The sequence below is a fragment of the Mesorhizobium sp. RSR380A genome, from assembly GCF_054719385.1.
In genome coordinates, this window is the sequence record NZ_JBTTIB010000001.1 from 728,810 (window position 1) to 783,936 (window position 55,127).

Genomic DNA, 55,127 nt, shown 5'->3' on the forward strand with positions numbered 1-55,127 from the left:
TACTGCCTTTGATGGGAACAGACAGGGGCTTTCGGGTGTTCCAGTGGTGACATCTGCTCGCAAGGGGGAACCCAGCCAATGAATTTTCTCCAATCCGTGCCCGCGATCCGCCGCCTGGAAACCGACCGTGAGGACCTTTTCGCCATCGACGTCGTCGGCCATGTCTCGGCCGCCGACGGCGAAAATCTGTTTGGATTGCTGGAGGCTGCCTACGCGCTGCACCCGAGGATCGACGTCTTGGTGCGGCTGGTCGATCATGAGGGCGTCGACTGGATCGATATGGACGACGAGACGCTGAAACAAGGTACGGTGCATGCGCTAGAGCATATCGCCCGGTGCGCGACGATCGGTGAGCCCGACTGGATAGCGGATGCGCGGAACTTCCTTCCGGCTTCGCCACCCATCGAGTTCAGGCACTTCGCGGCCGAGGACGAAGCGGATGCCTGGCAATGGCTGGGCGCGACGCCACTCAGCCCTGCTGCGCCGGCTGCTACCTGACGCCGGCTATCTAACGCCAGCTATCTAACAATCGTCAGCCGCTCTGCCGCCCGCGTGATGGCGGTATAAAGCCAGCGCTGGCGGGTTTCCTTGAATGCCCAGCTCTCGTCGAATAGAACGACGTCGTTCCACTGCGAACCCTGCGCCTTGTGCACGGTCAGCGCGTAGCCATAGTCGAAATCGTCAAAGCGCTTCTTCTGCTGCCAGGGGATATCGGCGTCCGGATCCTCGAAAGCCGACTTGAGCAGCTTGATCTTGGCGACGCCGCGGTCGGGATCGTCCTCCTCGGGCGAGACCAGAAGGTTGATGCCCGGCTTCACCGTCTCGCGCGACGAGGTCATCACCTTCCACAGCGAACCGTTGAGCAGGCCCTTGGCGGGGTCGTTGCGCAGGCAGACCAGCTTGTCTCCGGCCTGCGGATAATCGGCATTGAAACCCTTCAGCTCGCGCAGGCGCTGATTGTAGCGGCGGCGTGTGCGGTTGGTGCCGACCAACACCTGGTCCGCCTTCAGCACCAGCTCCTGGGTGACGTCCTCCTTGCCGATGACCTGCGCGGTGCCGTAGTCGCCACGCATGAACTCGCGGCCCTCGCGCACGTCGAGCGCCAGCTGGATGATCGGATTGTCGCGCGCCTGGCGGTGGATTTCGGTCAAGAGCACATCCGGCTCATGCTCGGTGAAAAAGCCGCCGCCCGAGATCGGCGGCAGCTGCGCCGGATCGCCAAGCACCAGGATCGGCGTGCCAAAACTCAGAAGGTCGCGGCCAAGCTGCTCGTCGACCATCGAGCATTCGTCGATGACCACCAGCTTCGCCCGTGAAATAGGACTTTGCCGATTGAGCGAGAAGGTCGGCGACATCGAGGTCTTGCCGGTCACCTCGTCCGACACCGATTCCTCGCCCTTCGGCCGGTAGATCAACGAATGGATGGTGCGGGCATTGACCGCGCCCTTGGAACGCAGCACCTGCGCCGCCTTGCCGGTGAAGGCGGCGAACTGCACCTGCCCGTCGACATGCTCGGCAAAATAGCGCGCCAGCGTGGTCTTGCCGGTGCCGGCATAGCCGAACAGCCGGAAGACCTGCGGCCGGCCCTCTTTCAGCCAGCGCGCCACCGCCTTCAACGCCTCATCCTGTTGGGGAGAGAATTCCATCGATTCGACAGACCGGATTCGCGAGAGAAAGACAAGCTTGGTGCCAACCACCGCTTAAAACGATGGGATTGCCTCACCTTCAACGGGACAAACTAGCAGGCGCAAATGCGAACGTAAAGTGAACATGCAAGCGGATAACGAACGATTTGAATTCAGGCATTTGAACCTAGATCGGGCAATGCCACTATCACGGACATGATCGAGATGCAGATCGGCGCAGACACCTATAAGCGAGGATATTGATGAGGTCGTTCGCAGACAGGCTGATCGGAAAGTCGATAAAGAAGATCGAAATCGGCGAACCTGGTTATGGCATCGTTGTCTCCTTGTCGGATGACGCAGGGTTCGCGATATATACCGAGGTCACGGCCTGTCTGAGTGACGAAAATGCCAGAACCATAGAACGTGTTACCATCAGCGACGAGCAAGTGATCCTCCACTTGGCTGACAACGACTTCGTCGCCAATTCCAAAAACCGTGGCCGCTTCGCCGTCGTTGAGGCGTTTGTCTATGGGGACGACGAAGGCATGGTCGTCGAAAATTAGTTGTATCGGCCGCCAGATTTCAAACACCAACCACAGGCGGACTATATGTTCGCGCCGCCGCCGCTACCTCTGGTCGGCCCGGGATCGTTCTCCAACAAAATCGGCTTGCCGTGCGGGGTTGCATGCGCGGCGCGTTCCCAGGCGGCGGCGAGCGTGTCGACGTCACTTTTTCCCGCGACGCCCTTGGCCTCCAGCAGCGTCTCCAGCGCAGCCAGCCAATGCTCGTAGTAGTCGTGGCCGTCGCTTGCGGCGCCCGGCTTCTTCACTTGCGCCGACAGCGCATCGGCCCATTCGCTCCACGAAAACAGGCCCTTGTCATGCAGCGCCACCGTCATGGCGAAGGCTTCGGCCTGCCAGGGTTCGGCGAATACCGGTTCGTCCAGACCCGCCGGCAATGCACCTTCAGGCCGGCTCAAGATAGCTCTCCCAGGCATCGATCGAGACGGTCAGCGTCGGGTCGGCGCCCTCGCCCCAGATTTCCGAGCCATCGAAGACCACGGTATAGACCCATTGCGGGTTTTCACCGTTGCCATGCGCGTTGCTGTCGGGGAACACAAAACCGTCACGCACGGCCTCGATCACTCCGTGCTTGCCGCGCGCATAACGCGGTAGCCTTGTGTGGCCGGTGGGATTGAAATTCCTTGTCCGCACCGGGTCGCCGGCCTTGAAGCGCGGCGCCGTCTCGACCGGCCGGTCGCAAGGTCCTCCCTTGGCCAGTACCGCCGGCACGTTTTCGGCCTTCAACACCCTTTTGGGCGTCGCCGCCGGATCGACCGCCCGACCCTCCGTCAGATCGCGCTCGCTGACGAAGCCATGGCGCTTCAGCAGCACCTCGAGCGCTTTGATCCAGATCTGGTAGTAGCTCGAGGAATAATAGACGGCCGGATGCACCGATTCCCTGGCGTGCCGGCTCTCGTCGATGTTCCAGGCGCCCATGGCGCCGGCGGTCAGCGTCACGCCCAGCGCCCGCCGCTCCCAGTCGGCATGGAAGTAAGGCTCGTTCCTTTCGGGCGCGACCGGCCCGAAACCCATCTGCCCACCGAGATCCTGCGGCCCGTTCATGCCGGTTCTCTCGCCACCGCCGTGCCGATCATCGCATCGCGGCTCACCAGTTCGGCGAGCTGGTCCTCACTCCAGCCTTCGGTACCGCCAGGCCGCATCGGCACCACGAGATAGCGCAGTTCGGCAGTCGAATCCCAGACGCGAATGTTTTTCTCCGCCGGCAAGGTCAGCCCGAACTCTTCGAGCACGCCGCGGGGATGGATCACCGCCCGCGAGCGATAGGGCGGTGCCTTGTACCAGACCGGCGGCAGCCCGAGCACCGACCACGGATAGCAGGAGCACAGCGTGCAGACGACGAGGTTGTGCGTCTCGTCCGTGTTGAACACCGCCTGCATGTGCTCGCCCTGGCGGCCGCTATAGCTCAGCGACGCGATCGCTCCCGTCGCATCGCGCTTCAGCCACTCGGCATAGGCCGGATCGCTCCAGGCTTTCGCCACCACCCTGGCGCCGTTGCGGGGTCCGATCTTGGTCTCATAGGTGTCGACGATGACGTCGATCGCGGCCGGATCGATCAGGCCTTTTTCGGTGAGGATGGTCTCCAGCGCGCGCACGCGCGCCGCAAACGGGTCGAGTTCGTTGTCGTGGTCATGATCATGGGACATGACCTCAGATTAGGATCGGCGGCACGCGGCCGCAAGCATGACAGCTTGGGCCACGGGCTATCGCCTATTCGGCGGCGGCCCTTTGCGGCTCGAGCCGATCCTCGGGAGCGAACAGCGAGGCCTGCTCGCCGCTCTCGACCGCATGCAGCTCCGGCCTGTTCTTTTTCGAAGAGAAGAAGCTCACCAGCCAGCCGGAGAAATTCTCGAAATAGACATAGATGACAGGGGTGACGAACAGCGTCAGCGCCTGCGACGCCAGGAGACCGCCAACCACCGCGACACCGAGCGGCTGGCGCAGCTCAGCACTGGCGCCGGTGCCGAGCGCGATCGGGAACGTGCCCATCAGCGCCGCCAACGTCGTCATCATGATCGGCCTGAAACGCATCAGGCACGCCTTGTGTATGGACTCCTTGGCCGACATGCCTTCTCGTCGCAGCTCCAGCGCGACGTCGACCATCATGATGCCGTTCTTCTTGACGATGCCGATCAGCATCAGGATGCCGATCACCGCGATCACCGACAGGTCCATGCCGGCAAAGCGCAGCGCGACCACGGCGCCCAGCACCGCCGAAGGCAGGCCGGTCAGAATGGTCAGCGGATGGATAAAGCTCTCATAGAGGATGCCGAGTACGATATAGATGGTCAGAATGGCGCCGCCGATCAGCAGGCCCTGATTGGCCAGCGAATCCTGGAAGGTCTTGGCGGTGCCGGCAAAGCTGGTCGAAATCGCCGGCGGCATGCCGATCTGCTCCTTCAGCGCGGCGATGCGGGCCGTGCTGTCGCCCAGCGCCACGCCTTGCGGCAGGTTGTAGGAGATGGTCACCGCCGGCAGCTGGCCGAGCTGGTTGACCGTCAGCGCGCCGGCGGTGCGGTCGACGCGGGCAAAGGCGCCGAGCGGCACCAGGCTGCCGCTTGCCGTCCTGACCTGGATGGCCAGCATGCGCTCGGGCGACCATTCGATGTTGGGATCGAGCTCCATGATGACTTCGTAGCTGTCGGCCGAGCCGAAGATCGTCGAGACCTGCTCCGTGCCGAAGCCGCCATAGAGACTGGAGCGCAGCGTGTCGGTGTCGATGCCGAGCGAGGCCGCCTTGTCGCGATCGACCACCAGCGTCGCCTGCAATGAATTGTTCTGCAAATCGCTGGTGACGTCGGTGAAATTGGCATGATCGGCCGCCATCGCATCGTCGAGCTTTTGCGCCCATGTGTCGGTCAAGCCGGTATCGAGGCCCTGAACGACGAGCTGGTAGGCGCTGGCGGAAGAACGCGCGCCAAGCCGCAGGTTCTGCACCGGCTGCATATAGGCATCGATCCCCGGCACAGTGGCCAGTTGCCGCCGCAGATCCGACAGCACCTTGTCGATGTCGGGGCGCTGGCTCTTGTCCTTCAGCTGCACATAGAGCTGGCCCTGGTTCAGCGCATTGTTGCCGCCGCCGGCTGACCAGGCGACATGCGAGACATAGGGCGAATGCGAGAAGACACTTGCCGCCTGGTTCTGCAGCTTGACCATGGCGTCGTAGGAGATGTCCTGCCTGGCGGTCGTCGTAACCGAGATCTGGCCGATATCCTCTTGCGGGAAAAAGCCTTTCGGCGAGACCTCGATCAGCCAGACCGACCCTGCCGCCGTGCCGGCGAAGACGAGGAACACCAGAAAAGTGTGGCGCAGGCAGAAGGTCAAAAGCTGGTCATAGCCGCGGGTGACGATATCCTGCTTGTGGCCGGGGGCATGCTTGTCGCGATCGGCCTTGGTCACCGACAGCAAGCGCGAACACAGCATTGGCGTCAGTGTCAGCGACACGAACATCGAAGCCAGGATGGCGACCGTCACCACGACGGCGAATTCGTTGAAGATGCGGCCGATGACGCCGCCCATCAAAAGCACGGGGATGAACACCGCCACCAGCGAGATCGAGATCGAGATGATGGTGAAGCCGATCTCGCGCGCGCCTTTCAGCGAGGCATCGAAGGCCGAGAGACCGTCCTCCTCCATATGGCGAAAGATGTTTTCCAGCATGACGATGGCGTCGTCGACGACGAGGCCGACTGCGAGCGTCAGGCCCATCAGCGAGATGTTGTCGATGGAAAAGCCGAACAGGAACATGGCGCCCAGCGTCGCGATCAGCGAAATCGGCACCGCCACGGCCGGGATGATGGTTGCGGTCACCCGGCGCAGGAAGACGAAGATCACCATCACCACCAAAGCGATGGTCAACAGCAGCGTGAACTGGACGTCGTCGACGGCCTGGCGGATCGAGGTCGAACGGTCGTTGAGCAGCTTGATGTCGGCGGCGGCCGGCATTTGGTCCTTGAACGACGGCAGCATCGCCTTGACCTTGTCGACGACGTCGACCGTGTTGGCGTCGGGCTGGCGCTGCACCGCCAGGATGATGGCGCGCGTGCCGTCGTACCAGCTTGCAGTCGTCGTGGTCTCGACCGAGTCGATGACGCGCGTCACCTCGCCCAGCCGCACCGGATGGCCGTTCTTGGTGGCGATGATGAGGTTGGAAAATCCCGCCGCATCGGTGAGCTGCGTGTTGGCCGTGATGGTCAGCTGCTGCTTGTCGTTCTGCAAGACGCCGAGCGGCGTGTTGGAGTTGGCCGACGCGATTGCCGTCTGCAGCTGGTCGATCGAAATGCCGCGTGCCGCCAGCGCCGTCGGGTCGATCTGCACGCGCACCGCATATTTCTGCTGGCCGAAGATCGACACCTGCGCCACGCCGTCGATGGTCGACAGAGACGGCGAGATGACATTTTCGGCGAAGGCGTCGAGGTCGGTGAGCGGAACCGTGTCGCTGACCAGCGACATCAGAAGGATCGGCGCGTCGGCCGGATTGACCTTGCGATAACTCGGCGGCGACGTCATCTCCGGCGGCAACTGCCGCTGCGTGCGCGCGATCGCCGCCTGCACATCGGCGGCCGCCGCGTCGATATCCCGGTTGAGCACGAACTGGATGGCAATGGACGTGCGTCCCAGCGAATTGCTGGTTGAGATCGAATCGATGCCGGCAATTGTGGCGAACTGCTTGATCAGCGGCGTCGCCACCGATGTCGCCATGGTTTCAGGCGAAGCGCCGGCCAGGTTGGCCGAGACGTTGACGACCGGGAATTCGGCGCTCGGCAATGCCGCCACCGGCAGGAACTTATAGGCAAACAGCCCGCCCAGCACGAGGGCGAGTGACATCAGCAGCGTGGCGACAGGCCTTCTTATGCAGAATTCGGAAATCATTGGGCGGCCCCGCCGGCCTTAGCCGCTTCGGCGACCTTGGGCGCGGCCTGGTCACCGCCGGCCGCCTTGCCTTCATGCACGCTGGCGCCGTCCTTCAGCCTGGTTTGGCCCTCGACGACAACCTTCTCGCCTGACTTGACGCCCTCGCTGATGGCGCTGTTTTCGCCTTCGGTCAGCGCCACCTGCACAGGCCGCATCTCGACCGTATTGTCGGGCTTCACGACATAGACGAACGGACCCTTCTGGCTGGGCTGCACGGCAACGGTCGGGATGGATGTCATCTGCGGCATGATGCCGGCGTCGAGCACGACATTCACATACTGGCCGGGCCACAGTGAAAGATCGGCGTTGGGAATGCTCGCCCGTGTCGCGATGGTGCCGGACGCGGTGTCGACGCTGGAATCGACGAAGTCGAGCGTGCCCTTGCCGATCGGCGTCGGATCGCCATCCTTGGTGAGCGTCACCGCGCCTTGCTGCGGGTTGGCCAGCGCCTTGTGCAGCAGCGCCAGGTTGCTCTCCGGCAGATTGAAGTTGACTTGCAGCGGATCCATCTCGGTGATCGTCACCAGCGGCGTGGCCGTGCTCGAGTTGCCGTTGCTCAAGGTGACCAGGTCACCGACCGAAACGTTGACCGCCCCCAGCCGGCCGGCAATCGGCGCCTTGATGCTGGCGAAGCCGAGCTGGACATTGTCGGCGTCGATCGTCGCCTTGTCGGCATCGACCGTCGCCGCGGCAGCCTTTTGCGCCGCCACCGCCTGATCGTAGGTCTGCTGCGTGCCGGCCTGCTTGGCGACGAGATCCTTGGCGCGCTGGAGGTCGGAGCCCGAACTGGTCAGCAGGGCCTGGTCCTTGGCGAGCGTCGCCTGATCCTTGGCAAGCTGCGCCTTTAGCGCCCGGTCGTCGAGCGAGAACAAAAGGTCGCCCGCCTTCACCATCTGGCCGTCCTTGACGTCGATCGATACGATCTGGCTGGACACGCGGGCGTTGATGTTGACCACGGCCGGCGACGACACGAAGCCGATGGCATAGCGGCGGATCGGGAAATCGGCTGTCGTCGCGGTGGCGGAAACGATCGAGGCCGAACGGGCGGCATTGCCGCCGGCGCCGGATTTGGCCCCAGCCTTGTCGGCCGAAGCCTTGTCCGATCCAGCCGGCTTGTCCGTTGCTGCCGCCTGCCTGCCCGGCAGCATCTGCTGCAGACTGCTCATTGCCGCCGGCGAAAAATAGACCCATGCCGCGGCGACACAGGCCGCTGCCACCACCACCGCCAGAACGACTTTTCCGCGCATCGACTAAAAGCCCTATGATCCGACACGCCGAACCCGGTGGTCTCATTCTACCCAATCACGGCGCCATGCCGCGATCTCGCCGAAGTAGATAGGACGCACATTTGTCGGAAAAGGGCCAAAACACGGCATTACGAAGATTTAATGTGCACTGCACAATGGATGTGCAGCCGGCTCAGCAGTCGGAAAACCAGCCAGGATGCGGTTGAGATTTCAGGCCGGATGCGTCTATTTCAGCATCGGCCAGAGCGTCGCCGCCAAGAGCACGCCCATGGCGATGTTGAACCATTTCAGCCGCACCGGATCCGACAGGAATCCGCGCAGCGCCGTGCCGAAGCCGGCCCACACCGAGACGCTCGGCAGGTTGACGACGGTGAAGGCGATCGCGATCAGCGCCACCGACAGGAACGGGTGGTCCGGATTGGAGTAGACGGCCATGGCGGTGATCGCCATCACCCAGGCTTTCGCATTGACCCACTGGAATGCGGCTGCCTCGATGAAGCGCATCGGCCGTGCCTCCGTCTCACCCTTGCTGGACAGCGAGCGCGACATGGCGATCTTCCAGGCGAGATAGAGCAGATAGGCAGCGCCGGCGATCTTCAATCCGGTGTGCAGGGCCGGAAACGCCGTCAGCACCGCGCCCAGGCCAAAGCCGACAGCAAGCAACAGCACCAGGAAACCCATGCTGATGCCCAGCATATGCGGAATGGTTCTGACGAGGCCGAAATTCACGCCCGACGCCAAGAGCATGAGGTTGTTCGGCCCCGGCGTGATCGAGGTCACGAAGGCGTAGACCAAAAGTGCAAGGAAAGCGTCGAGGGTCATGACGGCTCACAAAGGTCAGCAATGCTGACTTAAGTCGACAGGGCGCTGGACGCAACCTCATTCCATTGGTCCAAAGCGCCCCGCCGTGATCCGTCTATCCCGAGCCAGCCAGGCCGGCACAGTCTACCTGCCGTGGGCCCGCGCCGACAACAGGCTGGGAGCGGCGGCCGCCTCCTGATGGCCAGCCACACGCCGCAGGCCTTTGCGCCTCGGCGTGTTCCCGGGAAGCTTCACGCCATGCGCGAGGCCGAGGGCAGCCAGGATGCGGATGAAGAGCCAGCCGAGATCGATCTGCCCGCGTTCCAGGCCGAGCTTTGCGGATTCGGGAAACGCATGGTGATTGCCGTGGAAACTCTCGCCAAAGGTCACCAGGCCGAAACGCGGCAGGTTGTAGCCCTGCAGGGCAACGCCATCGACGCGCCAGCCCTGCTGCCCGCTGCGATGTGCGAAATGCCCGACCAGCCAATGCCCGGTCAGCGACACCGAGATCCGCACCGCAATGCCCCAGACCACCCAGCTCCACCCGCCGAGCAGAAAGAAAAGGATCGTCCACGGCAGTTGCTGCAGCATCCAGGTCCGCTCGACAAATCTGTAGAAGCGGTCGTTGCGGATCGACGGCTCGATGACGAAGTCAGGCGGATTGCGCAACGCCACGGCGCAATGCATTTGCCAGAAAGCGTCGGTGAAGAAAGGCCGGCGGTGGGCGTGCAGGTCGTGACAAGCCGTCTGGCGCTGCGCCCAGTCTCGTATGTCATGCGCATAGATCATGCCGAACGGACCGGCCATGCCGACGAGCGTGCCGAGATAGACCAGCGCGTGTTCGAGCCAGATGTGAACCCTGAACGAGCGATGGATGAGCAGGCGATGCATGCCGACCGAGTGTCCGGCGCAGATCGTCACCGCCGTCGTCGCTACGAACAGGGCGAAAGCGCTCCAGCTGAAGGTCAGCGGCCCGAACACCAACGCAATCAGCGTCATCGCGCCGACCCAGATCGACTTGGCCGGCATCCAGACGACCTCGCCATCTTCGGCATCGCTCAAGGGCTGCGAGATCATTCTGCCTGTGGATATGGTCTTCATCGGCACCCCTCCTCTGCAGGAAACATTTCCGGACCAAAGAGCCTTGCCTTCCGGCGCGCCGGCGCTTATTTAGGCAATAAGCTAACTATCTACTATTCCGATTTAGGTATTTAGGCAATAGACTAAATAGCGGAAGCGAAACGACAGAGGCAGGCGGTGATCGAAGACAATGCAGCGGATGGCGACACGGCTATCGGGGCAAGCAGCGCCATACAGCGCGTGTTCGAGGCGCTGTCATCGCAGCCGAGGCGCAAGATCCTCAACTATCTCGCCCACTCCTCGCTGACCGCGGGCGAGATCGCGGCGCGCTTCGACATGTCGAAGCCGTCGATCTCGCAGCATCTGAGCATCCTGGAGACGGCCGGCCTCATCGCCAGGGAGCGGCAGGGACAATTCATCCGCTACTCGCTGGTCCAGAACAATCTGGTTAACACGCTGAACGGCTTCATCCAGGACGTCTGTCCGGTATCGCGCCCGATCAAAAGGGAGAGTAAGAATCTGGCGAGCGGCAAGGTCGATCCCAAGCCGGTAAAATAGTTGGACTGAGACTACATCCCTTGCGGGCCGCGGTTCATCGCCGCCACGCCGGTGCGGCAGATCTCGACCAGGCCGAGCGGCTTCATGATGGCGATGAACTGGTCGAGCTTCGAACCCTTGCCGGTAATCTCGAAGATGAAGTGCTCGGTGTTGGCGTCGATGACCGAAGCGCGAAAAGCGTCCGCCAGACGCAGCGCCTCGACGCGGGCTTCGCCAGTGCCGGCGACCTTGACCAGCGCCAGCTCGCGTTCCAGCGGCCGCTCCTGGCCGAACTCGTGCGAGCGCACGGTGAGATCGACGACGCGGTGCACCGGCACGATGCGCTCGAGCTGATGCTTGATCTGCTCCAGCACATGCGGCGTGCCGCGCGTCACGATGGTGATGCGTGACAGGTGCTTCTCGTGTTCGGTCTCGGAGACGGTGAGGCTCTCGATGTTATAACCGCGGCCGGAAAACAGGCCGATGACCCGGGCAAGCACGCCGGGCTCATTGTCGACCAGAACGGAGAGCGTGTGGTTCTCCGGCTTTTCCGTTTCCTTGGCGATGAAATAGGCGGAGCCGGTCGGTTGAAGCTGTGCGTTCATGACATGAATCTCGATTTCAGACTTTGAGCTAATTCTCTGTTTGCGCACGGCTTCTCGCGACAGCCCTGCCCCGGCTTGGACCTAGACCAGTTCCCTGCCCTTGGCGTCGATGGCGTTGGCCACGGCTTCGTCGGTCGCCTCGTCGGGCAGGAGCATTTCATTATGCGCCTTGCCCGACGGGATCATCGGGAAGCAGTTGGCGAGCGTCGCCACCCGGCAATCGAACAGCACCGGCTTCTTCACCGCGATCATCTCCTTGATCGCATCGTCCAACTCGTCCGGCTTCTCGCAACGAATGCCGTGGCCGCCATAGGCGTCAGCCAGCTTGACGAAGTCGGGCATCGCTTCGGTATAGGAATGCGACAGGCGGTTGCCGTGCAGCAGCTGCTGCCACTGACGCACCATGCCCATATACTGGTTGTTGAGGATGAAGATCTTGATCGGCGCATTGTGCTGCACCGCCGCGCTCATCTCCTGCATCGTCATCTGCACCGAGGCGTCGCCTGCGATGTCGATGACCAGCGCGTCCGGGTGCGCGATCTGCACGCCGAGCGCAGCCGGCAGACCGTAGCCCATCGTGCCCAACCCGCCCGACGTCATCCAGCGGTTCGGCTTCTCGAAATGATAGTGCTGCGCCGCCCACATCTGGTGCTGGCCGACCTCGGTGGTGATGTAGGTGTCCATGTCCTTGGTCAGCTCGTAGAGCCGCTGGATGGCATATTGCGGCATGATCACATCGTGGTTCATCTTGAACGCGAGCGAGTCACGCGCGCGCCATTTGGCGATCTGCTCCCACCAGGGATGGAGCGCCTTCTTGTCGGCCTTGGCGCTCGCCCGCCACAGCCGCACCATGTCCTCCAGCACCCGGCCGACATCGCCGATGATGGGCACTTCCGTGTGCACGTTCTTGTTGATCGACGATGGATCGATGTCGATGTGTATCTTCTTCGAGTTGGGCGAGAAGGCGGTCAGCCGTCCGGTGATGCGGTCGTCGAAGCGCGCGCCGATGCAGATCATCACGTCGCAATCATGCATCGCCATATTGGCTTCATAAGTGCCGTGCATGCCCAGCATGCCCATCCAGTTCTTGCCCGATGCCGGATACGCGCCGAGGCCCATCAGCGTCGAGGTGATCGGGAAGCCGGTGAGGTCGACCAGTTCGCGCAGCAGATGGCTGGCCTCCGGACCGGAGTTGATGACGCCGCCGCCCGAATAGATGATCGGCTTCTTGGCGCCGGCCATCAGTTCGACGGCGGCCTTGATCTTTTCCAGGTCGCCCTGGACCTTCGGCTGGTAGCTGGTGCGCGGCGCCGCCTGCGGCGGCACATAGATGCCTTTGGCGAACTGCACATCCTTCGGAATGTCGACCACCACCGGGCCGGGGCGGCCGGTCGTCGCGACATGGAAGGCCTCATGGATGGTGGCGGCCAATTCGTTGACGTCCTTCACCAGCCAGTTGTGCTTGGTGCAGGGGCGCGTGATGCCGACCGTGTCGCACTCCTGGAACGCGTCGGAGCCGATCAGCGAAGTCGGCACCTGCCCGGTCAGGCAGACCAGCGGGATCGAATCCATCAGCGCATCCTGCAGCGGCGTCACCGCATTGGTGGCGCCCGGGCCGGAGGTCACCAGCATGACGCCGGCCTTGCCGGTCGAGCGGGCATAGCCTTCGGCCGCATGCCCTGCGCCTTGCTCGTGGCGGACGAGGATGTGCTCGACCTCGTCCTGCTGGAAGATTTCGTCATAGATCGGAAGCACCGCGCCGCCGGGATAACCGAAGACATGCTTGACGCCATTGTCCTTCAGCGCCTGCACCACCATTTCGGCGCCAGTCATTTCCCTGTTTGGTATTTCGCGCCGTTCGTTCTGTCCGTTGCTCATCGGTCTGGTCCCGTACTTCTAGCCATGAGGCGATTGCTGGTCGTTTAGTCGTGTTTCGGGCAATAAAAAAGGCCCCCGATGGGAGCCTGTGTGTTGCGCATGGGAGGTTTTCGCCCGGCGGTTACACCGCCTTGCCCACGCGCTTTCCTACGAGAATGAGTGCCTTTTTCATCGTGGCGGACACTACGAGGGTGAAAGGCAAGGTGTCAACGGGAAAAACGCGCGATGCGAAAGACAAAGCAAGTGGCCCGCCGCCTCTGGTCGGCGGGCCACCGCGGCGCATACGATACCCCTAATCGCACCGCGCCGGGAACAAGAGTCACTGCCGTGTCACGTCAGGATCAGCACGATCTTGTACGTATCCGGGTCGACGATGACGATGCGCCCGTCGGCCAGCACGAAGTACTCATAGGATTCGTAGGCCGGGACGATCTTGACAATGCGCGCCGGCAGACGGTGCAGGCGCACTTTGTGCCGCGGCACCTCGATGCCGACCGAAATGTCGAAGTCGACGTTCTTCACCGGCTCAACCCTGGTCTCGTGGATGATCTGCGTGACCTGCGTCTTCTGCTCGACGGTCACGTTGTTGATCGAGGCCGTATTGCCCTGGTCGGTCTGAACGTTTGTGTTGCCCTGAGCGTTCTGCTCGGTGCTGGTCCCGGCCTTGCCCTGGGCCTGCTGGTCCGTGCTGGTGCCGGTCTGGCCCTGAGCGTTCTGCTCGGTGCTGGTCCCGGCTTTGCCCTGAGCCTGCTTCTCGGTGCTGGTGCCGGTCTGGCCCTGAGCGTTCTGCTCGGTGCTGGTCCCGGCATTGCCTTGGGCCTGTTCATCCGTCTTGAGCTTGGCCTTGCCCTGAGCCTGCTTCTCGGTGCTGGTGCCGGTCTGGCCCTGAGCATTCTGCTCGGTGCTGGTCCCGGCCTTGCCCTGGGCCTGTTCATCGGTCTTGAGCTTGGCCTTGCCCTGAGCCTGCTGATCGGTCGTGGCGCCGGCCTGACCCTGAGCATTCTGCTCGGTACTGGTCCCGGCCTTGCCCTGTGCCTGTTCATCCGTCTTGAGCTTGGCTTTGCCCTGAGCCTGCTGATCGGTCGTGGCGCCAGCCTGGCCCTGTGCATTCTGATCGGTCTGTGACTTCATCTTGCCTTGCGCCTGTTCGCCGGCCTTGCCGCCCTTCTGGCAATCGGCCGCGCCGGCGGCGCAGTTGTCGCCACCGCTCGGCTGCACGGCCTGGGTCTGGGCGATCGCGGCGCCGCACCCGACGCCAAGCGCAATCATGCTCGTGATCAACACATGTTTCATCTGCTTTCTCCTTAAAGAGTCGGTCCCTCAGCCTAGCCAACTCTGCCAAAAATACTTTGTTCCACATTTTGTGAATAAAATCGGGCTTCTAAGAAGACCAATGAATGTTGGCAGTAATTTTGCAACAATCACCTACAAATTGCATCAAACAATTAATGCAACGCAACATTTTGTTTTTTCCTGAGCTTGTGATCCCATAGCGATGACACCAGCCTCACAAGCTTAGAAGTACTCCCGTCGTCATGACCAGGATGGCTACCCCGAAAACAGGCAAGAGCAACCATCGTGCCTGATGGACGCTGTTGTCCATTAACGCCTCCCACAAGTGCTGATCTCAACGATGCCGAGAACCCTGTGTTCCGCCCTGAGGAGGCTCTAGGACCTCTACAGCCTGGCACCAGACTTTGGTCCCTCCCCCTATCGTCCATTGGCCCGATGACGCCCGGACCGAAGCCCCACACGGGAACGCGGCCGCGAAAAGCCCGTTCGGCTCCCGGTGTGTGCATCAACCTCATCAACACCACCCGTATCGGAATCGAGCTCGCGCAAGATGCATGAGCGTTGCTCGCATGAAGGAGAGAATCATGACGACCATGTACCAGTCGACCGCAATTGCCGGATTCTTGCTGCTCGCGAGCGCCGGCGTAGTTGCTGCTCAAGACGTCATCATCGCGCCGGAGCAGGAAACGGTTGTGCGCGAATACGTGAAAAAGCAGCCCCTTGCGTCGGTGAAGATTCCAGGTGTCGAATTGAACGTGGGGACCGCCATTCCCGACACGGTGGAACTGCATGAAGTGCCGAGCGTCAAGTATCGCTACGTTGTGGTCGACGGGCGAACCGTGCTGGTCGACCCCGGCACGCGGAAGATCGTCAAGATCATACAGTAACGCTGATCCCACCGCCGTTCCCCGCGGGTGGCGGTGGGATCATGCCCTGAATTGGCGGTTTCCCCAGCAATTCAACCTGGCGCTTGCTCGCACCATCGACCGTTCTAGATGTAGGATGGCTTAGGCATTTTGGCACGGCCAAAGCTCGCGGGGTCGGTTGAGACGTGCGCTACATTGATAGTCTCTATCAAAACTGGAACAGGCTATCGTTGGCTTGGCAGTTCATCATAGTCGGAAGCATTGGGCTGCTGTCGCTGATGCTGGTCGTCGGCCTATGGGTCACCTCGCAAATACGAGATGGAGTGATCCGCAACTCTGCAAGCACGACCGCGCTTTACGTCGACAGTGTCATCGCGCCAATCCTGCCGGACATGCGCAAAAGCCAGCAGCTCAGCGACACCGTTAAACGAGCACTCGATGAAACCCTGGACCAGGGTGCTCTCGGAAAAAAACTGGCGTCCTTCGTGCTTTGGCGGCGTGATGGCAAGGTGCTGTACGCCAAAGACGCGGCTCTTATCGGCCAGACCTTCGAGCCAAATGCGAACTTGCTGCATGCGTTCGGTGGAAACGTGGTGGCGCAATTCAATGATCTGGACGAAAATGAAAGGAAGGAACGCAAGAGCCCCACCGCCTCGCTGCTCGAGATCTACAATCCGGTTCGAGAGCCGTGGTCGGGCGATGTTGTGGCCGTTTCCGAGTTCTACGAGATAGCCGACGATCTTCAGGGCACTTTAAACTCGGCACTATGGTCGAGCTGGCTGCTCGTGGCTGGCGCGACCGCGGTCGCCTTGGCGATGCTCTCGGGAATCGTGCTTCGCGGCAGCAGCACTATCGAAACGCAGCGTTCAGCGCTTGAGACACAAGTGGCCGAACTTCAGTTGCTTTTGGAGCAGAATTCCGCTTTGCGGGAGCGCGTCCAGCAGGCGTCGCGCCGCGCAACGGCAATCAACGAGCGTTACTTGCGCCGCATTGGGTCTGATTTGCATGACGGTCCAGCTCAGCTCGTCGCACTGGCTGCGCTGCGCATGGACAGCCCTCTGCTGCTCGATCCCGCCGCATCCCCAAGCCACCGCAAGACCGAGATCGCCGATATCCATCATACGTTGGACGAGGCGATGCGGGAGATCCGCGCCATCTGCACCGGCCTCGTACTGCCACAGATCGAAGCTTCGACAGTCGCGGAGATATTGCGGCTTGCGGTTGCCGAACATGAACGCCGGACGGCCTCTTCCGTATCGCTTTCACTGCCATCTCGCCTGCCCGACCTGGGGACGTCCGAGAAAATAAGCATCTTTCGCTTCGCGCAGGAGGGGCTGAACAATGCCTGGCGACACGGTCTGGGCAAGGGGCAGGCTGTCAAGGCGCGAGTGACGCAGGGCAAGCTCCTCATTCAAGTGCTTGATCGCGGCCCTGGATTCCAGTCGGGATCGTGTGAAGGACTTGGACTCGCCGGTATGAGGGAACGTATCGAGAGTATCGGAGGTCACTTCGAGACCTTTTCGAGCCCCAGGGGGACCCGGCTGACGATAACGCTCAACATCGAGGACCAGAAATGACCGCTCCCATAAGGATTGCCATTGTTGATGATCATCCGCTGTTTCGCGAGGGTGTGGCTCGCAGCCTCGCCGAAATCGGCGGCTTCGAAGTCGTTGGTGCGGGCGAAACCGCGACGGATGCCGAACAGCTTGCGGCCTTGGCAAATCCCGACATATTGCTGCTCGACATCAGTTTGCCGGGAGGGGGTCTGGCGGCAGCGGAAAATATTCTTGCAACTCAGCCTGACTGCAAGATCGTCATGCTCACCGTCTCGGAGGCGAACGCCGATTTGGCGACGGCGCTCAGGCTGGGCGTACGCGGATATGTGCTGAAAGGGATTGGGGCGGCATCGCTGGCCGAGGTGCTGACTTATATAGCCGCAGGAAAAAAATATGTTTCGCCGACCCTGTCAGCGCAGCTTTTGAATGAACTGATCCGGCCGGAAAAGCGCACAACCGATCTCGTTGCCAATCTCTCGGGACGCGAGCTTGGGATAATCTCCTTGGTAGGCGAAGGACTGAGCAATAAAGAAGTCGCCAAACGTCTCAACCTGCAGGAGAAAACGGTAAAACACCACATGACTCGGATATTTCAAAAGCTAAAGGTGCGAAACCGCACCGAAGCAGCCATTCTTATGCACGCGCCCAAAACGGGTCTTGTATAGGGAGATCGGGGCTTGTCTGAAGGTCGGATGCTGGTTGGCGAACCAACAGTTACAGCCCTTTCAGACGAGCAATGTCGGAGGCCCTTACGGCGCGTTCGACAATTGTCCTTCCAAGCGGATCCTTCATAGTGAAGCGGCCGGCCTCGATGCTTTCGCTGAATCCATCGCGATGCACGACCTGGATTTTGGCGCCCTGTACCGTCACCGTGTCGCCAGCGGCATTGACTTGGCTACTGGGAGCTTGGCTACCGGGGGCGTTGTCGCCGGCACCATTTTTTCCCTTTCCGTTGGCGTTGCCATTCCCGGCGTTGCCGCCTGAGCCATTACCGTTACCACTACCGTTGCCACCACCGTTACCATTGCCATTGTTTCCGCTCTTGGCGCTGGCAGCGGCGAATTCGATCTTGTAGCCGTCGACATGGCTCAACCGCAGACCAAGCACCGGCATCGCCACCGCAACCGCCGCGAATACGCGCAAGCTAAAGTACGCCCAGCGACGCACGGATGAAAACAGGGGCTGCCTTTCTCCATTCATGCCACCATCACATCATGATGTGTCACGGTATTCAAGAATGAACAGCCCAAAATTGCGGCTTACAAACGCTGAGGAAACTCTCCTTTCGTGCTTTCAGCTCGATTCTCAGACCTTCGTCTGAGGCAAATATACACCGAAGTCTGACCTACTGATCTTGGCCGCGCCGACGGATGTCGCAATAAAATCCGCGGTGACAAGGCTCGTCACCGGTAGGGATCGGCAGCGAGGCGCGAGCGCCTGCGGCACGCAGACGCTTGCGGCAGGTCTCCGGCATACGGTTAGCGCATGCTCGCCGTCGAAGCGGTAGCACATGCCGTTCCTTCCCCGGATTATGATCAGGCGCGATTGGCGAATTCGCGGACAACCCGTTGCAGCAGCGGCATGTAGTCGCGAAATGCCCGGGTCTTCATGTTGGCGATCTTGCCGGCCTCGTCCCAGACGCGAACCCGCACCGCTTCCTCGTGGAACGGGTTCTTGCGGAACTCTGCCACCTCTTCGGCATTCATCGGCCCGCCTTGCAGCGACAGTGTGTGGACCGAGGCCTGCGACAGCCTGCCGAAATAGCTCGGGTCGGTGGCGCAAAGGTAGCGCTTGGCCGCGACATGCAGCCTGACGCATTCGACGATCACCGGTGGAAAGAACGGCGCCAGCACCTCGCCGCCGGCTTCGTCATGATGCTTGTCCTCGACATCGTCGGGCGAATAGGTGCCGAACTCGCTGGTGTAGTGGCCGATATCGTGCAGCAGTGCTGCCGCCACCAGCACATCGGGCGCGCCGTCCTTTTCGGCGAACCAGGCGCCCTGCAACATGTGCTCCGACATGGTGACGGGTTCGCCGAGATAGGATTCCGCCCCTCGGCGTTCGAAAATATCGGCGATGAATTCGACGATGTTGCCCGCGTTCAAATCCTGGCCGCTCATTCCGCAGCCTCCTTGAAGCTGTGTTCGATCGCCGACAGCGTCGACAAAAGGCCATCCTTGTCGGCGTAGCAGCCCTGCAGCCAGCGCTTGCCGGTGCCGGAGAACGCCTTGCGGGCATGCATGACGCGGGTGTTGTCGACGATGAAGGCCTCGCCCGCCTCGAGCCTGAAGGTGACTTCGAAGGAAGGATCCTCGATCAGTTCGGCAAACCGGCGATAGGCGGCGTAGTAGGCCTCCATCTCCGCGAACGGCACATCGACGGTCGGCGCCAGCGAGCGGTTGTTGAAGCGGATGGCGATGAGTTCGCCATCCGGCCCGAGCTCGATCATCGGCCGTTTGGCCTGCAATCGCACGCCCGACGACCCCGCATATTCGAAACGCGCCGGGTATGAACTCAACAGCCGGAAGCCTTCGGGGTTTTCTGCCTGCAGCGCGGCCGCCACGGCAAAACCATCGACGACGCTGGATTCGCCGCCCTCCACGGTGTTTTCGATGCAGGACAGGATCTGCAAGGTCGGCACCGGATCGCGATAGGGATTGTCGGTATGCGCCTGCAGGCCAAGATTGGTGTAGGCCAGATTGGTTGGATTGACCTCGGCGCGCACCTCGAACCATCGGCCGTAATTGGTCTCCCTGATATAGCCGAACAGATCGGACACTTTGCACAGCGCCCCGGATTCGGGCGGCAAATCGTCCATCACCGCGAAGCCGTAGGTCTTCACCGCCGACAGCCATTGCCGCAAGACGGCGCGGTCGCGGCTGGCAGCGAGATAGCCGGCGCGCGGCACCGAATTCTGCATAGAGGCCCTGGTCCATCGCACGGTGCCCTCGCCTGTCCAGCCGGGCTGTCGGGCGGCATCGCGGTCATAGGCATTGGCGCTCAGCCATGCCGCAGGAAAGCGCACCGTCTTTCCCTCCGGTTCGAAACTGACTTCAAGCGCATCGCCCTTGATCGCGGCTGCGCCGATCCATGTCTGCACGGGAATGTCGAGAATGGTGATCAGCCGCTGGCCGTTGCCGGCGCTACGCGTCTTGTCGTCGAGCGCATTGTCGCGCAACCACACTGCGTGAAAGCGAGTGCGCGCGCCGTCCTTCCACCCGAGGTCGATCGTTCTTCCTTCGTCGCCGATCAGCACCTGGCTAAGCATGGGGATCCGTTCCTGTCCGCAGCGCCCCGCAGCCAACTCCGCAGGGTTTCCGGTTGCATCGTGATGATGTCGAAGGCATAACTCAAATTATCATTTTGCAGCCAGAGGCCCTAAACGGTTTATGACTGAAACAACCCTGCCCTTGCCCCCGCTTGACTGGCTGCGGAGTTTCGAGGCCGCCGCGCGGCTGTCGAATTTCACCGCCGCCGCGGCCGAGCTTGGCCTGACCCAGGCTGCGGTCAGCCAGCACATCCGTTCTCTCGAAGAGCGGTTGAAGCAGCCGCTGTTCATCCGCCTGGCGCGCGGCGTCGAATTGACGCCGGAGGGTGCCGCCTACCTGCCGCATCTGCAATCGGCCTTCGCCGTGATCGCCAACAGCACGCGCGAGCTGTTTGAACCCAAGACCGTCCAGAGCGTGACGATCCGCTCGCCGATTTCCTTCGCCGTGCTGATGATCGCGCCGAAGCTGCCGCAAATGGCCAAGGACCTGCCCTTCGTCCAGCTGCAGATCGAGACCATCCACACACCGGCCGATTACGGCGAGCGCTTTGTGGGTCTCGACATCCGTTTCGGCATTGGCTCCGGCTCCTTTGCCGGACGGCAGGCCGACCGCCTCACCCGCGAAACCTTGACGCCGATGGCGTCGCCAAATGTCGCCAAGGCCAAGGATTGGACAGGATTGCCGAGACTTACAGTGGTCGGCGCGCGGGAAATGTGGGGCGAGTGGTTCGCCGTCGCCCGGATGAAGCCGGCGCTGGGGCCGACGCACAAATTCGACAGTTTCGTTACCGCGTTGGAGGCGGCGAAGCACGGCGCCGGCATGGTGCTGGGATCGCGACCGTTGGCCGACGCGGCACTGCGCGAAGGATCTCTCGTTACCCTGTCCGGCTTTACGCTGTCGAGCGGTGCCGGCCACTATCTGACCGCACCTTCGGGCGCGCATCTGAGCCCGGCCGAAGAAGCGGTCCGCCGCTGGTTCGCAACGGTCTTCGGCGTCCCGATTTCCCGATAAGCCCCTGAATACGCGGCAAACTATTGGACGACGTGACGCGGCGCATAATTTGTCGCGATACTGCGCCAGGCCGGACGTCAAGCTTCGGCAGGGTTCCGCTCGCTACAGGCGGCCAAGAAAAATCGCGGAGGAAATTCAATGCTCGACAAGGCCCCCAACAAGAAGCTTTCCGACCTGCTCGATCGCTTCGGCGCGGCACTCGCCGCCGGTGACATCGACAAGGCGGTCGCCTGCTTTCAGGAGGATTGTTTTTGGCGCGATCTCGTCAGCTTCACCTGGAACATCAAGACCATGGAAGGCCGTGACCAGGTGCGCGACATGCTGGTGAGCCAGCTGGCCAAAACCAACCCATCGAACTGGGCGATCGCCAGGGGCGAGGACGCCACGGAAAACGATGGCCTGCTCGACGGCTGGATCAGTTTCGAAACGTCTGTGGCGCGCGGCTTCGGCCACATCCGGCTGAAGGACGGCAAGATCTGGACGTTGCTCACCACCATGGTCGAGCTGAAGGGCCATGAGGAGCCGGCCGGTTTCGACCGCCCGCTCGGCGCCAAGCACGGCCATGGCAAGAACCGCCCGACCTGGAAGGAGGAGCGCGAGAAGGAGGCCGCCGAGCTCGGCTTCAAGACGCAGCCCTATACGCTCATCATTGGCGGCGGCCAGGGCGGCATCGCGCTCGGCGCGCGGCTGCGGCAGCTCGGCGTGCCGACCATCATCGTCGAGAAGAACGAACGGGCCGGCGACAGCTGGCGCAAGCGCTACAAATCGCTCTGCCTGCACGATCCGGTCTGGTACGACCATCTGCCCTATATCGACTTTCCCAGGAACTGGCCGGTCTTCGCGCCCAAGGACAAGATCGGCGACTGGCTGGAAATGTACGCCAAGGTAATGGAGCTGAACTACTGGTCGTCGACCGAGGCCATGAGCGCTGTCTATGACGACAGCAAGAAGGAATGGACGGTGGTGGTGCGCCGCGACGGCAAGGACATCACGCTGAAGCCGAAACAATTGGTGCTGGCCACGGGGCAATCCGGCAAGGCCAACATGCCGAACTTCAAGGGCATGGACACATTCAAGGGCGACCAGCATCACTCCTCGAAGCATCCGGGACCCGATGCCTATGTCGGCAGACAAGCTGTCGTCATCGGCTCGAACAACTCCGCCCACGACATTGCAGCAGCCCTTTGGGAGGCCGGCGCCGACGTCACCATGGTGCAGCGCTCGACCACGCACATCGTCAAGTCGGACACGCTGATGGAGATCGGCCTGGGCTCGCTCTATTCGGAAAAGGCGGTTGCGAGCGGCATGACCACAGCCAAGGCCGACCTCGTCTTCGCCTCCCTGCCCTACAAGATCCTGCACGAATTCCAGATTCCGGCCTATGCCGAGATGAAGAAGCGCGACGCCAACTTCTACAAAGGCCTGGAGAAGGCCGGCTTCATGCTCGACTGGGGCGACGACGGCTCCGGCCTGTTCATGAAATATCTGCGACGCGGCTCGGGCTATTACATCGATGTCGGCGCCTCCGACCTGATCATCGACGGGTCGATCAAGCTGAAAAGCGGTGTCGACGTGAAGGAGATCAAGGAGCATTCGGTCCTGCTCAGCGATGGATCGGAACTGCCGGCCGATCTCATCGTCTACGCCACCGGCTACGGTTCGATGAATGGCTGGGCGGCCGATTTGATCTCACGGGAGGTCGCAGACAAGGTCGGCAAATGCTGGGGCCTCGGCTCCAACACCACGAAGGACCCAGGCCCCTGGGAAGGCGAGCTGCGCAACATGTGGAAGCCGACGCAGCAGGAGGCGCTGTGGTTCCATGGCGGCAATTTGCACCAGTCGCGCCATTACTCCCAGTTCCTGGCGCTGCAGCTGAAGGCGCGCATGGAAGGCATCGCGACGCCGGTCTACGCGCTGCAAGAGGTTCACCACAAGGCTTAGGCAGCGCCGCCGATGCGCTTCCAGTAGATGAGCGTGCCGGTCAGCCCGCCATGCGGTTTCAGGGCAAAGTCCGGTATTTCGCCAGTGAGCGTGAAGCCGAGTTTTTCGTAAAGGCCGGAAGCGCCCTCCTCGGTAGCGGTGTCCAGCACCAGAAGCGTGCGGCCTTTCTCGACGGCGAGCGTTTCGGCCGCCCGCATCAGCCGGCTCGCTATGCCCTTGCCGCGGTGTTCGACGCGGGTCATGAGCTTGGCGATCTCGGCCCGGTGCGGCTGATTGACCGGAAAGTCGAGCAGCAAGGTGACGGTGCCGATCAACGCGTCGCCATACCAAGCACCCAGCACCGCTCTTTCACCTCTCTCTGCTGCCATCAACGAGTTGCTCCAGAAGGTTTCCGCCGCTTGCCTGGATAAGGGATGCATGAAGCTGACGGAGCCGCCGGCCGCGACCGTCTCGATCAGGAGGTCGGCCAGCATGTCGCGTGTTTCCGCAGTCAGCGACCTGATTTCGATGGGACTCACCTGCACTTTCCCTTGCTAATCCAGACGCGCGACGCGGCGCCGCTTTCGTCTCGCCTTGATCGCGGCGATGCGATCGGTGTCTTTCGGCTGCAGATGCAGCCCGCGTTCGAGGATTTCGAGCGTGTATTCCTCATAGGTCAGGCCAAGCCGCTCGGCCTTTTCCATGCGCATCAGCATCACGTCACGGCTTGGCGCCTTCCACGCCTTGGCATGCGCTGCCTGCCAGGCCAGGAAGATGTAGGGATCGCCCCTGCCCCATGGCGGACCCTTGTAATCATCGAGCGGCGGTCCGCCATTGTCGGAGCGCTTGGGACGTCTTGCCACGATTTCAGCCCCTGACCAGCGCAACCAGATAGTCGGCCGGCTGCGGTCCGACGGCATGGAACGTGCAGTCCGACGGCGCGCCGAGCGCCAGGCAGTCGCCGGGCTCGAGACTATGCACCATATCACCCTCGGTGAACTCAAGTCGCCCGGAGATCAGCCACATCTGCTGCTTGATGAAGGCATAGGACGCCGCCGGGAAACTCACACTGGCGCCAGCCGGCAGTTGCACCCGGATCAATTCGAGCGGCGTGTCGGAAACCGGCGACAGATGCCGGCGGACATAGCCCGTACCGGGGTCGCGCCAAACCGGCTGCTCACTCTCGCGCAGCAGGCCGCCACCTTGCTGCTCGGCGCGTGCAATCAGCGTCGACAGCGTCATGCCGAAAGCAGCGGCGATGCGCACCAGCAGCGCGGCCGTCGGGCTGGTCATGCCGCGCTCGATAGTGCTGAGCATGGCTTTGGAGACGCCGGAGCGATTCGCCAGGTCGGCCAACGACCAGTCCCGCAAGGCTCTTTCGGCGTGGATTCGTCTGCCTATCGTAGCCGACATGTCATTCGCTATATCAGTCATTCGTCCAATATATCGAATATTTAGATTCGGAAAAGAGGCCGGCTGGTTGAATTTTCGCTGACCGGTTAACCCCTGCTACACCATCCCGCATCACGCCACCTTAACCCCGTCTGTGTAGGATCGACGCTCCACGAGAATGGGGATCGGATCGTATGTTTGTCGAGCGCGAAGCCTCCGTCGGCGAACCGACCTCGCAGGAGCGCCGCCGCGCAGAGCAGAGCGACAAGCGCATTCTCGGCAACGTCGTGCAGTGCGACGGTGCGCGCGCCACCATCAGCGCCTATGCCGACGACATCGAAGGCGCGGTCACCGGCCTGTGGACCGTCGGCAAGATGATCTCCATCAATCTCGGGACATCGCGCACCGTTGGTCTGGTCTACGAAATCGGCAAGTCGGATCGCGCCTGGAGCAATGAGGGACAAAATCCCATCGAAGTCAGCGTCGAGCTGATCGGCGAAGTGCGCGACGGCGCCGAACCGGGGGCCAAACCGGTGTTCGACCGCGGCATCACCACCTATCCTCATATCGGCGCCATAGCGCACCGCATCCGTACCCGTGATCTGCAGGCGGTCTACGATCTCGCCGGGCGTCATTCGATCACCATCGGTACGCTGTCGCAGGATGAGTCGATCGACGCCAACATCGCCATCGACGACACGCTGGCGCGCCATTTTGCCGTTGTCGGCACAACCGGCGTCGGCAAATCCACCGCCATCTCGCTGCTGCTGCGCAAATCGATCGCCGCCCGGCCCGATCTGCGAATCCTCATTCTCGATCCGCACAATGAATTCGCGGCATCCCTGCCTGAGTTCTGCGTCCGGGTCGATTCCAAGACGCTTGATCTGCCGTTCTGGATGTTCAGGCTCGAAGAATTCGCCGAAGTGCTGTTTCGCGGCCGAGAGGTCGTGCCGGAAGAAGTCGATGTCCTGCGCGACCTGATCCCCGCCGCCAAGAACCTCTATCGCAATCCCAATTCAGGCTCTTACGTGCGCCGCGGCAGCGATGCGCTGACCGCCGACACGCCGGTGCCCTACCGCATGGTCGATCTCATCAAGCAGATCGACGAGCGCATGGGCCTCTTGGAAAGCAAGAACGACCGCCCGACGCTGAAATCGCTGAAGACGCGCATCGAGTCCGCCGCGTCCGACCCGCGCTATCGCTTCATGTTCAATTCGCGGCTGATCGAGGACACGATCCACGAGACGATCGGCAATATTTTCCGTGTGCCGCATCATGGCCGCCCGGTGACCTGTTTCGAGATGGCCGGCATGCCGTCCGAAGTGGTCAACTCCGTCTGTTCGGTGCTGGCGCGCCTGGCCTTCGACCTTGCGCTGTGGAGCGAGGGCCGGCTGAAGCTGCTGTTGCTGTGCGAGGAAGCGCACCGCTATATGCCGGCCGATCCGCGCCTAGGCTTCGCCCCGACAAGGCATGCACTGTCGCGCATCGCCAAGGAAGGCCGCAAATATGGCTGCTATCTCGGCGTCGTCACCCAGCGCCCGGGTGAACTCGATCCGACCATCCTGTCGCAATGCTCGACCTTCTTCGCCATGCGGCTGGCCAATGAGCAGGACCAGGCGATCATCCGCTCGGCGATCGCCGATTCCTCCGCCTCGACGCTGGCCTTCCTGTCCTCCATGGGCCAGCGCGAAGCCATCGCCTTCGGTGAAGGCGTGGCGACGACCATGCGGCTGAAGTTCGAGAAACTGGCGGAGAACCTGATCCCCGGCACCGCCAAGCGAGAGCAGGACGAGTTCTCGCAGGACGGCAACGACGTCGATCTCGCCGCCATCGTCGAGCGGCTGCGCAACGTCCCGAAACCGCAGCAGCAGATGGCCTTCGCCGAGGTCGTGGACTCCGGCCGCCAGGCCGGCGATCCCGATTACCGCAAGCCGGCCACCGCCCAGCGCGTCCAGCCCGACGACGATTTCGACCTGCGCTACGGCCTCAAGCCCACAACCTTCGGCATGCGCCCGCAGAACGATTGACCTTCAGCGTAGCGACTTTTTTGCCGGCCAATTGAGAAGCCGCCGGAGCGCCAGGGCTCGGCTTCGTTGGCCGCTTGGGCAAATCCCGAAAGGGAATTCATCAGGCCGGATTGAATGGCGTGGCTTTCGAGAAGCCGGAGCGGAGCGGACATTTAGTCCGTGAGCACCGGAAGTCGAGAAAGCCACGTCAGGCAACCGGCCTCATGAATTCTTCTTCGGGATTTTAGGCGCAGACGCGGTTGCGGCCTTGCCTCTTCGCCTCGTAGAGCTGGCGGTCGGCGCGGCGGTAGAATTCCTCGGCGGTTTCCTTCCGATCCCAGACGGCGAGTCCGACGCTGGTGGTGATCTTGAGGCGGACATTGCCCGACAGCACCGACATGTTGGCAATCGCCTTGCGGATGCGTTCGGCGAACTTGCCCAACAGCTCCGCATCCATGTTGGGCGTAACGACGGCGAACTCCTCGCCCCCAAGCCGCGCCACCACATCGTGGTAGCGCGTCATGCCTTTGAGGCAATTGGCGACTGCCCTAAGCACCTCGTCGCCGACATCGTGGCCATGCGTGTCGTTGACCTGCTTGAAATGATCGAGGTCGAGGATCATGAGCCCGACGGGCTTTTCGATGCGGCGGAATTCCTCGAGATATTCCTTCAGCGCATCATCGAAGTAGCGCCGGTTCTGCATGCCGGTAAGGCCGTCGGTCAATGCCGCATGCTGCAGCGTTTCCGAGCGGGCGCTGAGCGAAACCGTCATGGCGCGCAGCTTGCCCTCTTCCGTGGCCTGCCTACGGATCAGCGGGTAGATGAAGAACACGCCGAAGAACAGCGCTGTCGCCAGCAGCACCCCGGTGACAAACAGCAGCGTGTTGAGATAGGCGATCCTCTCGACCCGGGAAGTCGTATCGTGACCGACCGCGATGAACTGCAATTGATCATAGGCATAAAGCGTCACCAGGCCTGCGGCCAGGATCACGAAAATAAAGACGAAAAATGCGGATTCCGCCTTGTGGAAACGCATCTGCTTCCCGTTGCAAAAGTACCCGCCGGATCTATGGCATGCCGGCGCCTTACGGACGGTTAATCCAGACAACCGGAGCGGGAATGTTCATTCCTACTTCTGTTTCTTTAATTGTATTGGCAGCACGAAAATCAAATCGTGGTTTGCAGGCGGCCGCCGGGCTGCAATCTCAGCCATTCCGGTCCCAGCTGATGGCGAAACCACGTCGTTTGCCGTTTGGCATATTGCCGCGTCGCTGCCTTGCAGCGCTCGATGGCCTGAGGAAAGCTGATGTCACCCGCCATGGCGGCCGAAAGTTCGCGAACGCCGATCGCCTTCATCGCCGGCAGGTCGGGATCGAGGCCAAGCGCCGCAAGCCGTTTGACCTCATCGAGCGCGCCGAGATCGAGCATGCGGTCGAACCTTGTTTCGATCCGCTCGACAAGGGCGGCGCGGTCCGGCTCGATAACGAAGAACCGAGCGCTGTCGCGGTCGATCAGCGGCCGGCCGCGCGCTGCCTGCCATTCTAGGATGGAGCGGCCGGATGCGTCGAGCACCTCCAGCGCCCGCACGATGCGCTGGCCGTCGGTCGGCTTCAGCTGCATGGCGACTGCCGAATCCTCATGCATCAGGATGCGGTGCAGCTTGGCTGCGCCTTGCTCCTTTAACCCGTAGCGCCAGCGGTCGCGTACCTGCTGCGGAATGTCGGGCATTTCCGAAATGCCCTCGGCAAGTGCGCGAAAATAGAGCCCGGTGCCGCCGACGAAAATCACCGGACGTTCAAAGCCGGCGTCATCGGGCTGTCGGGCGAGCGTGCCGTCATCGATCAGCTTCATCACGTCGCGCAGCCAGGCGCCGGTGGAATAGGCGGTGGAGGGATGCACGTGGCCATAGAGATAGTGCGGCGCGCGGGCGAGGTCGGCAGCATTCGGCCGCGCCGTCAGCACATCGAGCACCGAATAGCCCTGCATGGAATCGGTGTTGACGATGACACCGCCCTTGCGCTCGGCGAGATCGAGCGCCAGCGCCGACTTGCCGCTGGCGGTCGGCCCGGCTATCAGGATCGCGTTCTTCACGCGGCCCTCGCCCGCCTGCCCGCCCTCGCCTAGCTGCTTGGAAGTCTCGATGCCGCTCATTGCCACGCTTGTGTCTCACCCCGTCCGCCGCGCGATGTCGGCCTCGCTTGCGAGTATGGCCTCACGGTCGGTCGGCGCAAGCGCCGTCCTCTGGCTGGGCGATGGCGTCGCCTGCGATCTGGTGTTGCCCGAGAGGGCAGAAGCCGCTGAGGCAAGTGCGGCCTTGCGCACAGCACTTGGCTCCGAGCCGGTCGACGTGATCGTTCAGCAGGCCGAAAGCCGCCGCAAGACAATCCTGCTTGCCGATATGGATTCAACCATGATCGACCAGGAATGCATCGACGAACTCGCCGACGAGATCGGCGTCAAGGACCGCGTCGCCGCCATCACCGCACGCTCGATGAACGGCGAGATCGCCTTCGAGCCCGCCTTACGGGAACGCGTAGCGTTGCTGAAAGGCCTCGATACGGCCGTCGTCGGCCGCATCATCGCGAACCGCCTGACGCTGGCGTCGGGCGGCCGCGCCCTGGTGCGGACGATGCGCGCCAATGGCGCCTGGACGGCGCTTGTCTCCGGCGGCTTCGACGTCTTCACCAGCCGTGTCGCCGCCATGCTCGGCTTCCAGGAAAACCGTGCCAACCGCCTGATCGAGGAGAACGGGCGCTTTGCCGGCCTCGTCGCCGAGCCGATCCTCGGCCGCGCCGCCAAGGCCGATGCGCTGAGCGAGATCTCGGCCCGCCTCGGCCTGACGCCATTCGATGCGATTGCGGTCGGCGACGGCGCCAACGACCTCGACATGATCCGTCTGGCCGGCACCGGTGTCGCGCTCCACGCCAAGCCGGCCGTTGCTGCCGAAGCCAAGGTCCGCATCGACCATGGCGATCTCACCGCGCTGCTTTATCTCCAGGGCTACCGCCAGGAAGAGTTCGCCCAATGAAACCGATGCGCACCGAGCGCCTCATCCTGCGCAATTGGGAAGAGCGCGACCGCGAACTCTTCCATCGCATCAACTCCGACGAGCGGGTGATGGAATTTTTTCCGTTCCGCCGCGACCGCGCCGAGACGGATGCCAAGATGGACGAGTTTCGGGGCTGGATCGCCGAGGACGGCTTTGGTTTTGCCGCCGCCGAGATCGCCGCGACTGGGGAATGCATCGGCTTCGTCGGCCTCTTAAAGACCGATCACGTGCCGTCGCTGCCCTCCGATACGATCGAGATCGGCTGGCGGTTGGCGCCGGAATTCTGGCGAAAGGGCTATGTCACGGAGGCCTCCGAAGCCTGGCTCGCCTTTGGCTTCGAAACGCTTGACCGCGACGAGATCGTCTCCTTCGCCGTCGCGGCCAACCGCCGCTCGACGGCCGTCATGGAGCGTCTTGGCATGAGCCCTGACCCGGCTCGCGATTTCGACCACCCATCCATCCCTGACAGCCACCCGCACCTCAAGCGGCATGTCCTCTACACCCTGTCGCGCAAGGACTGGCAGGCACGAAAAAGGGCGGCTCGCTAGCCGCCCTTTCCCTGAAAACAACCGGTTATGGGGCTTTCCGGACTCAATCCATCCGGATCGTCACGAAGCGCAACTCGCCGGTCTTCGAGGCCAGCATCAAGAGCGCGTTCTTGCGGCCCTGCTCCTTCAGCGCGCCGATCCGGTCCATGACGTCCTTCGGGGTCGCGACCGATTCCTGGGCGATTTCGGTGATCACCTCGCCGGCCTGGATGCCGCGCTCGGCGGCGGCCGAATCCTTGGTGACGTCGGTGATGACGACGCCGGAGACGTCGGCCGCGATGCCGAATTTTTTCCGTGTGTCGTCATTGAGCTCGCCGACGGTCATGCCGAGCACCGAGGCCGTGGAGACCGCGGGCGCCTTGTCGCCGCCCTTGTCCTCATCGGTAGTGCCGTCCTCACCGGCGGCGACCTTCTCGCCGTCCTCAAGCCGGCCGAGCGTCACCTTTACCGTCTGCTCGACGCCCTTGCGCACGATAATCACGTCGACCGCCTTGCCGACCGGGCTTTCCGCCACGACGCGCGGCAGGTCGCGCATTTCATGGATGTCCTTGCCGTCGAACTTGATGATGACGTCGCCGGCGAGAATTGTGCCGTTGTCGACCGGTCCGCCCTTGATCACGCCGGCCACCAGCGCGCCCTTGGCGGTCGCCATGCCGAGGCTCTCGGCGATGTCGTCGGTCACCGGCTGGATGCGCACGCCGAGCCAGCCGCGACGGGTCTCGCCGAACTGGCGCAGCTGGTCGACGACGCCCGAGGCAAGCTGCGAGGGGATGGAGAAACCGATGCCTATCGAGCCGCCCGACGGCGAGATGATCGCCGTGTTGATACCGATGACCTCGCCCAGGCTGTTGAACAGCGGTCCGCCGGAATTGCCGCGGTTGATGGCGGCGTCGGTCTGGATGAAGTCGTCATAGGGGCCGGAATTGATGTCACGGTTGCGGGCCGAGACGATGCCGACCGTCACCGTGCCGCCAAGGCCGAACGGATTGCCGATCGCCATCACCCAGTCGCCGACGCGCATCTTGTTGGAATCGCCGAACTTCACCGCCGTCAGCTTGTGGCCCTTCGGGTCGACCTTGAGCACCGCCACATCGGTCTTGGTGTCGGTGCCGACCAGCGTCGCCTTGAGCGTCACGCCGTCGGAGAAATTCACCTCGATATCGTCTGCATCGGCGATGACGTGGTTGTTGGTGACGACAATGCCTTGCTCGGCGTCGACTACGAAGCCGGAGCCCAGCGACTGCACCTTTTGCGCGCCGCCATCCTTGTCGCCGCCACGGTTCTTGAAGAAGTCGTCGAAGAAATCCTGGAACGGCGAACCCTCCGGCAGCTGCGGCATCGGCACCGCGCCCGGACCTTCCGTGCCCTTCACGGTCTGCGACGTCGAGATGTTGACCACCGCACCGAGCAGGCCTTCGGCGAGGTCGGCAACCGAAGCCGGTCCGTCCGCGGCCACCGTCGGCGTCACGAAAGCCGGAACGGCAAGCGCGCAGACCATAAGTGCCGCAGCACCTGCGATGAACGTCCGCCGCGCCGCGCGCAGAAGGGTGTTGGATGTCATCGAAAGCCTCCCGGAATCTGAAAAGAAAAAGCGCTTCGGCAAAACGCCGCGTCGCGTCATGTTGGCAAGAAATACGGCACGTTTGCGGCTATGGCCACATCAGGAGGATAAATCCTCCGTTACACCTTAGAGCGGTTCGCCGTTTCGCGGAAACGGCGAACCGTTCAATCCCTTTGCTTTTACGCAATTCCGGACGGAAAACCGCTCACACTTTCCTGGAATTGCAGATCAGCGGTCCTCAGCCACGCACCAACCAGACGATACCGACGCCGATGGCGATCGCCACCAGCCCGACGATGCGTAGCGCAATTTCCGGCGTCGACAGCACTTCGCCGGCAAGACGTTTGGCAAGGCCGGGAAAGCCGCCATAGACCAGACCCTCGACAACGAGGACCAGGCCTATGGCCGCAAGGAAATCCTGCACCGCCCTACTGGGCGGGTGCAGGTTGTGCAGCCGGCGCGGCAGGTGCCGTCGCCGGCGCGGCAGGTGCCGTCGCCGGAGCCGCAGGCGCCGCCGGCTTCGCGTCCGTCCCGTCCGGATTGCGGAAGAAGCGGAAGAACTCCAAGTTCGGCGACAGCACCATCGTCGTCCCGGAGTTGTCCAGCGCCGTGCCATAGGCATTCATCGACCGGTAGAAGTCGAAGAACGCCGGATCGCGTTTGTAGGCGTCGGCAAAGGTCGCGCTGCGCTGGGCTTCACCTTCACCACGCAGGATTTCCGATTCCTTGCGCGCTTCGGCGACGATTTCCACCACTTCGCGGTCGGCGCGGGCGGTGATGCGCTGCGCGGCCTCTTTGCCGCGTGCCCTCAGCCGTTCGGCCTCGGCCAAACGTTCGGCCTTCATGCGGTCGAAGGTCTGCTGCGAAACCTCGGCCGTCAGATCGGTTCGGCGGATGCGCACATCCTCGATCTGCAGGCCGAGCGAGGTGGCGTCGGGCCGAAGCTGATCGCGCACTTCGCGCATCATCACGGCCCGCTCTTCCGAAAGCGCCGCCTCGAAGTCGCGCAGACCGTAGACACGGCGCAGCGCCGCATCGAGACGCGTCCTCAGTCGTGCTTCCGCCAGTGTGATCTGGCCGGACACGGCTGAGCGGAACACCCGCGGATCCGAGATGCGGTACGCGATGAAAGCGTCGACCTCATAGAACTTGCCGCCCGAAACCTGGACGCGGATGTTATCGAGATCGAAGCGCAGCACCCTGTTTTCGATCAACTGCACGCTGTCGGCGTCGAAGAAGGCGAAAGGCGCCTTGAAATAGATGCCGGGTTCATTCTTGACGTCGACGATCTCGCCGAACCGCAGCACGAGCGCCTGCTGGCGCGCGTTGACCACGAAGACCGAGGAGTAGAGCAGGAACAGAAGCACGGCCGCGATGACCGCGATGATGGGAAGACGATTGGCCATCACTGGGCTCCTCCCGTGGTCGCAGGCGGCGGCGCCTTCGGTTGCAGTGCCGGCAGCGGCAGATAGGGAACGACCCCTTGCCCATTGCCCTGTTCGACGATCACCTTGTTGGAATCCTTCAGCACCTTCTCCATCGTTTCCAGATAAAGCCGCCGGCGCGTAACATCGGGCGCCTTGGCGTATTCGTCATAGACCGAGATGAAGCGCTGCGCCTCACCTTCGGCTTCCTGGACGACACGGTTCTTGTAGGCTGCCGCGTCCTCGCGGATCTGCGCCGCGGCGCCACGCGCCTGGCCAAGCTTCTGGTTGGAATACTGGTTGGCCTGCTCGACGAACTTGTCTTCGTCCTGCTCGGCGCGCTGCACTTCGTCGAACGCGTCGGCCACTTCACGCGGCGGCGCCGCGTCCTCGATCGAAACCGCGTTGACATTCAGGCCGGCCTTGTAGCCGTCCAGCGTCGTCTGGATGATTTCACGCACCGACGCGGCGATGCCCTGACGGTCGTCGCGGAAGATGTCCTGCGCCGGTCGCCGGCCAACCGCTTCGCGCATGGCGCTCTCTGCGACCTGCTGCAGCATGCCTTCGGGATCGGAGACGTCGAACAGATAGGCCCGGGGATCGGAGACCTGATAGGCCACCGAAAACTGCACGTTGACGATGTTCTGGTCGCCGGTAAGCATCAGCCCCGACGAGTTGCCGCTCGTCGCGCCGCCACCACCGATATCGACGAGTTGTTCGGCGATGTTGGCCGTCTCGACGGTTTCGACCGGCCACCAATGGAAATGCAGACCCGGCTGCGACAGCTCCGCCTTCGGCTTGCCGAAGCGCAGCTCGACCGCAACCTCGTCCGGCTGCACGGTGTAGACCGCCTTGAACGCCCACAGCACGATCAGAGCCGCTGCGATCAGCGCAAAGACGGCCGGGCTGGCGCCGCCGCCACCGGGCAGCGCGCGCCGCAGCCGGTCCTGGCCGCGGCGGATGATGTCTTCGAGATCGGGAGGTGACCCCGGCGGGCCGCTAGGCCCCTTCGGTCCCTGCCCCCAGGGTCCCTGATTGTTGCCGCCGCCGCCCCATGGGCCGCCGCCGCCGCTCTTGTCGTTCCAGGGCATGAATGTCCTTTCGCTTGGGATTCCCTCAGCGCCGGCGTTGCGGCGCAAAATCCAGTTGTTCTTCTATAGGGACGCAGCGATGCGCTTTCAACGCGATCCGCTGCCGAGCATGTCCGTTTTGGACGTTCGCGACCCTTTTATCGTCTCAATGCACGCCGCGGCGTCGCTCGTAAACCGAATAGCGCGTCGCATGGCTGTCCTTTTCACCGGCCGGAACGTCCTGAGCGCTGACAAGGCGCCACAAATCCGGATCGATGTCGGGAAAATGCGCGTCGCCATCGACCGCCGCCAGCACATGGGTGACGTGCAGCCGGTCTGCCAGCGGCAGCGCCTGCGCATAGATCTCGCCGCCGCCGATGATGCAGATTTCGTCGACGCCGGCCATGCAACGCCCGCGCACCGTGGCCAGCTGGATCGCTGCCTCCAGCGAGTGCGCCACCTCTATGCCCTCGGCGCGCCAGGCCTTGTCGCGGGTCACCACGATGTTCAATCGGCCCGGCAGCGGCCGGCCGATGCCTTCATAAGTCTTGCGGCCCATGATGACGGGCTTGCCCATCGTATCGGCCTTGAAGCGCTTGAGATCGGTGGACAGCCGCCACGGTAAGCCGCCGTCGCGCCCGATGACGCCGTTCTGCGCAATGGCGACATAGATCGCGACGTCCATCAGTTGGCTCCCCCGGCGCCGTCATCCGACGGCTCCAAAAGCAATATGTCGATGTTGTGCTCGGGATAGAGATCCTGCGCCGCCGTCTCGAAGGTCGTCGGCCCGACCTTCTTGACATTGTCGCCGCAAAACGAGATCAGCGCTTTCGGATTGCCCTTGTCGACGGTTAGCTTGAACTTGCCGATGCTGCCATTGGCCCAGTTGCCGCCGGTGGTCAGGATATAGGCTATGCGGTTCTCGTAAAAATGCGGATAACCGTCGGCCTTGGCGGCCTGCCGCACCGCATTCTCGAAGCTGTCGTCCATGCAGTAGCGGGTCTTGTAGGTCGTGTACTGGCTGCCCTCGGTGAACTTGCCGTCATAGAAGAAACTCACCGATGACGTGCCGCCGACGCTCGGTTTGTAGCGGTGCGAGACGTGGACATCCTTGTTGGCCGGAAATATCGCGCGCCACCAATAGGTCGAGCGCAACTGCCACCACGGCGTATAGACCTTGTTCGCCTCGGTACCGTCGCTGCCCGTATCCTCGATGATGATGCCGCGGTTTTCCCAATCCTCGGCGACCGTTTTCGGCAGCTTCGCCAGGGCCGCCTTGGCCGCATCGCCGAACGGATTGAACGGCACGTTCTGCGCCTTCAGATCGGCGCCGATATCGATGCCGACAGCGAACACTTTCTGCTCGAGCTGCGGCTTTGCCGGCGCTCCGTCGATCGTCACCTCGAAGCCAAGGAAATTGTCGCTCTGGTTTTCCGGGATAGCCGGCATTTCCTCCGGATTGCCTTCGATGTCCGGCAGCGGAAAAGCGACGATGGCATTTACATCCTTGTCGGTGTTGTTGTGGAAGACGTAGTCGACCGTGATCTTTTCCGGCGAGATATAGAGATCCTCGCTTTGCATCGACACTGCGTCGCTACGCGACAGGATCAGGCCACCTGTGCCGAGTTCGGCGGTCGTATCATTGGCCAGCGCGGGCACGGCAAAAAGCGCCAGCGCTACGGACAGAACATATTGCAACATCGAAGCCCCTCGCCAAGAATGCCGCGACCCTAGCCGTTTCAATGTGGCGTTTCAAAGCCTTCCGTCTCCCAGCAGGACGCCACAGTGTCTGGACACGCCAATCGGCGGTCTGGACTAACAGGTTTCGATCGGGCAGGAGTTCGCGTCATGCGCAAGCTTCTCGTCATCGGCATCGGCGCCGGCAATCCCGACCATATGACCGTGCAGGCCATATCAGGCCTAAACCGGGCGGACGTCCTGTTTATCCCCGACAAGGGGGCGAAGAAGAACGACCTTGCCGAATTGCGCCGCCATATCTGCGACCGTTTTGTCAGCAATCCGAAATCGCGCCGCGTCGAGTTCGACGTGCCGGTGCGCGCCGAGCCGGCGCCTTCCTATCGCTCGACCGTCGATGACTGGCACGAGGCCATCGCCCAGATCTATGAGACCCTGATCCGCGACGAACTTGCCGAGGACGGCTGCGGCGCCTTCCTGATCTGGGGCGACCCCTCGCTCTATGACAGCGCGCTACGCATCCTCGCGCGCGTACGACTGAGGGGCAATGTCGCATTCGAACTGGAGGTCATTCCCGGCATCACCGCCGTCCAGGCGCTAGCCGCCGGCCACAAGATGGCGCTGAACCGCATCGGCGACCCCGTGCTGATCACCACCGGCCGCCGCCTCGCCGAACAAGGCATGCCGCACAATGCCGGCAGCGCCGTGGTCATGCTCGACGGCAAATGCGCCTTCAACACGCTGGCAGACAAGGATCTGATCATCCATTGGGGCGCCTATCTCGGCACACCGGACGAGATCATCGTTTCCGGTCGCCTGGGTGATGTCGGCGAGGAGATTGAGAGGACGAGAGAAGAAGCCCGGAAAAGAAAGGGCTGGATCATGGACACCTATCTGCTGCGTAAAGCAGGAGAGCCCGAGGAATAGCGCGCTCAAAGGTCGAGTTCCTTCGCGCCCCCCTCTGTCCTGCCGGACATCTCCCCCTCTAGTGGGGAGATTGGCCGTCACGGAGGATTTCGCCAATCGCCTAACAGATTAGCGCCCGTCTACGGGCTAGCTGATCTCCCCCCTTGCGGGGGAGATGTCCGGCAGGACAGAGGGGGGTGTGACGGATCGCAAGCTTCAACCCTCACCCAGCATCGATCTCCGCCTGCAAGGCGTCCATATGCGTGGCCGCCGCTGCCGCCGCAGCGCGCTCGATAGCGCGAAAACGGCTGACAACTGCAAGGCCAACTGAGGTCAGCTGTGCGCCGCCACCCTTTTTGCCGCCGGTCTGCGCCGCGACCAGTGGCTTGCCGAACACACGGTTCATATCTTCCACCAGATCCCAGGCGTGCTTGTAGGACATCTCCATGCCGCGTGCCGCAGCCGAGATCGAGCCGAAAGTGGCGATCTGCTCCAGCAATTCGATCTTGCCCGGACCTATGCGCCCGTCCGGATCGAGATTTATCCGCAGGCTCAGCGACGGCATCTCTTGTCCTCCACAGTCACACTAGCCCCTCTCGACCCATAGCGCTATTCCAAAACGATATAGCGGTTATCAGCCATCCGCTTCGGCCGGCAGCCCGGCGCCGGTGTTGGCACGGTCGAAACTGACCGTCTTGATCACCGCGAAGACCTTGCCGCCGAGTTGAAGGTTCAGTACCTGCCTGGATTGTTCGGTAATGCGCGCAAGCACGGTTTCGCCATTGCAGTCGATGCCGATTTCGACCGTCGGCCCCTCGCCCGAGCCGATTGCGACGATGGCGCCCGGCAGGATGTTGAGCGCACTGAGACCTTTCGGCTGTTCGGTGGCGATCATCACGTCGCGGGCGCGGATTCGGATGCGCACAGGCGCGCCGACCGAGACCGCCAATTGCGGCACCCGGATTTCGCCCGCCGCCGAGCCGAGCACGGTCATCCCGAAGATCTCATCATGGCGCAGCACCTTGGTGTCGAGAACCGCGCCGCCCTCGCCGCGTTCCTCGGCCGGCAGCAATTCGAGCCGTTGCATGATCGCGCCGGTCGGGCCTGAGGCAGCGACCTTGCCTTGCGCCATCACCACCACGTCGCTGGCCAGCCGCGCCACCTCGGCGACGGAATGGCTGACATAGACGATGGGCAGCTTGGTCTCGTCGCGCAGCCGCTCGATATAGGGCAGGATCTCGGCTTTGCGCGCATCGTCGAGCGAGGCCAGCGGCTCGTCCATCAACAGCAGTTTCGGGCTGGCAAGCAGCGCCCGGCCGATCGCCACGCGCTGCTTCTCGCCGCCCGACAGCTTTGCCGGTCGCCGGTCGAGCAGTGGACCGATGCCGAGCAGTTCGACGACCGCGTCGATATCCGCATAGCGCTCCGCCGGCGGCGTGAACCAGCGGCCGTAGCGCAGATTGCCGGCCACGCTCATATGCGGAAACAGCCGCGCGTCCTGGAACACCATGCCGATCCGGCGCTTGTGCTTCGGCACGAAAATGCCGGCATCGGTGTCGACCAGCACACGGCCGTCGACCGCGATACGGCCCTTGGTCGGCCGGATCAGGCCGGCGATCACGTTGATCAGCGTCGTCTTGCCGGAGCCCGAGGGCCCGAACAGCGCCGTCAGCCGCCCGGCGCTTTCGAAATGCGCGTCGATGGCGAAATCGCCGAGCCGATGGCTGATGTCCACCAGCACACTCATTCGATGTCCATCCGCCGGCCGACGCGCCGCGCCAGCACTTCCGAGGCTACCAATGCGGCCATCGAGATGACGATGGAGATCAGCGTCAGCCTGAGCGCCCCGTCATCGCCGCCAGGCACCTGCGTGAAGGTGTAGATCGCCGAAGGCAGCGTCTGCGTCTCGTTGGGAATGTTGGAGACGAAGGTGATGGTGGCGCCGAACTCGCCCATCGCCTTGGCGAAGGACAGGATCGAGCCGGCGATCAGCCCGGGCAGGATCAGCGGCAGCGTGATGGTGGCGAAGACCCAAACCGGGTTGGCGCCGAGCGTTCCCGCCGCTGCCTCCATTTTGCGGTCGACCGCCTCGATCGACAGCCGGATCGCCCGCACCATCAGGGGAAAGCCCATGATACCGCAGGCCAGTGCGGCGCCGGTCCAGCGAAACGAGAAGACGATGCCGAAATGCTCGGCCAGGAACGCTCCCGCCGGCCCGCGCCGGCCGAAGGTAAGCAGCAAGAGATAACCTGTCACCACCGGCGGCAGGATCAACGGCAGGTGAACCACACCGTTGAGCAGCGTCTTGCCCCAGAATTTTCCGCGGGCCAGCAAAAGCGCCATCAAGATGCCCGGCGGCAGGCTGAACAGCATCGCCACCGTCGCCACCTTGATCGACAGCCGGACCGCATTCCATTCGTCGGGAGTGAGGTCCAGCAGCCAGTTCATACTCAGCCGCTACCTTAATTGCTCGGCGTGAGCACGGTGAAACCCTGATCCCTAAACAGTTCCGCCGCCTTGGCGGACTGCAGGCACTTCAGGAAGGCCGGCGTATCCTTGTCCTTCGAATCGGTGGTCTCGGCAACCGGATAGATGATCGGCGGGTGCGAATCCTCCGGGAAGGTGCCGACCACCTTGACTCCCTTGTCGGCATGCGCGTCGGTGGCATAGACGATGCCGAGCGCGGCCTCGCCCGTTGAAACCAGCTTGAGCGCGGCGCGCACATTCTCGGCCTGCGCCACCTTGCCTTCGACCGACGACCAGACGCCGAGCGATTCAAGTGCCGCCTTGCCGTATTTGCCGGCCGGCACCGCCTTGACGTCGCCCATGGCAAGCCTGCCGTCGCCAACCAGCTTGGCCAGGTCGAAGCCTTTCTCGATCCTGGTCTCAACCTTGGAATCCTGTGGCGCCACCAGCACGATCTGGTTGCCGAGCAGTTTCACCTCGGTTTCCGGCTTGGTCAGTCTCTTGTCGGAGAGGTACTTCATCCAGTCGAGATCGGCCGAAATGAACACATCGGCGGGCGCCCCGCTTTCGATCTGCTTGGCCAGCGCCGAGCTCGCGGCGTAGGAGACGGTCGCCGCTTCACCGACATCGGCTTCGCAGGCCTTGGTGACGGCGTCGAGCCCGTCCTTGAGGCTGGCTGCGGCAAACACGATCACCTTGTCTCCCGCGTGAGCCGCCGGCATCACGGCCATCAGAGCTACGGCAAAGCCGCCAATCGCGATTGCCCTCATACCAAAACCTTTGTGCCCCAACATGAAAACTCTCCCTGGGCTTGAAATCTGCTGGCTCGACTCCTGCCGACCGATATATCTGGATGAATATAACAAGGGAAGGCCGCCTCCTGCGAAAGCGTATGTTCGGCATCGATTGTTCTGGTTTGGACGTGCACCGAAACCCGGAAAGGAACTCCGATGAAGATCAGCGCCCGCAACATCCTCAAGGGAACGATCGTCGAGATCGTCAAAGCACCTCGCCTGTCCGCGGTGATGTCGCCGGCTCCGTCGTCACGCTTCGATCACCAACGAGGCCGTTGCCGATCTCAAGCTCGAAAAAGGCAAGCAGCCTATACCATGATCAAGGCAACCGACGTCATGGTCGACATCGATTGAGGGTCGGAATTGATTGACGGTGGACGGATCAGACCGCGATCGGCGCCTTGATCGAAGCGTCGGCAAAATAGTTTTCCAGCCGGAAATCCTCGAAGCGGAAGGCGAACAGGTCCTTCACCTCCGGATTGATCCACAGCGTCGGCAGCGCCTTGGGTGTGCGCCGCAATTGCTCGCGCGCCTGCTCGAAATGGTTGGAATAGAGATGCGCATCGCCCAGCGTATGGACGAACTCGCCGGGCTTCAGCCCGGTCACCTGCGCCACCATCAGGGTCAGCAGCGCGTAGGAAGCGATGTTGAAGGGTACGCCGAGAAAAATGTCGGCCGAGCGCTGGTAGAGCTGGCAGGACAGCTTGCCGTCCGAGACGTAGAACTGGAACAGGCAGTGGCAGGGCGGCAGCGCCATCGCCTCCACTTCGGCCGGGTTCCACGCCGAAACGATCAGCCGGCGTGAATTCGGATTCCTGCGTATCTCCTTCAGAACATTGGCAATCTGGTCGATCGACCCGCCATGGCCATCCGGCCAGGAGCGCCACTGCTTGCCATAGACCGGTCCGAGATCGCCATTCTCGTCGGCCCATTCGTCCCAGATCGAAACGCCATGATCTCTAAGGTATTTGATGTTGGTGTCGCCGGCCAGGAACCACAGGAGTTCATGGATGATCGACTTCAGATGCAGCTTCTTGGTGGTGGTGACGGGAAAGCCGCGCGACAGGTCGAAGCGCATCTGGTACCCGAACACCCCACGCGTGCCGGTGCCCGTGCGGTCGCCACGGTCGGCGCCATTGTCCAGCACATGCTGCAAAAGGTCGAGATACTGGCGCATCGGCTTCGCCTCGATTCGGGGTTACCGCCATCATAACCGACTGGCCGCCGGCCGAACACAGCAAAAGGACCAGAACGCGGCTTGCCCCATCACTCTTCAAGGGTTAGCGTTGCCCCTCACCTGCCTGCCGGCATCCTCTCCCCGTATAGGGACGGGGAGAGGGGCGCTGTGATCAGCGGTTTCGCCAATCACAAGCGTTCGAGAGAGAGAGCCAAGGCTGCGGTCAGCCCTTTCTCCCCGTCACTATACGGGGAGAAATGCCCGGCAGGGCAATGAGGGGCGGTGCTGACCTCCGGTGAGGAGCAAAATCAAACGCGCGCTCTGCCTATCGGCAATAATCTCTACAAAGAGCCGAGCTTGCCCAGATCCTTGGCGACCAGATAGTAGAAAGTCACGCGGCTCTTGGAGCTGTCGGCGGCCAACGCCTTGCAGGTCTTCTCGATCGCTGAGTCGGCTTTCGCCCCGTCGGTCACGCCAAGTTTCTTGGCAACCCAGTTGGTCTTGACGCGCTCCAATTCCTTGGGGTCGGTGCAGGATACCAGCGAGGAATCGCGGTTGCGCAGCGCGATGCCCAGATGTTTCACAATCTTGGCAACCACATCGGCATTTGCGGCGGCGTCGTATTTCTTCACGTCTGCGAGATAATCGGCCATCAAATTTCCCCATGTCGGCGCCACGGGATCCGATCGATGAGGGCTGTGGCGCGCTGCCGCAACTTGTGCGCTCGGTCGATACTCCTCACCATCGCAAAGCTTCGGTTGAGACCGCCCGCGAGTCAACCCTCGGCGCCGCAGTTTGGTGCGGCCAAGAAGTGTCATTGCGGCCTTTCATTTTGTGCGCCCGCCCCCTATATTCGTTTTGTCGGCTTGACCGACTATGGCGATAAATGGGCGATGTAATAAGCCGTTCGGACCCGGGGGCGGTACCCGGCGCCTCCACCAAGAACCGTTCTGTGATCAGAGCGGCTGTTGCTGGGGGCGAAATAGGATCGACGAAGGTGTAAAGATCGTACTTTTGCCCGGCATGGTACCACCGTCATCGGGCTAAACCTGTAGTTGCAAATGACAACTATGCGGAAGCACGTCTCGCCGCGTAAGCGGTGCGATAGCTTCAAATCAAGCCCTAGAGGTTCGCACTTCTAGGCGGGGTTCGGAGGTACCTGGCAACAGAAACCTCCACTTCTCCCCTCCTCGATATCGTACGCTCAATGCCGGCTGCCGCTGGCCGGATTTCGCATGACGATGGGCCGCGAAGCCTACACCAAATTGAGCCATGAGCTGGTGCAATTTGCCGCTGGCGTCGGTCGAAGGCCGTGGTTCTGGCCGGGGCCGGATTACCCCAGACGTGAAAAAGGCCGGGATGACCCGGCCTTTCCGGTCGATTGCGGTCAGCTTACTCGGCCGGCGCTTCAACGGCTTCGCGCGAGCGGCCAAGCGTCAGTTTGGCCAGCGTGAACGAGATCACCGCGCAGAGCGTGATGCCGGCCACCATGGGCAGCGGGGTGCCGTCGAAGAAGATGCCGGCGACGCCCATCGCCAGCGCACCGATGGCGAAGTGCAGGGTGCCCATCAGCGCCGAGGCCGTGCCGGCGATCTCGCCATGCTCTTCCATGGCCAGCACCGACGTCGTCGGGATGACCAGGCCGAGGAAGCCGTAGCCGACGAACAGCAGTGCCGCCATAACATCGAGCCGGTCGACGCCGGTCGCCATGACTGCGAACAGCACAACCATCGTCGTGGCATAGCCGGTTACCGCCACCCAGACGACGCGCTTCAGCCCGAAGCGCTCCGACAGCATCCCCGTCAGTTGCGACATGCCGATGAAGGCCACCGCATTGATCGAGAAGAACACGCTGTAGACGGAAGGCGACAGCCCGTAATGGTCGATCAGGATGAAGGACGAACTCGAGAGGTATACGAAGAAGCTGGCGATGCCGAAGCCGGCGATCGCCACCAGGCCGAGGAAATTGCGGTCACCCATGAGGAAGCGATAGCCGGCGAGTGCGGTTCCGAAGGACGAACCGACGCGTTCTTCCGCCGGCCGCGTCTCCTTCAGCGAGGTCGCCAGCAGAATGGTGGCCAGAAGGGCCGCGCCCGTCACCGTCCAGAACACGGCGCGCCAGCCAAAATTCTCGATGATCTGGCTGCCGGTCAGCGGCGCCAGGATCGGCGACACCGAAAACACCAGCATCAGCAGCGACATCAGCTTGGCGGCTTCGGTGCCGGTGTGCAGGTCGCGCACGATGGCGCGCGGCACCGCCATGCCGGCGCTGGCGCCCAGCCCCTGCAGGAAGCGGAAGGCGATCAGCCATTCGATGGTCGGGCTCATGGCCGAACCGATACCGCCGACCATGAACAGCGCAAGGCCGCCGTAAAGCGGCAGCTTGCGGCCGACCATGTCGGAGATCGGTCCGACGACGATCTGGCCGAAGCCCATCGACAGGAAGAAGATCAAAAGGCTCATCTGAACGGCGGCGGTGCCGGCATGCAGATCCTCGCCGATCGAAGGCAACGCCGGCAGATACATGTCGATGGCGAAGGGGCCGATAGCGGACAACAGGCCGAGCACGACCGCGATGCGGAGGAATTTGGGACTCATGATAAAGGCTTCTTTCAAGTCTGGTTGGCGCCGCCAACGCGACGACTAACCCTAGGACGTTCCATCCCGTTGAAATCCGACGGCTCAGAGCGAGATTATTCGTCTCTACGGAGCGAATTCCCATTTATTGTGTCCACAAATTTAGACAGCCTTGTCTAATTCGTCAATCACCTCTATATAGATTTCTATGAAGCTTGCCGTTTCTCCTGACATTTTCCCGCCACGCGGCCACGAGGCCAAGCGTATGTCGATCATCGATGCGGCGGCTTCGGTCTTCTGCCGGGAAGGCTTTGCCGGCGCCAATATCGACCTGATCGCGGTGGAGGCCGGCGTGTCGCGCCAGACCATCTACAATCACCACCGCGACAAGGAAAAGCTCTTCATGGCTGTGGTGCGCGATCTGACGGAGCGCTGCAATGCCGGCATCTTCGCCACCTTCGCCTCTTTCCCAGACCAGCCGAAGGATCTGGAAGCCGACCTGATCGGCTTTGCCGTGCGCATGAATCAGAACTGCATCTGCAACCGCGACGGACGCTTCCTGCGCAAGCTGATCCAGACCGAAGGCGAGCGCTATCCCGAGCTCTTCGCAGAATGGCGCGACCAGGGGCCGGGCCGGACCTGGCCGGCACTTGCCGCCCGTTTTGCCCGCCTCGCCCATGCCGGCCATCTCGCGGTCGACGATCCCGATGTCGCCGCACGCCAGTTTCTGGCGCTAGCCAACGCCGAACTGCAGACCACCTTCATGCTAGGCGGCATGCCGTCGGAAGATGAAGTGCTGCAATCCGCGACCCACGGCGTGCGCACATTCCTGCGCGCCTTCGGCAAGCGCAGATCAGCGGCAGCGATGGAAAAACAGCTGGCCAGCGCCTGAACGCCAAAGCAGGCGATCAAATCGTCCGTTACGGGCTTCGCTTCGGCGCATCAGCGATCTATATCCGGTTTACGCCGCGCTCAAGCTTGATTACAGCTATGCGGACGATTCAACGGAACCCGACCAGCACATGGCCGACGACCACATCCGCTACGACATTCTGGCCCAGGAGGCATTGCGCGGCGTCATGCGCAAGGTCCTGGCCGAAGTCGCGCGCACCGGCCTTCCCGGCAATCATCATTTCTTCATCACATTCCTGACCGGCGCGCCGGGCGTGCGGGTGTCCTCCAGGCTGCGCGAGCGCTATCCCGAACAGATGACCATCGTCATCCAGTTCCAGTATTGGGACCTCAAGGTGACCGATACCGGCTTCGAGGTCGGGCTGTCCTTCTCCGACGTGCCGGAGAAGCTGGAAATTCCGTTCTCGGCCGTACGCGGCTTCTACGACCCATCGGTCAATTTCGAACTCGAATTCGACGTTAAGACCGACGTCCCGGCGGAAGACGATGCAGCCGCCCAGCCGGCTGCCGAGCCTTTGGCTATCGTCTCCGAGAAAAAGCCGAAGGCCGAGAAGAGGGCAGCTGCCACCGAGGTCGAGAAAAAGCCCGCCGTGGCCGATGCCGCCGCCGGCAAGGGCGCCGACGTCGTGTCGCTCGACGCCTTCCGCAAGAAGTAGCGGGACGGTCGGCGCGACATGGGCGAAATCGTCAACCTTCGCCAGGTCCGCAAGCAGAAGGCGCGCACCGAAAACGAAAAGCTCGCCGGCGAGAACCGCGCTCTGCACGGCCGTTCCAAAGCCGAAAGAACTCGTGACCGTCTTACATCGGACAAGGCCGAAAAATTCGTCGCCGGCCACCGCCGCGAACGCCCGGAAGACCAGGGCGATTGATGGACGGCCTGCGGTGAGCCCGGTCGAAAAACGCTCCGTGACCATCCGCGGCCATCGCACCAGCTATTCCCTCGAAAAACCCTTTTATGACGATCTCGTCGCCATCGCCGCCGCGCGCAAGCTGACCCTTGCTGCCCTGGTCGCGGAGATCGACGAGACAAGACCGCGCGATGCCAATCTGTCCTCGGCGCTCAGGCTCCACGTGCTGGACTGGGCCAAGCGCGACGCCAGAACTTCTTAGGCCTTTATGACCGCATTCTGTTTCTTGCTGCGGGTGCCAAATCCCAGCAGCGTCGAGCGATCGCGTTCCTCGGCAGCCTTCTTCGACCGGACGCGCATCAAATCCTTCCAGCCGACATAGCCGACCAGCCGCGCATCCTCGCGCGCGACAACCGGCAGATGCGAGACATTGGCCATCAGCAGCTTGTCGGAAAGACCATCGAGATACTCGTCCGGATAGGCAAGCGTGAGCTTGCCGCCGTCAAGCAATTCGCCAAGCGTCGTGGTGCGGTGCTTGCCCGCGCGCCTCCAGCGCAGGATCGCCGGCGGATCGATGACGCCAAGCACCTGGCCGTCTTCGCTGACGACGGGAAAGCTCGGATGCCGCGTCTCGGGCGCGGTCAGGAAGGCGGCTGCGCCATGTAGCGTCATCGTCGCCGGCACGCTCTCCACCTGCGCGGTCATGACCTCGCGCACCCTGGTCAGCGCGAACGGATCGACACCATATTCGCGAACCAGATGATGCCCTCGCCTGGCAATCTTTTCCGTCAGGATCGACCGCTTCATCAACAGCACGGTGACGGCGTGAGCGGCCGCGCAAGCGGCGATCAACGGCACCAGCACATGGGTGTTGCCGGTGAGTTCGACCGCAAAGAAGGTCGCCGTCAGCGGCGCGCGCATGGTGCCGCCCATGGTCGCCGCCATCGCCAGCAACGGCCAGAAGCCGGGCGTCGCCTCAGGCAGGATGCCGGCGAGAACCGCGCCCATGGCGCCGCCCATGATCAGCAGCGGCGCCAGCACGCCACCGGACGTTCCAGAACCGAGCGCCACCGACCAGATGATCGCCTTGACCACCAATAGGACAAGTGCCGCCGTGGCGATCAAGCGGCCATCGAGCATGTCGGCGATGTTGTCATAGCCGACGCCCAATGCCTGCGGCTCGATCAGTCCGCCAATGCCGACCACCAGGCCACCGATCATCGGCCACCACATCCAGTGTATCGGCAGCTTCTGGAAAGCGTCTTCGCAGGCATAGACCATCTGGGTCAGCAGGCCGGACAGGAGCCCGGCGCATATCCCGATCAGCACCCAGCCGCCCAGGCCGGTGAACGAAGCCTCCATGCTGCCTTGGAACGGGAAGATCGGCCCCGGCAAATGCAGCATGGTGCGCTCGACCTCGGCAATGATGGCGGCAACGGCCACGGGGATGAAGCTGCGCGGCGTCCATTCGAAGAGCAGCAGTTCCACCGCCAGCATGATGGCCGCGATCGGCGTTCCGAACACGGTGGTCATGCCTGCCGCCGCGCCCGCCACGAGCAGCGTCTTGCGCTCATTGTCGCTGACCGGCAGCATCTGCGCGATCAGCGAGCCGATGGCGCCGCCGGTCATGATGATCGGCCCTTCGGCGCCGAACGGACCGCCGCTGCCGATCGAGATCGCCGACGACAGCGGCTTGAGGATCGCCACCTTGGCATCAAGCCGTGAGCGACCGAGCAGGATTGCCTCGATGGCCTCGGGGATTCCGTGGCCGCGGATCTTCTCGCTGCCATATCTGGCCATCAAGCCGATGATCAGCGCGCCGATCACCGGAACGACGACCGCGGCGTAACCGAGCGGTGTGTGCTGCAGCTTCAGATTGGCGAATGAGAATTGGCCGAAATAAGCGAAGTTGGTGGCAAGCTGGATCAGCTTAAGCAGCGCAATACCGGCAAACAGTCCTGCGGTTGCAATCACCACGGCGATCGCCGCAATGAGCAGCACGCGCGCATCGGTAGTGAAGTCGCGCAGGTGAGTTTCCGAGGATTTCATGTGGCGTCCAGCTTTCCGACGACGCCGAGCGCGCCATCCTGTTGTCGGGCCGCTATGTATCGTAACACGACATAAATATTCAAGGTCGTTCTCGACCGCTTTACCGCGTCATTGGACAACGACTGCGCGCTGGCGGTTGAGCTTTTCAGACAAAGGGCGATAGAGATCGGAAATGACCGTGCCAAAGAACCCACGCCCCGCCATCTCGCAGGCCGACTACCAGCGCCTGTCCGAATTCCGTTACCTGATCCGGCGCTTCCTCGAATTCAGCCAGACGCAGGCCAACGATGCCGGCCTGACGCCGCGCCAGCATCAGGCGCTGCTGGCGATCAAGGGGTTTCCGGATGGCGGGTCGGTCACGGTTGGCGACTTGGCCGAGCGCCTGCGCATCCGCCACCACAGCGCCGTCGAGCTGGTCAACCGCCTAGGCGAGGCAGGACTTGTGATCCGGCATCAGGACAAACACGACCAGCGGCGCGTGTTTTTGCGCTTGACCGAACACGCCGAAGACCGTCTTGCCGAATTGTCCGCCGCGCATCTCGATGAGCTCAAGCGCATCGAACCGATGCTGGAACGCCTGCTGACCCGTCACAAGCAATAGTCCGCAAGTCGTGGACCGGTGCGCCGGCGATGCGGGTGCCTAATTGCCCAGCGACTTCAGCAGATTGTCGACGGAGAACGGATTTGTCCTGGGCTTCGGCGGCGCCGGGGCCGAACCGTCATTGACGCCGGGAAGTGAGCGGTCGACCTTCGGCGCCTGCTCCTGAGCCTTGCGCTCGGCCTCCAGCCTGGCTTTTTCCTGCGAAGCGATCCGAGCCTGTTCGGCCTTCTTCCGTTCGTCCTCGGCCTTGGCGGCGTCTTCGGCAGCCTGCTCTTCGGCCTGGGCTTTCGCGTCCGCATCTGCCTTGGCCTTTGCGTCAGCCTCTGCCTGCGCTTTCGCATCGGCATTGGCCTTTGCTTCGGCATCCGCCTTGGCCTTCGCATCCGCTTCGGCCTGTGCCTTCGCATCGGCCTGTGCCTTCGCCTTGGCGTCGGCCTCGGCTTTGAGCCGTGCCGCTTCCTCCTGCTTGCGCAATTCCTCGGCCGCGTTGTCGCGCTCGGTCTGCAGGGCGGCGTAGTAGCGCACCTCGCGCCGCAGCCGCTGCTTCTCGAGCAGTGCGGCCTGCATCGCCTCGACCCGCTGCTGCTCCTTTTCCAGCGCGCGCTGGGTCAAAAATTGCGCCAGCGGCTCGCTGTCGAACTGCTTCTTCAGCGCCCCGAACGGCCCATCGACGCTGAAATTGACCGTCGGATCGGAGCCGATCAGCGCCTCGTCGCCAGGCTTGTAGGTGACAGCGCCCTTGGTGGCGACGGTGCCGGTGTTGAGGTCGGCCGTGATGTCGGCAGACAGCGTCGCCGCCTGGTTTTCGAATTTGATCGGTGGTGCCCGCAACGTGCCGCCGGCGACCGTGAAGGCGATGTCGGCATCGCCGGCAGCAAAGCTGCCGTCGCCAGCGATCTCAGGTGCAAAGCCCGCGGTCTTGGCCACGTCGATGTCGCGCCCGATCGCATCGGCCTTGGCAATCAACGCGCCGAAGGCATCGGGATTGACGCCGGCAATGGTGAGGCCTTTCAGCGCCGCCGTGCCCGAGCCGGAGAGTGCGGCAATCATCGCGTCGACCGATTTGCCGCTGGTCGACAGCCCTGTCGTGAAATCGCCGTTGCCACTCAATCCGGCAGCCGGCAGCACAGTCGCCAGGTCGGCGCCGGCAAGCCTCATCTGGCCGGAGAACAGCCCCGTGCCGTCTGTGTTCTTCAACTCGAACAATCCGGTGAGCGCGCCGCCGAGCAGTTTTGCCTTCAGGTCCGAAACGCGGATGCCTTCCTGGTCCAGTTTCAACGACAGCGACGCATCATAGGCTGTCGCCAGCGGTCCGGCGGCAAGCGTCGCCGTCGTCAGATCGAGATCGGCGCTGAACGGCAGGCTGGATTTCTGGCTGAATGGCGCCGTCGGCCAGTTCGCGTTGCTGCTGAGGAACGACTGGTCACCGAACAGCGCAACCGCAATCGGGTCGAGGTCCAGTTCGTCGAGCGCCAGCGCACCGGCAAAATGCGGCAGCCCCTGCTTCGCATCGATGTTGACGTCGCCCGAAATCTCCGACTCGTTGATGGATCCGCTGAGACCGCTCAACACCAGCAGGCCACTGCCGAAATCGGCATCCGCGCTGAGCGAGGTCGAGGTGCCCGTTCCCATGCCCGGCAGGCCGGCGCCGGTCGTCATCAGCCAAGGCTCGATGTCGGAGGCGTCGAGGCCGATCTTGCCCTTGGCGGTGGCGCCTTGCGGCGTCTGAGCAACGGTGCCGTCGAACGTCGCCTTGAAGTCGTCGGCGGCGAAATTGAAGCTCGTCGCCAGGCCGCCGCCGAGCGTGCCTTTCGCCGAAATATCGGTGCTTGCCTGGCCGAGCATGCCGAGCGGCAGCGCCGGCAGGCCGTAGAGCGCCAGCAGCGCCGTGGCGTCGGGATTTTTGGCGTTGAAGGTCAGCGTCACCGGCGCGTCAAGCAACTGGCCTACGGCCCCCCTGCCCGACAGCGACGCCGAAAAGCCCGAACCGCCGGCCTTGCCTTGTCCGCTCACCGCCAGCCCGGTGGTGCCGTCGCCATTGTCGGCGGCGCTCGCCACCAGATCGACGCGCGCGTCCTGGAACAGTTCAGGATAGGCGGCCGTGCGGCCAGCCAGTCCCTTCAGCATCAGATTGTCGGGATAGTGTTGCGCGGCAATGTCGATCAGCGGCTTCAGATCGACGGCGACCACCGAGGCATCGAGCTTGCCGGTCGGGCTTGCGGGAAAATCCTTGATCCGGCCGGTGGCGCTGATCGAGGCGCCGGCAAGGCCGCCAATCGACAGCCGGTCGATTTCGAGCAGCCCGTCGCGGAGCCGGAGCGCGGTATCGACCGTGTCGGCGGTGAGCCCGCCGGCATTGACCGGCCCTGCCTTGATCTGAAAATCGAGGTCACGGTCGGAAAAGCGGTTGGCGCCCTTGTGGCTGACGAAGATCGAGGCGAAGGCCGTCAGCCCGTCGACATCGAGTTCGCCGCCCTCGAGCCGCATCAGCACCGAGGACTTGGCGTCGTCGGGCTGGTTGGAATCGATGCGGCCGGTGAACTTCGACTTGCCGAGGATCAGTTCGAGATCGCTGAACGCCTGGCGCTTCTCCGACAGCTCCACCTTGGCCTTGAAGCCGGCGGCCGGCAGCCGGCGGATCGCCTCGTCGACATCTTTCGACAACCAGGCAGCAAAGCCGGAAGGCTGCGCCACCGCCAGCAGCATGGAGCCGCTGAAACCGAAATGATCTTCGACGCTGAGCATGCCGCTGGCTTCCAGCGTCGTGCGCCCGGGCAAGGTCGCGGCCAGCGATTTCACCGACCAGCCGCCCTCGACCGGCTCGGCCGAGAGATGCACGTCGCGCACCGTGGTGTCGCCGGCCACCACCGCCGGCAGCTTGACCTCGACAGTGCCGGGGATGCTCGGCTTCGGCAGTTCGAGCAGCGCCTGCTCGATTCCGGCAATGCGCTGGTCCAGCGTCAGGCCGGCGCCCTTCTCAGCGCCCACCGCCTCGTCCAGTTGCACCTGCGCGCCATTGGCCTCGATGGCGAAGTTCGGCCTAAGGCCGAGATCGACCGAAGCCTTGCCGTCGGCTGTGTAGGGATTGTCGAGCGGCCCGGTCTCGAAGCGGAATTCGTCGACGCCGAGCTTCTGGTGATCAAGCGAGAACTTGCCGTTCAGCCGGAAGCCCGGATCGGGCTTGCCGGCGCTGACCTTGCCCGTATTGATCTCGACAACCTCACCATCGCTGCCGCGCAGCGTAGCCGAATTCTTGTCGTTGCCGGAAATCTTGAACTGGCCGGAATAGACGGCAGCCCCATTGACGATGCCGGCATTGCCGTCGGTTTCGATGACCAGTGGATAGGCATCGGGATCGACCTTGAGCCTCAGCCGCATCTGGCCGCTGCCTTCGGCCTTGCCGGTCGAAGCCGCAACCGTCGAACGCAGTCCGTCGAGCAGCAACGTTCCGTCCATGCGCCACGGCCCGGCCAGCGACTTGGCAGAGATGGTCGAATTGATCTCGGAAATCAGATGGCTGCGCCCGCCTGCGGCATGGCGGAGCGCAATTTCTCCCTCCGTCACCGTCAGCCTCTCGATCGAGATCTGGTTGAGGTCGAAGGGCGAGGACGGCCGTATCGCCCAGTCGACCGTGCCGTTATCGGCGATGTCGATCGTCGCCTTCGGATGCACCAGCCGCATATCGAAAATCAGCACTTCGCCGCGTAGGAACGGCGCCAGTTCCGCGTCCATCGAAAAGGTCTCGACGGTCATTGCCTGCTGGCCGCCGGGGCCGCCGGCGACCGTGACGTTTGAGAAGGTCACCGAGGGGAACGGCAACAGCCGCGCCGTGGCGTCGCCTTGCACCGTCACCTTGCGGCCGAGAATGGCGCTCGCCTCGCGCTCGAATTGGGCGCGGTACCCGGTCCAATCGACAAAATACGGCACCACCAGCGCCGCAACCAGCACCAGCACAAACAAGCCACCGAAGATCACGAACAGGCGTGCGAGCATCAGCTCCGAACGGGTTGATTGAAAGTCAGCCGCACTCTACTCGCATCAGCGTGTCGATAAAGAGGCAATTCATCCAGAGTTGCTTGATCTCTGATGTATCTGGAAGAGCAGAGATTTTTGGACGCCTTTGACCGCGGTCCGGCCTGTGCGTAAGAGACTATCCTGCCATGGCCCGTCGGCGATATTCGTTCAGCAGCACCACCATCTCCTCGGGCGACAATGTCCAGCCCTGGGGTAATGCGGCTTCGGCGCCCAGGCTTTTGGTCACGCTGCCCATGACGGAGCTTTTCTTGACCCCCGGTGCGAAATTGTACCCGATCATATCGCCTATCCTGCGCCGGCGATGGACGACGAAGAAGCTTTCGATATCCTTCCAGGGGACCAGCTTGGGCGATCGAACAAGGCCTCCGCCGAGACTGAAACCTTGTCCGTTCAGCACCAGAATCTGCGGCCGCACAAGCTGCCAGGCAAACACCAACGCGACCAGCCCGAAAAAGGCCACGCACCACCAAAGGCCGGCGGTGTCGCCGTCCTCGGAGACATAAATCAGGAAAGCGCAGGCCAGGACAAAGAAGAGGCTGGCCGACAGCAATAACAGTGTCTTGCCAAGCGATGCCCTTATAATCAGGGTATCCATTGCCGCTCCTCACATTTCGGCTATGCAGGCAATATCTTGCCCGGGTTCATGATGTCTTGCGGGTCGAGCGCTTTTTTTATGGAGCGCATGATGTCGACACCATGGCCGAGCTCATGGCGCAGGAAGCCGATCTTGCCCTGGCCGATGCCGTGTTCGCCGGTGCAGGTGCCGTCCATGGCGATCGCCCGCATGTTCAGCCGCGAGACGAATTTCTCCGCCAGCGCGATCTCTTTGGGGTCGTTGACATCCATCAGCACCAGCACATGGAAATTGCCGTCGCCGGCATGGCCGACGATCGGCGCAACCAGGCCCATCTCGGCAATGTCGGCCTCGGTTTCGGCAACGCATTCGGCCAGCCGCGAGATCGGCACGCAGACATCGGTCGACAGGCCCTTGGTGCCCGGCCGCAGCGTCAGCGACGCCCAATAAGCATCGTGCCTGGCCTTCCAGAGTTTCGTGCGCTCCTCGGCGACGCTGGTCCAAAGGAATGGCCCGCCGCCATTGTCTTCAGCAATGGCACCGAAGGTTTCGGCCTGTTCGGCGACGCCGGCATCGCTGCCGTGGAACTCGACGAACAGGCACGGGCTCTCGGGGTAATCGAGCTTCGAGTAATTCTTCATCGCCCGCATCTGCAGTCCATTCACCAGTTCGATGCGCGCCACCGGAATGCCCATCTGGATGGTCGCGATGACCGCGTTGCAGGCCGCCTCGAGGTTTGGAAACGGGCAGACGCCGCCGGAGATCGCCTGCGGAATGCCTTGCAGCTTCAAGGTCAGTGAGGTGATGATGCCGAGCGTGCCTTCCGAGCCGACCAGAAGCCGCGTCAGATCGTAGCCGGCCGAACTCTTTTTCGCCCGCTTGCCGGTCGTCACCGTCTCGCCATCGGCCATGACGGCCGTCAGCGACAGCACGTTTTCACGCATCGTGCCGTAGCGCACCGCATTGGTGCCGGAGGCCCGCGTTGCCGCCATGCCGCCGAGCGAAGCATTGGCGCCGGGATCGATGGGGAAGAACAGGCCGGTATCGCGCAGGTGCCGATTCAAATCCTCGCGCGTTACGCCAGGCTCGACCGTGCAGTCGAGATCCTCGGGGTTGACCGACAGGATGCGGTTCATGCGCGAGGTGTCGACCGAGATGCCGCCACCCGGCGCGTTGGTGTGGCCCTCCAGCGAGGAACCGACGCCGAAGGCGATGACCGGCACGCGGTGCGCGGCGCAGGCACGTACGATCTCCTGCACCTCTTCTGTCGTCTCCGGGAACGCGACACCGTCAGGCGCCTGCGTCGGGATATAGGTGGTGGTATGCGCATGCTGCGAGCGGATCGCCGCGCCTGTCTGGAAGCGTTCGCCGAGCTGCTGCTTGAGAATGCCGAGCACGGCGGCGATGCCTTCCTCGTTGCGTTCGACCGGATTGAGGTCGCTCAGAGCCATGAATTCCTCCGCGAATGGACCAGCGTCCACGCTTGTTATGCGATTATGGATGCGTAGTCTCGACTGCCGCGCTCTGTCCAGCACCAGAACAAGGAACTTTCCATGCCCATCCCTGCCCCCTTCGTTTCCAAACCGATGGACATCGAGAACGACTGGATCGACTACAACGGCCATCTCAACATGGCCTATTACAACGTGTTGTTCGACCGCTGCTCGGATGAGGCGTTCGAGGCGATGGGCATGGGGCTGGACTATGTCGAAGAGCGGCGCCTGACCATCTACACGGCCGAAGTCCATGTTTGCTATGTCCAGGAACTGCACCTCGAACACAAGGTCGTCGTATCCTTCCAGCTGATCGATCACGACGACAAGCGGCTGCGGGCCTACCAGGAAATCCGCCATGTCGATGGCTGGCTCGCCGCCACTTCCGAAACCCTGTCGCTGCATGTCGACATGTCCGGGCCGAAAGTCGCGCCCTTCCCCGCCGATGTGCAGGCCAAGGTGAAAGCCATGCGCGCCGCCCACTCTGCACTGCCGATGCCCGAACGCGCCGGCCGTTCGATCGGTATTCGCCGCAGGACCGCTTGAAGCGCTGCCACGCCCGCGTTAACCTTACCAAGGTTTTAACGTGAACAAGCCATTTGGGCCATTGAACGACTCAGCGGACCGTTTGAGAACGGTGCCATGCGAGTTGCGATGCGGGCGGCGGGCAACAGGCGGTTCGAGGAACGTGCATGAAAACCGACATCAAGGTCGAGGTGGACAGGCTGGCTGCCGATCCGCGCATCACCGACTATGATTTCTGG

55 protein-coding genes, 1 other RNA gene and 1 pseudogene (1 of these 57 cut by a window edge) are annotated in these 55,127 nt (G+C 62.6%); 21 read left to right on the forward strand and 36 right to left on the reverse strand.

The genetic code is table 11. The annotated features are described in order from the left end of the window. The first annotated feature begins 78 nt into the window (after window positions 1-78). Window positions 79-498, forward strand: a complete 420-nt coding sequence (locus ACYG9Z_RS03615) for a SpoIIAA family protein (protein WP_023682069.1) — start codon at window positions 79-81, stop codon at window positions 496-498. 20 nt (window positions 499-518) lie between these two features. Here ACYG9Z_RS03615 and ACYG9Z_RS03620 read toward each other — a convergent pair whose 3' ends face one another. Continuing rightward, window positions 519-1,646: an ATP-dependent DNA helicase gene (locus ACYG9Z_RS03620; protein ID WP_023668361.1), complete on the reverse strand. Its 1,128-nt coding sequence runs from the start codon at window positions 1,644-1,646 to the stop codon at window positions 519-521. Window positions 1,647-1,888: 242 nt separating this feature from the next. On the opposite strand from ACYG9Z_RS03620, the gene ACYG9Z_RS03625 reads away from it, so the two are divergent. Continuing rightward, complete coding sequence (locus ACYG9Z_RS03625; RefSeq protein ID WP_023751647.1) at window positions 1,889-2,191, forward strand: hypothetical protein; 303 nt, start codon at window positions 1,889-1,891, stop codon at window positions 2,189-2,191. A gap of 41 nt (window positions 2,192-2,232) precedes the next feature. Here the strand turns inward: ACYG9Z_RS03625 and ACYG9Z_RS03630 are convergent, their stop codons facing one another. The 7 genes from ACYG9Z_RS03630 to ACYG9Z_RS03660 form a co-directional block, all read right to left on the reverse strand. Then, entirely contained in the window at window positions 2,233-2,607 is a 375-nt protein-coding gene (locus ACYG9Z_RS03630) for a nitrile hydratase accessory protein (RefSeq protein ID WP_023714737.1), read from the reverse strand. Beyond that, window positions 2,594-3,253: a nitrile hydratase subunit beta gene (gene nthB / locus ACYG9Z_RS03635; protein ID WP_023751648.1), complete on the reverse strand. Its 660-nt coding sequence runs from the start codon at window positions 3,251-3,253 to the stop codon at window positions 2,594-2,596. Before nthB ends, ACYG9Z_RS03630 begins: the two co-directional genes overlap by 14 nt. Beyond that, window positions 3,250-3,855 (reverse strand): nitrile hydratase subunit alpha, encoded by a 606-nt coding sequence (nthA, locus tag ACYG9Z_RS03640; protein ID WP_023751649.1) that lies wholly within the window; start codon window positions 3,853-3,855, stop codon window positions 3,250-3,252. Before nthA ends, nthB begins: the two co-directional genes overlap by 4 nt. Before the next feature lie 64 nt (window positions 3,856-3,919). After that, complete coding sequence (locus ACYG9Z_RS03645; protein WP_460222874.1) at window positions 3,920-7,081, reverse strand: efflux RND transporter permease subunit; 3,162 nt, start codon at window positions 7,079-7,081, stop codon at window positions 3,920-3,922. Further along, a complete protein-coding gene (locus ACYG9Z_RS03650; RefSeq protein WP_023751650.1) occupies window positions 7,078-8,370 on the reverse strand; it encodes an efflux RND transporter periplasmic adaptor subunit in 1,293 nt (430 codons plus the stop codon). The genes ACYG9Z_RS03645 and ACYG9Z_RS03650 overlap by 4 nt, the downstream gene beginning before the upstream one ends. 225 nt (window positions 8,371-8,595) lie before the next feature. Then, a complete protein-coding gene (locus tag ACYG9Z_RS03655) occupies window positions 8,596-9,192 on the reverse strand; it encodes a LysE family translocator (protein ID WP_023682076.1) in 597 nt (198 codons plus the stop codon). Window positions 9,193-9,315: 123 nt separating this feature from the next. Beyond that, window positions 9,316-10,272: an acyl-CoA desaturase gene (locus ACYG9Z_RS03660; protein ID WP_023751651.1), complete on the reverse strand. Its 957-nt coding sequence runs from the start codon at window positions 10,270-10,272 to the stop codon at window positions 9,316-9,318. A 156-nt stretch (window positions 10,273-10,428) separates the two neighbouring features. On the opposite strand from ACYG9Z_RS03660, the gene ACYG9Z_RS03665 reads away from it, so the two are divergent. Further along, on the forward strand, window positions 10,429-10,809 hold the full coding sequence (locus ACYG9Z_RS03665) for a metalloregulator ArsR/SmtB family transcription factor (RefSeq protein ID WP_050586828.1): 381 nt from the start codon (window positions 10,429-10,431) through the stop codon (window positions 10,807-10,809). An 11-nt stretch (window positions 10,810-10,820) separates the two neighbouring features. Here the strand turns inward: ACYG9Z_RS03665 and ilvN are convergent, their stop codons facing one another. The 3 genes from ilvN to ACYG9Z_RS03680 form a co-directional block, all read right to left on the reverse strand. Next, a complete protein-coding gene (gene ilvN / locus ACYG9Z_RS03670; RefSeq protein ID WP_023668352.1) occupies window positions 10,821-11,393 on the reverse strand; it encodes an acetolactate synthase small subunit in 573 nt (190 codons plus the stop codon). Window positions 11,394-11,474: 81 nt separating this feature from the next. Next, window positions 11,475-13,271, reverse strand: a complete 1,797-nt coding sequence (locus ACYG9Z_RS03675; protein ID WP_023751653.1) for an acetolactate synthase 3 large subunit — start codon at window positions 13,269-13,271, stop codon at window positions 11,475-11,477. A 330-nt stretch (window positions 13,272-13,601) separates the two neighbouring features. Beyond that, on the reverse strand, window positions 13,602-14,540 hold the full coding sequence (locus ACYG9Z_RS03680; protein WP_460222875.1) for a DUF1236 domain-containing protein: 939 nt from the start codon (window positions 14,538-14,540) through the stop codon (window positions 13,602-13,604). Between the two features lie 608 nt (window positions 14,541-15,148). On the opposite strand from ACYG9Z_RS03680, the gene ACYG9Z_RS03685 reads away from it, so the two are divergent. From ACYG9Z_RS03685 to ACYG9Z_RS03695, 3 genes are all read left to right on the forward strand, one after another. After that, complete coding sequence (locus tag ACYG9Z_RS03685) at window positions 15,149-15,451, forward strand: DUF1236 domain-containing protein (RefSeq protein ID WP_023731684.1); 303 nt, start codon at window positions 15,149-15,151, stop codon at window positions 15,449-15,451. 164 nt (window positions 15,452-15,615) lie between these two features. After that, window positions 15,616-17,007 (forward strand): sensor histidine kinase, encoded by a 1,392-nt coding sequence (locus ACYG9Z_RS03690; RefSeq protein ID WP_023668348.1) that lies wholly within the window; start codon window positions 15,616-15,618, stop codon window positions 17,005-17,007. Next, the gene (locus ACYG9Z_RS03695) at window positions 17,004-17,651 is read left to right on the forward strand and encodes a LuxR C-terminal-related transcriptional regulator (protein ID WP_023668347.1); all 648 of its coding nucleotides are present in this window, start codon (window positions 17,004-17,006) and stop codon (window positions 17,649-17,651) included. Before ACYG9Z_RS03690 ends, ACYG9Z_RS03695 begins: the two co-directional genes overlap by 4 nt. Window positions 17,652-17,700: 49 nt before the next feature. On the opposite strand, the gene ACYG9Z_RS03700 is transcribed toward ACYG9Z_RS03695, so the two are convergent. The 3 genes from ACYG9Z_RS03700 to tmpA form a co-directional block, all read right to left on the reverse strand. Next, complete coding sequence (locus ACYG9Z_RS03700) at window positions 17,701-18,186, reverse strand: hypothetical protein (RefSeq protein ID WP_155921647.1); 486 nt, start codon at window positions 18,184-18,186, stop codon at window positions 17,701-17,703. A gap of 335 nt (window positions 18,187-18,521) precedes the next feature. Further along, window positions 18,522-19,106, reverse strand: a complete 585-nt coding sequence (tmpB, locus tag ACYG9Z_RS03705; RefSeq protein ID WP_023751655.1) for a (R)-1-hydroxy-2-trimethylaminoethylphosphonate oxygenase — start codon at window positions 19,104-19,106, stop codon at window positions 18,522-18,524. Next, window positions 19,103-20,254 (reverse strand): 2-trimethylaminoethylphosphonate dioxygenase, encoded by a 1,152-nt coding sequence (gene tmpA, locus ACYG9Z_RS03710; RefSeq protein ID WP_023751656.1) that lies wholly within the window; start codon window positions 20,252-20,254, stop codon window positions 19,103-19,105. The genes tmpB and tmpA overlap by 4 nt, the downstream gene beginning before the upstream one ends. 121 nt (window positions 20,255-20,375) lie before the next feature. On the opposite strand from tmpA, the gene ACYG9Z_RS03715 reads away from it, so the two are divergent. Continuing rightward, the gene (locus ACYG9Z_RS03715) at window positions 20,376-21,266 is read left to right on the forward strand and encodes a LysR family transcriptional regulator (protein WP_023668343.1); all 891 of its coding nucleotides are present in this window, start codon (window positions 20,376-20,378) and stop codon (window positions 21,264-21,266) included. A gap of 138 nt (window positions 21,267-21,404) precedes the next feature. Then, window positions 21,405-23,207 (forward strand): NAD(P)/FAD-dependent oxidoreductase, encoded by a 1,803-nt coding sequence (locus ACYG9Z_RS03720; protein ID WP_023668342.1) that lies wholly within the window; start codon window positions 21,405-21,407, stop codon window positions 23,205-23,207. Here ACYG9Z_RS03720 and ACYG9Z_RS03725 read toward each other — a convergent pair. Genes ACYG9Z_RS03725 through ACYG9Z_RS03735 form a run of 3 tightly spaced genes read right to left on the reverse strand, consistent with a single transcriptional unit; the run spans window position 23,204 to window position 24,620 of the window. Then, complete coding sequence (locus tag ACYG9Z_RS03725; protein WP_023668341.1) at window positions 23,204-23,725, reverse strand: GNAT family N-acetyltransferase; 522 nt, start codon at window positions 23,723-23,725, stop codon at window positions 23,204-23,206. The genes ACYG9Z_RS03720 and ACYG9Z_RS03725 overlap by 4 nt on opposite strands. A 15-nt stretch (window positions 23,726-23,740) precedes the next feature. Beyond that, complete coding sequence (locus ACYG9Z_RS03730) at window positions 23,741-24,049, reverse strand: hypothetical protein (protein WP_023668340.1); 309 nt, start codon at window positions 24,047-24,049, stop codon at window positions 23,741-23,743. A 4-nt stretch (window positions 24,050-24,053) separates the two neighbouring features. Continuing rightward, a complete protein-coding gene (locus tag ACYG9Z_RS03735) occupies window positions 24,054-24,620 on the reverse strand; it encodes a helix-turn-helix domain-containing protein (protein ID WP_023668339.1) in 567 nt (188 codons plus the stop codon). 152 nt (window positions 24,621-24,772) lie between these two features. On the opposite strand from ACYG9Z_RS03735, the gene ACYG9Z_RS03740 reads away from it, so the two are divergent. Further along, window positions 24,773-26,605 (forward strand): ATP-binding protein, encoded by a 1,833-nt coding sequence (locus ACYG9Z_RS03740; RefSeq protein WP_023668338.1) that lies wholly within the window; start codon window positions 24,773-24,775, stop codon window positions 26,603-26,605. 223 nt (window positions 26,606-26,828) lie between these two features. Here the strand turns inward: ACYG9Z_RS03740 and ACYG9Z_RS03745 are convergent, their stop codons facing one another. Together ACYG9Z_RS03745 and miaA are read right to left on the reverse strand one after the other, a co-directional pair. Further along, a complete protein-coding gene (locus ACYG9Z_RS03745; protein ID WP_023751657.1) occupies window positions 26,829-27,620 on the reverse strand; it encodes a GGDEF domain-containing protein in 792 nt (263 codons plus the stop codon). Window positions 27,621-27,751: 131 nt separating this feature from the next. Further along, complete coding sequence (miaA, locus tag ACYG9Z_RS03750; RefSeq protein ID WP_023751658.1) at window positions 27,752-28,735, reverse strand: tRNA (adenosine(37)-N6)-dimethylallyltransferase MiaA; 984 nt, start codon at window positions 28,733-28,735, stop codon at window positions 27,752-27,754. Here miaA and serB point away from each other — a divergent pair. Together serB and ACYG9Z_RS03760 are read left to right on the forward strand one after the other, a co-directional pair. Then, the gene (serB, locus tag ACYG9Z_RS03755; protein WP_023751659.1) at window positions 28,725-29,612 is read left to right on the forward strand and encodes a phosphoserine phosphatase SerB; all 888 of its coding nucleotides are present in this window, start codon (window positions 28,725-28,727) and stop codon (window positions 29,610-29,612) included. The genes miaA and serB overlap by 11 nt on opposite strands. After that, the gene (locus ACYG9Z_RS03760) at window positions 29,609-30,181 is read left to right on the forward strand and encodes a GNAT family N-acetyltransferase (RefSeq protein ID WP_023751660.1); all 573 of its coding nucleotides are present in this window, start codon (window positions 29,609-29,611) and stop codon (window positions 30,179-30,181) included. Before serB ends, ACYG9Z_RS03760 begins: the two co-directional genes overlap by 4 nt. Before the next feature lie 43 nt (window positions 30,182-30,224). On the opposite strand, the gene ACYG9Z_RS03765 is transcribed toward ACYG9Z_RS03760, so the two are convergent. The 6 genes from ACYG9Z_RS03765 to ACYG9Z_RS03790 form a co-directional block, all read right to left on the reverse strand. Continuing rightward, the gene (locus tag ACYG9Z_RS03765) at window positions 30,225-31,742 is read right to left on the reverse strand and encodes a DegQ family serine endoprotease (protein WP_023751661.1); all 1,518 of its coding nucleotides are present in this window, start codon (window positions 31,740-31,742) and stop codon (window positions 30,225-30,227) included. A gap of 238 nt (window positions 31,743-31,980) precedes the next feature. After that, window positions 31,981-32,166: a DUF2065 domain-containing protein gene (locus ACYG9Z_RS03770; protein WP_023668333.1), complete on the reverse strand. Its 186-nt coding sequence runs from the start codon at window positions 32,164-32,166 to the stop codon at window positions 31,981-31,983. Between the two features lie 4 nt (window positions 32,167-32,170). Further along, window positions 32,171-33,148, reverse strand: coding sequence for a protease modulator HflC (gene hflC, locus ACYG9Z_RS03775; RefSeq protein ID WP_460222876.1), 978 nt, complete (start codon window positions 33,146-33,148; stop codon window positions 32,171-32,173). Beyond that, a complete protein-coding gene (gene hflK / locus ACYG9Z_RS03780) occupies window positions 33,148-34,257 on the reverse strand; it encodes an FtsH protease activity modulator HflK (RefSeq protein ID WP_023682090.1) in 1,110 nt (369 codons plus the stop codon). Before hflK ends, hflC begins: the two co-directional genes overlap by 1 nt. 145 nt (window positions 34,258-34,402) lie before the next feature. After that, window positions 34,403-34,921 (reverse strand): dihydrofolate reductase, encoded by a 519-nt coding sequence (locus tag ACYG9Z_RS03785; RefSeq protein WP_023667408.1) that lies wholly within the window; start codon window positions 34,919-34,921, stop codon window positions 34,403-34,405. Continuing rightward, window positions 34,921-35,937, reverse strand: a complete 1,017-nt coding sequence (locus ACYG9Z_RS03790) for a DUF4424 domain-containing protein (RefSeq protein ID WP_023699581.1) — start codon at window positions 35,935-35,937, stop codon at window positions 34,921-34,923. The genes ACYG9Z_RS03785 and ACYG9Z_RS03790 overlap by 1 nt, the downstream gene beginning before the upstream one ends. Before the next feature lie 147 nt (window positions 35,938-36,084). On the opposite strand from ACYG9Z_RS03790, the gene cobF reads away from it, so the two are divergent. After that, on the forward strand, window positions 36,085-36,858 hold the full coding sequence (gene cobF / locus ACYG9Z_RS03795) for a precorrin-6A synthase (deacetylating) (protein ID WP_023753124.1): 774 nt from the start codon (window positions 36,085-36,087) through the stop codon (window positions 36,856-36,858). Window positions 36,859-37,060: 202 nt separating this feature from the next. Here cobF and ACYG9Z_RS03800 read toward each other — a convergent pair whose 3' ends face one another. The 4 genes from ACYG9Z_RS03800 to modA all read right to left on the reverse strand — a co-directional run bounded on the left by ACYG9Z_RS03800 (window position 37,061) and on the right by modA (window position 40,094). Beyond that, window positions 37,061-37,402 (reverse strand): winged helix-turn-helix domain-containing protein, encoded by a 342-nt coding sequence (locus tag ACYG9Z_RS03800; RefSeq protein ID WP_023667411.1) that lies wholly within the window; start codon window positions 37,400-37,402, stop codon window positions 37,061-37,063. A 69-nt stretch (window positions 37,403-37,471) separates the two neighbouring features. Beyond that, a complete protein-coding gene (modC, locus tag ACYG9Z_RS03805) occupies window positions 37,472-38,584 on the reverse strand; it encodes a molybdenum ABC transporter ATP-binding protein (protein WP_023690903.1) in 1,113 nt (370 codons plus the stop codon). After that, on the reverse strand, window positions 38,581-39,285 hold the full coding sequence (gene modB, locus ACYG9Z_RS03810) for a molybdate ABC transporter permease subunit (RefSeq protein WP_023668326.1): 705 nt from the start codon (window positions 39,283-39,285) through the stop codon (window positions 38,581-38,583). Before modB ends, modC begins: the two co-directional genes overlap by 4 nt. A gap of 14 nt (window positions 39,286-39,299) precedes the next feature. Then, on the reverse strand, window positions 39,300-40,094 hold the full coding sequence (modA, locus tag ACYG9Z_RS03815) for a molybdate ABC transporter substrate-binding protein (RefSeq protein WP_155927182.1): 795 nt from the start codon (window positions 40,092-40,094) through the stop codon (window positions 39,300-39,302). 159 nt (window positions 40,095-40,253) lie between these two features. Between modA and ACYG9Z_RS03820 the strand changes: the two are divergent. Beyond that, a pseudogene (locus tag ACYG9Z_RS03820) lies at window positions 40,254-40,451 on the forward strand (TOBE domain-containing protein). A gap of 28 nt (window positions 40,452-40,479) precedes the next feature. Here ACYG9Z_RS03820 and ACYG9Z_RS03825 read toward each other — a convergent pair. Further along, the gene (locus tag ACYG9Z_RS03825; protein ID WP_023688064.1) at window positions 40,480-41,274 is read right to left on the reverse strand and encodes a thymidylate synthase; all 795 of its coding nucleotides are present in this window, start codon (window positions 41,272-41,274) and stop codon (window positions 40,480-40,482) included. A gap of 341 nt (window positions 41,275-41,615) precedes the next feature. Continuing rightward, the gene (locus ACYG9Z_RS03830; RefSeq protein ID WP_023668323.1) at window positions 41,616-41,927 is read right to left on the reverse strand and encodes a DUF2853 family protein; all 312 of its coding nucleotides are present in this window, start codon (window positions 41,925-41,927) and stop codon (window positions 41,616-41,618) included. A 168-nt stretch (window positions 41,928-42,095) separates the two neighbouring features. On the opposite strand from ACYG9Z_RS03830, the gene ssrA reads away from it, so the two are divergent. After that, window positions 42,096-42,454: a transfer-messenger RNA gene (gene ssrA, locus ACYG9Z_RS03835) on the forward strand. Window positions 42,455-42,666: 212 nt separating this feature from the next. Here the strand turns inward: ssrA and ACYG9Z_RS03840 are convergent. After that, window positions 42,667-43,872 carry a multidrug effflux MFS transporter gene (locus ACYG9Z_RS03840; RefSeq protein WP_023682099.1) on the reverse strand — a complete coding sequence of 402 codons (1,206 nt, stop codon included), beginning with the start codon at window positions 43,870-43,872 and terminating at the stop codon, window positions 42,667-42,669. 187 nt (window positions 43,873-44,059) lie between these two features. Here ACYG9Z_RS03840 and ACYG9Z_RS03845 point away from each other — a divergent pair, with 187 nt between their 5' ends. From ACYG9Z_RS03845 to ACYG9Z_RS03860, 4 genes are all read left to right on the forward strand, one after another. Continuing rightward, window positions 44,060-44,743 carry a TetR/AcrR family transcriptional regulator gene (locus tag ACYG9Z_RS03845; protein ID WP_023688063.1) on the forward strand — a complete coding sequence of 228 codons (684 nt, stop codon included), beginning with the start codon at window positions 44,060-44,062 and terminating at the stop codon, window positions 44,741-44,743. A gap of 130 nt (window positions 44,744-44,873) precedes the next feature. Then, window positions 44,874-45,419, forward strand: coding sequence for an SspB family protein (locus tag ACYG9Z_RS03850; RefSeq protein ID WP_023688062.1), 546 nt, complete (start codon window positions 44,874-44,876; stop codon window positions 45,417-45,419). 18 nt (window positions 45,420-45,437) lie between these two features. Next, complete coding sequence (locus ACYG9Z_RS03855) at window positions 45,438-45,632, forward strand: DUF4169 family protein (protein WP_023688061.1); 195 nt, start codon at window positions 45,438-45,440, stop codon at window positions 45,630-45,632. A 13-nt stretch (window positions 45,633-45,645) separates the two neighbouring features. Next, entirely contained in the window at window positions 45,646-45,873 is a 228-nt protein-coding gene (locus ACYG9Z_RS03860) for a ribbon-helix-helix domain-containing protein (protein WP_023688060.1), read from the forward strand. Here ACYG9Z_RS03860 and ACYG9Z_RS03865 read toward each other — a convergent pair. After that, window positions 45,870-47,660 (reverse strand): chloride channel protein, encoded by a 1,791-nt coding sequence (locus ACYG9Z_RS03865; RefSeq protein ID WP_023753121.1) that lies wholly within the window; start codon window positions 47,658-47,660, stop codon window positions 45,870-45,872. The genes ACYG9Z_RS03860 and ACYG9Z_RS03865 overlap by 4 nt on opposite strands. Window positions 47,661-47,832: 172 nt before the next feature. On the opposite strand from ACYG9Z_RS03865, the gene ACYG9Z_RS03870 reads away from it, so the two are divergent. Then, complete coding sequence (locus tag ACYG9Z_RS03870) at window positions 47,833-48,261, forward strand: MarR family winged helix-turn-helix transcriptional regulator (RefSeq protein WP_031201823.1); 429 nt, start codon at window positions 47,833-47,835, stop codon at window positions 48,259-48,261. A 39-nt stretch (window positions 48,262-48,300) separates the two neighbouring features. On the opposite strand, the gene ACYG9Z_RS03875 is transcribed toward ACYG9Z_RS03870, so the two are convergent. From ACYG9Z_RS03875 to ACYG9Z_RS03885, 3 genes are all read right to left on the reverse strand, one after another. Continuing rightward, window positions 48,301-52,254, reverse strand: coding sequence for an AsmA family protein (locus tag ACYG9Z_RS03875; protein WP_023753119.1), 3,954 nt, complete (start codon window positions 52,252-52,254; stop codon window positions 48,301-48,303). A gap of 157 nt (window positions 52,255-52,411) precedes the next feature. Continuing rightward, the gene (locus tag ACYG9Z_RS03880; RefSeq protein ID WP_155921615.1) at window positions 52,412-52,846 is read right to left on the reverse strand and encodes a hypothetical protein; all 435 of its coding nucleotides are present in this window, start codon (window positions 52,844-52,846) and stop codon (window positions 52,412-52,414) included. A 65-nt stretch (window positions 52,847-52,911) separates the two neighbouring features. Next, the gene (locus ACYG9Z_RS03885; protein ID WP_023690898.1) at window positions 52,912-54,321 is read right to left on the reverse strand and encodes an FAD-binding oxidoreductase; all 1,410 of its coding nucleotides are present in this window, start codon (window positions 54,319-54,321) and stop codon (window positions 52,912-52,914) included. A 102-nt stretch (window positions 54,322-54,423) separates the two neighbouring features. Here ACYG9Z_RS03885 and ACYG9Z_RS03890 point away from each other — a divergent pair, with 102 nt between their 5' ends. Together ACYG9Z_RS03890 and ACYG9Z_RS03895 are read left to right on the forward strand one after the other, a co-directional pair. Then, the gene (locus tag ACYG9Z_RS03890; RefSeq protein WP_031244278.1) at window positions 54,424-54,909 is read left to right on the forward strand and encodes a thioesterase family protein; all 486 of its coding nucleotides are present in this window, start codon (window positions 54,424-54,426) and stop codon (window positions 54,907-54,909) included. A gap of 146 nt (window positions 54,910-55,055) precedes the next feature. Beyond that, window positions 55,056-55,127, forward strand: partial view of a hypothetical protein gene (locus tag ACYG9Z_RS03895; RefSeq protein ID WP_013531006.1) — the start only. Its footprint extends 126 nt past the window's final position; the window shows 72 of its 198 coding nt (coding positions 1-72); its start codon is at window positions 55,056-55,058; the stop codon falls past the right edge of the window.

Excerpts from the sequence above, each read along its gene's own strand:
- ACYG9Z_RS03615 (WP_023682069.1), top strand. The coding sequence starts at position 79 with ATGAATTTTCTCCAATCCGTGCCCGCGATCCGCCGCCTGGAAACCGAC.
- ACYG9Z_RS03620 (WP_023668361.1), bottom strand. The coding sequence starts at position 1,646 with ATGGAATTCTCTCCCCAACAGGATGAGGCGTTGAAGGCGGTGGCGCGC.
- ACYG9Z_RS03625 (WP_023751647.1), top strand. The coding sequence starts at position 1,889 with ATGAGGTCGTTCGCAGACAGGCTGATCGGAAAGTCGATAAAGAAGATC.
- nthB (WP_023751648.1), bottom strand. The coding sequence starts at position 3,253 with ATGAACGGGCCGCAGGATCTCGGTGGGCAGATGGGTTTCGGGCCGGTC.
- nthA (WP_023751649.1), bottom strand. The coding sequence starts at position 3,855 with ATGTCCCATGATCATGACCACGACAACGAACTCGACCCGTTTGCGGCG.
- ACYG9Z_RS03645 (WP_460222874.1), bottom strand. The coding sequence starts at position 7,081 with ATGATTTCCGAATTCTGCATAAGAAGGCCTGTCGCCACGCTGCTGATG.
- ACYG9Z_RS03650 (WP_023751650.1), bottom strand. The coding sequence starts at position 8,370 with ATGCGCGGAAAAGTCGTTCTGGCGGTGGTGGTGGCAGCGGCCTGTGTC.
- ACYG9Z_RS03655 (WP_023682076.1), bottom strand. The coding sequence starts at position 9,192 with ATGACCCTCGACGCTTTCCTTGCACTTTTGGTCTACGCCTTCGTGACC.
- ACYG9Z_RS03660 (WP_023751651.1), bottom strand. The coding sequence starts at position 10,272 with ATGAAGACCATATCCACAGGCAGAATGATCTCGCAGCCCTTGAGCGAT.
- ilvN (WP_023668352.1), bottom strand. The coding sequence starts at position 11,393 with ATGAACGCACAGCTTCAACCGACCGGCTCCGCCTATTTCATCGCCAAG.
- ACYG9Z_RS03675 (WP_023751653.1), bottom strand. The coding sequence starts at position 13,271 with ATGAGCAACGGACAGAACGAACGGCGCGAAATACCAAACAGGGAAATG.
- ACYG9Z_RS03680 (WP_460222875.1), bottom strand. The coding sequence starts at position 14,540 with ATGATTGCGCTTGGCGTCGGGTGCGGCGCCGCGATCGCCCAGACCCAG.
- ACYG9Z_RS03685 (WP_023731684.1), top strand. The coding sequence starts at position 15,149 with ATGACGACCATGTACCAGTCGACCGCAATTGCCGGATTCTTGCTGCTC.
- ACYG9Z_RS03695 (WP_023668347.1), top strand. The coding sequence starts at position 17,004 with ATGACCGCTCCCATAAGGATTGCCATTGTTGATGATCATCCGCTGTTT.
- ACYG9Z_RS03700 (WP_155921647.1), bottom strand. The coding sequence starts at position 18,186 with ATGAATGGAGAAAGGCAGCCCCTGTTTTCATCCGTGCGTCGCTGGGCG.
- tmpB (WP_023751655.1), bottom strand. The coding sequence starts at position 19,106 with ATGAGCGGCCAGGATTTGAACGCGGGCAACATCGTCGAATTCATCGCC.
- tmpA (WP_023751656.1), bottom strand. The coding sequence starts at position 20,254 with ATGCTTAGCCAGGTGCTGATCGGCGACGAAGGAAGAACGATCGACCTC.
- ACYG9Z_RS03715 (WP_023668343.1), top strand. The coding sequence starts at position 20,376 with ATGACTGAAACAACCCTGCCCTTGCCCCCGCTTGACTGGCTGCGGAGT.
- ACYG9Z_RS03720 (WP_023668342.1), top strand. The coding sequence starts at position 21,405 with ATGCTCGACAAGGCCCCCAACAAGAAGCTTTCCGACCTGCTCGATCGC.
- ACYG9Z_RS03735 (WP_023668339.1), bottom strand. The coding sequence starts at position 24,620 with ATGACTGATATAGCGAATGACATGTCGGCTACGATAGGCAGACGAATC.
- ACYG9Z_RS03740 (WP_023668338.1), top strand. The coding sequence starts at position 24,773 with ATGTTTGTCGAGCGCGAAGCCTCCGTCGGCGAACCGACCTCGCAGGAG.
- ACYG9Z_RS03745 (WP_023751657.1), bottom strand. The coding sequence starts at position 27,620 with ATGCGTTTCCACAAGGCGGAATCCGCATTTTTCGTCTTTATTTTCGTG.
- serB (WP_023751659.1), top strand. The coding sequence starts at position 28,725 with ATGCCGCTCATTGCCACGCTTGTGTCTCACCCCGTCCGCCGCGCGATG.
- miaA (WP_023751658.1), bottom strand. The coding sequence starts at position 28,735 with ATGAGCGGCATCGAGACTTCCAAGCAGCTAGGCGAGGGCGGGCAGGCG.
- ACYG9Z_RS03760 (WP_023751660.1), top strand. The coding sequence starts at position 29,609 with ATGAAACCGATGCGCACCGAGCGCCTCATCCTGCGCAATTGGGAAGAG.
- ACYG9Z_RS03765 (WP_023751661.1), bottom strand. The coding sequence starts at position 31,742 with ATGACATCCAACACCCTTCTGCGCGCGGCGCGGCGGACGTTCATCGCA.
- hflC (WP_460222876.1), bottom strand. The coding sequence starts at position 33,148 with ATGGCCAATCGTCTTCCCATCATCGCGGTCATCGCGGCCGTGCTTCTG.
- hflK (WP_023682090.1), bottom strand. The coding sequence starts at position 34,257 with ATGCCCTGGAACGACAAGAGCGGCGGCGGCGGCCCATGGGGCGGCGGC.
- ACYG9Z_RS03785 (WP_023667408.1), bottom strand. The coding sequence starts at position 34,921 with ATGGACGTCGCGATCTATGTCGCCATTGCGCAGAACGGCGTCATCGGG.
- ACYG9Z_RS03790 (WP_023699581.1), bottom strand. The coding sequence starts at position 35,937 with ATGTTGCAATATGTTCTGTCCGTAGCGCTGGCGCTTTTTGCCGTGCCC.
- cobF (WP_023753124.1), top strand. The coding sequence starts at position 36,085 with ATGCGCAAGCTTCTCGTCATCGGCATCGGCGCCGGCAATCCCGACCAT.
- ACYG9Z_RS03800 (WP_023667411.1), bottom strand. The coding sequence starts at position 37,402 with ATGCCGTCGCTGAGCCTGCGGATAAATCTCGATCCGGACGGGCGCATA.
- modC (WP_023690903.1), bottom strand. The coding sequence starts at position 38,584 with ATGAGTGTGCTGGTGGACATCAGCCATCGGCTCGGCGATTTCGCCATC.
- modB (WP_023668326.1), bottom strand. The coding sequence starts at position 39,285 with ATGAACTGGCTGCTGGACCTCACTCCCGACGAATGGAATGCGGTCCGG.
- ACYG9Z_RS03825 (WP_023688064.1), bottom strand. The coding sequence starts at position 41,274 with ATGCGCCAGTATCTCGACCTTTTGCAGCATGTGCTGGACAATGGCGCC.
- ACYG9Z_RS03830 (WP_023668323.1), bottom strand. The coding sequence starts at position 41,927 with ATGGCCGATTATCTCGCAGACGTGAAGAAATACGACGCCGCCGCAAAT.
- ACYG9Z_RS03840 (WP_023682099.1), bottom strand. The coding sequence starts at position 43,872 with ATGAGTCCCAAATTCCTCCGCATCGCGGTCGTGCTCGGCCTGTTGTCC.
- ACYG9Z_RS03845 (WP_023688063.1), top strand. The coding sequence starts at position 44,060 with ATGAAGCTTGCCGTTTCTCCTGACATTTTCCCGCCACGCGGCCACGAG.
- ACYG9Z_RS03850 (WP_023688062.1), top strand. The coding sequence starts at position 44,874 with ATGGCCGACGACCACATCCGCTACGACATTCTGGCCCAGGAGGCATTG.
- ACYG9Z_RS03855 (WP_023688061.1), top strand. The coding sequence starts at position 45,438 with ATGGGCGAAATCGTCAACCTTCGCCAGGTCCGCAAGCAGAAGGCGCGC.
- ACYG9Z_RS03865 (WP_023753121.1), bottom strand. The coding sequence starts at position 47,660 with ATGAAATCCTCGGAAACTCACCTGCGCGACTTCACTACCGATGCGCGC.
- ACYG9Z_RS03870 (WP_031201823.1), top strand. The coding sequence starts at position 47,833 with ATGACCGTGCCAAAGAACCCACGCCCCGCCATCTCGCAGGCCGACTAC.
- ACYG9Z_RS03875 (WP_023753119.1), bottom strand. The coding sequence starts at position 52,254 with ATGCTCGCACGCCTGTTCGTGATCTTCGGTGGCTTGTTTGTGCTGGTG.
- ACYG9Z_RS03885 (WP_023690898.1), bottom strand. The coding sequence starts at position 54,321 with ATGGCTCTGAGCGACCTCAATCCGGTCGAACGCAACGAGGAAGGCATC.
- ACYG9Z_RS03890 (WP_031244278.1), top strand. The coding sequence starts at position 54,424 with ATGCCCATCCCTGCCCCCTTCGTTTCCAAACCGATGGACATCGAGAAC.